Genomic DNA, 51066 nt, shown 5'->3' with positions numbered 1-51066 from the left:
TTGCGAATAGCGATCTTTTTCATAAGGTACTCCTAATAAACCCATACCACTATGGGCTATGGCTTAATCATTCATCAGCTATCTGTAGAACTATTTGCAGCGGGAGATAAGAGCGGGAAGGAATGCAAATAGCAAAGGGAAGAATTATGGAATTAGGGTGCCACCACGGATTGGGCCAATCGGGCCACAACCACCAGCATAGAAGGCGGCGGTGGTTTTGAGGGTTTCGGCTTTGCGAATAGTAATTTTCTTCATTGCTTGCTCCTTAAGTTAATCGTAAAGGGGGAACCGATTATGGGATCAAACCGCCGCGACCTGGGCCAATCGGGCCGCCACAGCCACCAGCATAGAAGGCAGCGGTGGTTTTGAGGGTTTCAGCTTTGCGAATGGTAATTTTCTTCATGTGAACACTCCTAATAACCCTAGTTGGATAGGGGATTATTCGGCACTATGTTACCCAGTGGAACTATTTGCAGGCTGAGGAGGAAATCAAGGTATGTGCAAATAGCGTAGTTGTGAGGTATCAGAATTATGGGATTTGCACACCGCCGCGACCTGGGCCGATTGGGCTGCCACAGCCGCCAGCGTAGAAAGCAGCAGTCGTTTTGAGGGTTTCTGCTTTGCGAATGGTGATCTTCTTCATAGTGTTGCTCCTTTAAGATGATAGTTAAGTGTGCGACAATCATCCGCGATTACTCTGAAGCCTTGGAGCAAAATGTAGGTGGTGGTTTGCTTCAGAACGTATTGCTGTACTGGCTTAGCGAATCATAATAATTCTGCCAACGCCTGAATTACACCCGCCAGCATTCAATGCCGCAGGGGTTTTCAAGGTTTCAGCTTTACGCAAGGTGATCTTTTTCACGGAAATCCTTCATTGGAATGAAAATGATCGTATTTAGTTTCATTAAGTGTTGGGTATTTGAAGCAATGCGATGATGGAAAGAGGATGTGCTTCGATGAGGTGGGTTTTACAGCAGGGTGTTTATGGAATCCATTCACAACCACCTGAATAGAATGCTGCTGTGGTTTTGAGGGTTTCGACTTTGCGTACAGCCAATTTCTTCATGCGATCTCCTTTCTTTAGTACTAATTGAATTACATCCAGTATACCTATAGTTCTTAACCTTTGTCTACTAGCTTAATATGAGTAAACGATTAATAACCATTTTCACAAATGTCACAATCATTTACCTTTTTTTAAGATAAGAATGTATGGTAGTTGCAGTGTGTACCTTATCAATTAAACAACAAAAAACCTGCTGTTGACCCTTCTGGCAACAGCAGGCTAGCGAATTTTAATCTGGTTTGAGCTTCTATTCTTGAAAGGTCGTTAAAAAGGTAGTTGGCGGCGATAAACGCACCGCTTGCTGCTCTTGCGAGTGGGGCAAGTGGGTAAATGCACCGTTATCGTACCAAAAAACCTGATTGGAGATCGAGCCAGGCCCATTGCGATACATGCCTTCCACGACTGGTAACATGCTCGTCCAAGCTTCCAAGGCAATTGGCTCATTAATGGGATAGCATAGCACCACATGGCGATTGGGCACTGCTACCAACGAGCCGAAACGCCCGACACATTGCGGGTATTGCTCAAGCAACAGGCTTTGCGAACCAATCAAGAAATCGTCGCCAGTGATAGCTAGCACGTTAATGCCATCGTCCAGTTCATGTTCGGTGAGGCGCAACTCACGCCCACGCAAGTTTTCCAAGGCGACCGCAAACAATTCCTCGTTGGTTTTGCCCCAAGCCATCGCTTCGTCGCTGCTTACGCTACGAATCGTGGTGGGCAAATCAAACACCAGCACCGAGCAGACATCCTGTAAATCTTCGCGATAAATCAGCTTCTCGCGTAACTCAGGCTCCAAGGCCCACAAGCGAATTGCCAACAAATCGCGAATACTTTCAAAATCGTTTATTTCATCTTGCAAGAGCACTTCGTTTTCAAAACCCTTGTGCATTGCCTCAAAATGATCGGTAATAACTGCCAGCCATTGCGATTGGGGATGGGCATAGCATTTTTGAGCCAGTGAGCTTAACCCAATGCGGGTATCTTTACTCCACCCTGCATGGTCAGCAAGCACCACAAAGCCTTGGTTTTCAGGCCGCACGGGCAAACCAAGATTTTTCAAATAACGCTCCACGATTTGGCGAAAATCTTGCCATTGCTGTGGATTGAAAAAATTGACCCATGCTGGTGGTGTTGGTAAATCGCGCTTACCAAACGTCTTTTCCCAGTTGCTCATGGTTCCCCCCTATAAACGCTGACGCTGCTACCAACGCCCAAACACACCAAGCATTTGGTATGGCAGCAGGATGACCAAAGTATAGCCGAGCGTTGCCATCCGCATCAGGGCATATAAACCGATTGTTGGTCGGTCTGAAGCCTGATTATGCAAGAATAACCACCATGCAGAACGCTTCGTTCCCTCAAACCGAGATATTGGGGCTGTGGTTGGCATCAAGCCAATTGGGGCAGGCATTGCACCCAAGCAAGGGCTTAGAACGAAGCAAGTACGCGGTTGCATTGGTGTGTTCCTGCTAGCAAAATCGTGAGCCAAGCCTTGATCCGACAATCCCTTCCACCTAAATACTATCGCATGCCTCTGTGTCATACAATGTCATCAGTGTGAAGAAATGATGAGGCTTTATTAATTGTTGATCGCTTACTATGGGTATGCAAGAGTTACCGCTTAAAAACTCAATCAGCTAGCTACGTGGTTAGCTGTACTGGTTATTTTATTGGGTGGAATTTGCCAGCGCTGTTGATGCCCTCACCTCCTAGCCTGCCACCGTGGGAGATGAGTCAGGATTCAGTTAAGCTCGCAGGATCTTAGCCAAATCGTTGGGTAAGGCACGAACAAGGGATTGAGAACCCCTTCGTGCTCTTGGTGTCCTTCGTAGTTAAAAAACGTTATGTATGGTCTTTGCTTGATGTTCTGTTCTACCCAAATCAGTGTATGATAGATGCGCGGTTATCTAGGTGGAAGCAACCTATGTGGGATTCAATCGTTCAGGCCTTCAATAGTGCGGTTATTCAGCTTGAGGCCAATGTCTACTGGCTCACGTTGAGTTATTTGTTGTTCAGCGAATTTGGCGCACCACTGCCAATTCCAGGCAATTTTGTGTTGGTTGCTGGTGGCTTTTTGCTTGGCCGCCAAGGCGATCTGCCAATTTGGTTGATGGGCTTGGCTATCTTGGCTTTAGTGCCAGGTGCTGTAACCATGTTTTGGATTGGGCGGCGCGGTGGCTTGCCGTTACTCAATCGAATTGGCCCCAAGATCGGTCTATCCCAACGGCGACGCGACCGAATTGTCGGTTGGCTGGAACGGCGTGCGGTGCTTGGGCTGATTGTGATTCGAATATTACCAACGTTTCGCTTAGGCACAACCTTAATTCCTGGTGCCTTAGGAATGCCATGGCCGCGCTTTGCGCTTGGTATGGGTTGCGGCTTAGTGGCATGGGTCATCACCTATATGGGTTTGGGCTATGCGATGGGCTTGTTTAGTTGATTCGAGTGGGCGTTCTAGCGCTCTTGTGGAGTAATAAGCTTCTATGATGCGAATATTGACCCTAGGATTATTGGCTGTTTTGCTCACAGCATGTAGCCTCGGCTCCACACCAGCACCCACCAACGAGCCAACCACACCGCCAATTCAGGTTCCGCAAGGTGGTACGTTAACCATTCGCACGGCCCAAGATATTGCAGCTTTGCACCCGTGGAAACCAACCTGCCACGAAGAAGCTCAACTTTTAGGCCTGCTCTATCGTGGTTTAACTAAGCTTGATCAAAGCCTCGCTCCGCAACCTGATGTTGCTACAAGCTGGCAAAGCGATAGTATCGGCCAAACCCTGACCATGACCTTGCGCAGCGATATTCGTTGGCATGATGATACGACCTTGACTGCTGCTGATGCGGCTTGGACGATCAGCGCCATGCAAAGCATCAGCCCAACCACGCCATTATTGACCGATCTTCAGGGCTTGGTGCGCAAGGTTACTGCACCCGATGACACAACTTTGGTCATTTCGTTGCGCGAACCCTATGCGCCATTGCTCTCGGCCTTGAGCATGCCAATTTTGCCCAAACATGTGTTTGAGCAATTAAGCCCAGTTGAGCTTGATCAGCTTAATCTTTTGACGCAGCCAATTGGTAGCGGCCCGTTTATGTTCGAGCAACGGACTGCTGGCTCAGCAATTAGCTTAATTCGCAATAGCAACTATATCGATGGCGTGCCCTATCTCGATCGGGTGGCCTTTGTGGTTGCCCCCGATCCGCAAGTGGCTCGCCAAGCAGTGCGCGATGGAGATTTATTGGCAGCAGAATTGCCATGGGCACAAAGCCAAGGCTTAGGGCCAACAGTTGGCATAGGTAGTTATCCTGAAAATGGTTTTTATTATTTGGCCTTTAATATGCGTGATGGTCGCATCTTCAGCGATCAGCGAGTGCGCCAAGCGCTGGCATTAAGCCTCGATCTCAATACAATTGTCGAAACCGCTGGCCCAGCCGCTCAAGCAATTTTGAGCGATCATTTGCCTGGCACATGGGTTGCGCCAACTGGTGAGTTGCCCAAACGCAACTTAGATCAAGCTCGCGAATTACTGGATCAAGCAGGCTGGGTCTTGCCCGAAGGTGCGACAATTCGCGCCTCGAACGGGATTACGCTGTCGATGGCGCTGTTTGTGCGGGGCGATGACCAACGCCGCATCGAGGTTGCCGAACGGATCGCCGCTGCTACACGTCCGGTTGGCTTCAATATTGTGGTTACGCCAGCCGATTTCGAGAGCGTGATTCGCTCTAAATTGGTAACACCCTTTGATTTTGATTTGGCTTTGATGAGTTGGGGCAATAGTCGAGTTGGTGGTTCGCCCTCGTATACCGCCTACGATCCTGATAATTTCTCGTTGTTTCATTCGAGCCAAATTTACCAAGGGGTTGCCGATGGACGGCCTGGCCTGCGCAATTATGGTGCGTTTCAAAACACCAGTTTCGATAATTTATCGACGGCAGCGCGGGCACTTTACGCAACTGAACGCCGCCGCGAACTCTATCAACAAACCAACACAATCATTCAAACCGAATATCCGTATGTGTTTCTGTGGGCCGATCGGATTCCGGTCGCCTTAGCCAAACAGGTGCGTTCAACTCAAGGCGAAATTCGGTTGGATACGGCCAATTGGCTGTATGATGTTCAACATTGGTATCTTGAGCAATAATCATGGATGCTGCGGCGATTGCCAAATTCAGCGAACAACTGATTGCCACCGCGATTGCCAGTGTTGATCCTCAGCGGGCAGTTTTGCAGGCCTTGGATTGGGATTGCACTCGCCTGAGTTGTGGCGATTGGCAGTGGGCTGGCACAGGCCGAATCATTGTGCTTGGCGCGGGCAAAGCGGGCGCACCAATGGCCGCCGCCTTGGAAAGCATTTTAGGCGAGCGAATTGACAGGGGTTTGGTGGTGGTCAAAGATGCTCATTGTGGCGATTTTGCCCTCAAGCGCATCCAATTGCTTGAAGCCAGCCACCCCAGCCCTGATCAGCGTGGGCTGAATGCAGCTCAACAATGCGAAATATGGCTTCAGCAAGCCCAAGCCGATGATTTAGTGATTGCGCTCATCTCTGGTGGAGCTTCGGCTTTGTTGCCAGCGCCATCTGGAGCAATGAGCCTAGCCGATCTGCAAACCCTAACCCAGTTGTTGCTGGCGTGCGGCGCACCGATTGAGCAGATCAACACCATTCGCAAGCATTGTGATCGCTTGAAGGGCGGACAATTTGCGGCCTTGGCCCAGCCAGCCAGCCTGTTAAGTTTGGTGATTTCCGATGTGGTTGGCTCGCCGTTGACCATTATTGCCTCAGGCCTGAGCGTGCCCGATCCGGCGAGTTTTGCCGAGGCTTGGGCGATTCTCGAACAGTATGGTTTGATTGATCGGCTGCCGTTGAGCATTCGCGACTATTTACAACTAGGAATGCGTGGCGCAGTACCAGCCCATCCCGATGGCAGTGAGCCATGGTGGGCCAATGTGCATACGACGATTATCGCGCGTAACGAAATCGCCCAAACCGCCATCAAGCAATTGGCCGAAGCTCAAGGCTGGCAGGTCATTCACGATCAGCAGCCGATTACGGGTGAAGCCCAAGTGGTTGGGCAGCAGGTTGGGCAACGCTTGTGTCAACTCGCCCAGTCTGTCCAGCAACCAACGCTCTACCTCGCTGGCGGCGAAACCACGGTTAATTTAGCTGGAATCCTGCCGCATTCACAGGGTGGTCGCAATGCTGAGCTAGCGCTAGCAGCGGCGTTGGCGCTTGATGGTTGCCCCAATTGCCAGATAATTGCCTTGGCAACCGATGGTGGCGACGGCTCAAGCCCTGCTGCTGGGGCAATTGCCAATGGTCAAAGCATCGCCCAAGCTCGCAAGCTCGGGCTTGACCCACACCAAGCCTTGGCAATCCACGATAGTTATAATGTTTGGCGAGCGCTTGGCAGCGCCATCGAAATCGGCCCAACCCTGACCAATGTCAATGATTTGCTGATCGGCTTGGTGTGGTAGCTACAATACTGCCAAGGCTTGGGCCAAATCGGCAATCAAATCATCGGGGTGTTCGAGGCCGACCGAAAGCCGCAACAAGGCTGGCGGGGTTGGCGAATCTGGGCCTTCGAGTGTGGCCCGATGCTCGATCAAACTTTCAGGGCCACCAAGGCTGGTTGCCCGCGTCCATAACTTAACGTGGGCCGCTACTGCAATCGCTTCAGCCGCACCACCAACTACCTCGAACGAAACCATACCGCCCATCAGCAGCATTTGGCGTTGAGCCAATTCAAATTGAGGATGGCTTGTCAAGCCAGGATAATGCACAGCCTGCACCTTGGGATGTTGTGCCAACCACTCAGCCACCGCCAAAGCATTGGCACAATGGCCGCGCAGCCGATAGGCCAAACTTTGCATGCCGCGCAAAATCAGCCAACATTCAAACGGCGAGGGCACGGCTCCGGCCAGCACATGAATTTGCTGCAACCGTTGCCACCAAGGTGTTACAGTTTTGGTAATTAATGCACCACCCAGCACATCGCTATGGCCGCCAAGATATTTGGTGGTCGAATGCATCACCAAATCCACGCCCAAATCAAATGGGCGCTGGCCAAGCGGCGTGGCCCAGGTATTATCGCAAACCACCAATGCCCCAACCGCATGCGCCAAATTGCTCACCGCCGCCAAATCTGTTAATCGCAAGGTTGGGTTGGATGGCGTTTCGAGCCAAACCAAGGCTGGGGCTGGCTCCAACGCTGCTTGCACTGCCGCCAAGTCGGTCATATCGACAAATTGAGCATCAAGTTGAGCAAATACCTGACGCACCAAATTGGCCGTGCCGTTGTAGCAATCGCGTGGCAACAACACGCGCTGGCCTGGCGCTAAACTTTGCAGCACTGCGGTTGTAGCCGCCGAACCAGAGCCAAATGCCGCCGCCTCAACTCCACCTTCAAGTGCCGCTAAGGCTTGTTCCAAGGCTTGGCGGGTGGGGTTACCAAAACGTGTATAGACAAACCCATGGGGCAAACTACCATCAGCCGCTCGTTCAAAGGTACTGGCAAGATGAATCGGCGGCGTAACTGCACTGGTCGCAGCATCGACGCTACGACCAGCATGAATTAACAGGGTTTCAGGTTTCATAGGTTTCTCAGGGCTAAGGAATGACCGGAACTGCGGTGGGGGCAACTGGCTCAATGTAGTTTGGCTGACTATCTTGGAAGTAGAGGGCGCGGCCTAATAAGCCAATTTTGACCATTTGATTGGGATCGTTGGGGTGTAGCTCAAGCCGACCACGCTCGAAATATTGCACGGTATGCACTGTGCGATCTTCAGGCAGCACCTCTTGCAACTCCTCGCTAATTGGCCAGCCCAGCAGATCGATGCCGCCGTTGGCTTCCCAAAATTCAAGGAATGCCCCGCGCAACCCTTGTTGGGTCGCTTCGCTATAACGCAGCCCTGGGCGATTGGCAAAAAATTGCTGGTTAGGAAAATCGCGGTTTTGGGTGAATTCAACCCCAACTCGGCCTGGCTGCACTTCGTATTTCGTTGCTTGATGCTCAGGCCACCATTCAAGCCGTGCCCGCTCAAACCATTGAAATTGGCGGCCATTTTCTTCAAGCAAGCCACTGATCGGTCGTCCAAAGATCCGTTCGCCGCCATTCTTGACCCAATAGGGCAAAAACAGCGGGTCGATCTCAGCAGCATAACTTGGCAGGGCGTTTAATCCATCAACACCATAAAAGCGTTGGCCTTCCAGCACCGCCGCTTCAACATCGAGCGAGCGATTGGATTGGGTTTGAACGCTATTGAGTAAAGGTTGCAAGGTTGGCTGGGCATTGCTATCGCTCCCAAAAAGATTAAAGAGATTGATATTATTGCCACTCGCCAACAGCAGTACCAAAAAGATAATCAGAATAATGGCTACGCCAAATACTAACGCTTGAAAAGTCATGCCTTGTGGCGCGATCGCTTCATCCTCTTGAATAATTGCTGAAGGCACCTCTTCCGGTTCAGGATCTGGCTCAAGATCGTTTTCAAATTCGAGAACTTCGGTTGGGGGAGTACGGTCGCTCATGGGCAGTTCCTCATGCTTGATTGTTAGCCCGCAAACGCTCGGCTAAAGCGGCAAATGCTGCGTGATCGGTTGGGTTTGGTCGCCAAAATGAGAATACTCCATCGCCTTCCCAACGTGGAATGACGTGTACATGGTAGTAAAACACGACTTGTCCAGAAGCTGGGCGCGAGTTCTGCAACACATTAATTCCATCTGGTTTAAGCGTTTGCAATAATAATTGCGCTACCGTTTGCACCATCCGCGCCACCGCTACCAGATCCTCAGGGTTGGTATCGAAAATATCGGTACCAAAGCGCTTGGGAATCACCAAGGTATGGCCTTGGGCCGCCGGATTAATATCTAAAAAGGCTAGGGTTTGGTCATTTTCGGCCACTTTATGGCAAGGCAATTCGCCACGCACAATCTTGCTGAATATATCATTCATGCGATCAGCCTCCAAACTACGATTCGCTACTAAGCCCAAGTTTTTGTAATTTTTGCTGACGCAGCGCCAATACTGCCTCAGCATCCCATGTGTTGATTACTTGCTGGTTGCTAGCGCCACCACGGCGAGCCGTTACAACTCCATAAAACAGATTATCGAAACCTGCCGTGGCATGGGCATCGGTGTTGATGCTGATATTACACCCAGCCGCCAGCGCTGCCCGCACATTTGGCGCATCCAAATCAAGCCGTTCAGGCCCAGCATTAACTTCCAAAACTGTGCCCGTTGCCGCTGCTGCCGCAATAATCTGCGCCATATCATAATCGGCTCCAGCACGGCCATTCAAAATCCGCCCAGTTGGGTGTCCGATGATCGTCACCAAGGGATGGTTAATCGCTCGCAGCATGCGGGCGGTCGATTCAGCGCGGGGCTGGCGTAAGGCCACATGCGGCGAAGCCACCACTAAATCTAATGTGGCTAGCACCTCATCGGGCAAGGCCAAGCTGCCATCGGGCAAAATATCGACTTCGCAGCTTTGCAATAAGCGAAATTCATGGCCTTCGGCGGCTAATTGCTGATTGAGTGCGTTGATTTCGGCGCGTTGAGCCAGCAAACGTTCGCCATCTAGCCCACCCGTTACGCCTAAATAGGCACTATGATCAGCCACCGCCATATAGCGATAACCCTTGGCAATGCCGGCTAGCGCCATCTCGCGTAGGCTGGCACTGCCATCACTCCACGTCGTGTGCCAATGTACATCGCTGATAATCGCCGATTGTTCGAGCAATTTGGGCAATTGCTGGGCTTGAGCTAGCGCAATTTCGCCCCAGCCTTCGCGCAATTCAGGCGCGATCCATTCCAAGCCTAAAGCTGCATACACCGCTGCTTCATCGGCAAAATCAGGAAAATTAAGCGGATCAAGCTGCCAATTCTGGGCCTGAGCCAATTGATTTAAGCCAGCTACATGGCTAGTCGAGCCAGTCCAATAGACCAAAGCGCTGCCCCAATGTTCGGGCGCAACCGCTACAATCCAAGCATTCATGCCGTTGTGCAACAACAAGCGCAAGCCGTTGTCGCTGGGGGTAGCTTGGGCAACTTGAGGTAATTCAGCGATCGCGGCATAGGCGGCAGCTTGATCTAAGCTAGCTACCACAAAATTCAAATCGCCAACACTGGCTTGATAACGACGGGTTGAACCAACCACTTGCACCGCGCTAATGCTGGCAATTTCAGCTAACGTGGCGCTTAATGCTTGGGCCACGGGCAAGGCATCGACCAACCGCAAGCGCAGCACCTGATTTTGCATGGCTTCGAGAGCGCTCAACACTTTGGCTGCACTTTTCGCGCCAAAGCCTTTAATTTTGGCCAAACGCCCATCCTGAGCCGCCGCAAACAAGGCCTCAAGATCCTGAATGCCTTCATCGCGAAAAAGCCGAGCTGCGGTTTTGGGGCCGATTTCGGGCACACGCAAAATCTGCAACAACCCAGGCGGAACTTTTTCCAAAAGCTGGTCGGCCAAGGCCGAATGGCCATGATCAAGCAATTCGCCAATAATTGCCGCGCTGGCCTCGCCAATATTGGGCAAACTGGTTAATAGCCCTTGCTCACGCAGGCTGGCAAGGCTGGTCGTTTGGGCGGCGAGGGTATCGCTGGCACGACGATAGGCCGCCAATCGAAAACGATTTTCGCCGATCACTTCCAAGGCATCGGCAATATCGGCAAACACTTGGGCAATTGCTTGGTTGCTAAGCATACTTCGACTGTGCTCACGCTGAAAAAAGAGCAGGAGTAGTAGAGTAGATCGTGGTTTGATTATAGCATGCTCACCTTGGCCTGAGGATATTCTCGCCGAAATCGAGACTTCAGGTTTAGCTTCAATAACGTTGCTAGTCAATCTCGTGCCCTCACCCTCGCCCCTCGCCCTTTCAAGGGTTGGTTTTTAACCATAATATAGGTGGAATTCACAGCCGATTTGCATGCCCTCACCCCCTCGCCTCGCGTGCGGGAGAGGGGGAACCACCGTAGCATGAAGGGTAGAACTCCCCTCGCCCGCCGCAGTGGGAGAGGGGTTGGGGGTGAGGGAACAGGGAACGTTAAAACCTTCCCTTGTAAGCTAGTCCCGCTCCCACCCGCGAGTCGAGGGTGAATCGCGCTCAATCATCAAGGGTAAGGGCCATTAATTACCAACCCAATGAATCATTCCACTGCTGTTCAAATCCTTCATCCCTCATCCTTTATCCTTTGGTCACCTGTGCTATACTGCTTAGAAATGCAACGCTGCAACGAGTGTAGAATCGTGGATGTTCTGGAGGGTGCGATGAGGCTCCTGTCGGTTAGTGACGAAGTAGTTAGCATGTTGCAAACATCGGCGCTGCGCCAACGTGTAGGGTCGATCGATGCGATCGTCGGCTGTGGTGATTTACCACCGAGTTACCTTGAGTATCTGGTTTCGATGCTCAATGTGCCTTGCTTTTACGTTAACGGCAATCATGATGCGCCTGAGCAACATGAAGACGGCAGAGTTTCAGTCAAACCCCAGGGCTGCGATAACCTCGATTTGCGAGTTGAAGCGGTGGGCGGGCTATTAATTGCCGGGGCTGGCGGTGTGTTACGCTATCGCCCAGGCGAACATCAATATAGCGAAGCTGAGTGGGCATGGCGCATGACCATGCTGAGCGCACGGGTCTTTTTTGCCCAAATGCGCTACCGTCAGCGGCTTGATGTGTTAATTACCCATACGCCACCAGCAGGCTTGCACGATGGCATTGGCGCACATCGCGGGCCACAAGCGCTACGGCGCTTTATTGATCGGATTGCACCACGCTATGTCATCCATGGCCATGTGCATTTAAATTATGGTTATGGCGACCAGCGGCCCTTGCAATATGGTGATACACTGATTGTAAATACCCATGGCTATCGCTTGCTCGATCTTGAGCCAATGCCGGCCTTGAGCAAGGCCCAAGCCAGTTAACCATGATCTCAAAGTTGAACAGTATGCAGCGACGCTCCCCACGGGGGCGTTTTTTGCTTTGGGAGTCAGCAATGCTAACGTATTTGGTCACGCTAACCATTATCGTCGATCGGGCAATCTATGAACCCCATTTGCCTGATCATTTAGCATACTTGGCCCAGCTTAAAGCCGCTGGCCACTTGTTGCTCTCTGGCCCCGCCACTGATCGTCGGGGTGGCTTTGTCTTGTTGCAGGCCGATTCGTTGGCCACTGCAAGAGATCTTGTCGAAGGTGACCCATTAGTAGCGCGTGGCTTGGATTCCTACGAGATTCGCGAATGGCGAATTACCGAGGGCCAGCCCCAGCAGATTGTTCCATCGTAGTAACAAATCAATCAGGCCAACACACATTGGTGTTCAATTCGGCCAAGCTCGCCGACACCAAGGAGGAACTTAAGATGGGCTACAATCAATGGATCGATCAGCAAGTTGATAGTGATTTTCAAAAAGCGCGATTTAGCGCGTTTTTGAATGCAATAAAAGCACGTTTGCGCGACGAACCGCAAACGCTCTTACCATTTGAAGAGGTTCGTGCTCGCCTCAATATTCGCAGCCAAACCGATCGGGGCATGCAAATTGTGCCGTTGCAATCGATTATTGGCAGCGAAGGCCGATATAGCGATTTCGACCGCCAATTTTTGCCACGCCACGAGGTAACTAAAGCCCGTTGGAAAAACGTTGATCGGGCACATTATAACGATGTGATGCTCCCGCCAATCGAACTCTATCAAATTGGCGAGGTCTATTTTGTGCGCGATGGCAATCATCGAGTGTCAGTCGCTCGCCAACAAGGCCAAGATTTTATCGATGCCCATGTGATCGAATTGCTCAGTGATGTGCCAATCAAGCCAACCATGACCCAAGATGAATTGAATCAATTGGAAGAACGCTCAGACTTTTTGGAATGGACGAATTTGGCGCAGTTGCGGCCTGAAGCCCAGTTTATCGAGCTAACCACACCTGGTGGCTATTTGGATCTGATTCGGCATATCAACGGCCATCGCTATTTCAAATCGTTGGAACTTGGCGAGGAGCCAACCAGCGAAGAGGCGATTTTAAGTTGGTACGACAATATTTATAAACCTTTGATCGACGAAATTTATGATACTGGGATTTTGGCGGCCTTCCCCGAGCGCACCGCCACCGACTTGTATCTGTGGATTATGGATCATCGTCATTATCTGACCCAGACTGAGGGGATCGATCCAGGCCCGAAAACTGCGGCGATCGACTATACCCGCCATTTTGGCGAGCGCAAAAATCGGGTTAAGTTACCTGATCCGCCCAGCCATGCCGAACTAGAGTTTATTCAGTGGAGCAAACTCAATCTGCTGCGCCAAGATGTGCGTGTGCCGCTCAGCAACGATAACGATTATGCGCGGATCAAATTGCATGTGATCGATCATCAATATTTTATGGGCAAGGATCTTGATCGCGAAGTCACGTTCGAGGAAGCTGTACAAAGCTGGTACGATACGGTGTATCGCCCAGTAACCCAAGCCATCGCTCAACAACATATTGGTGAGATGTTTCCACGCCATACAATCGGCGATTTATATTTGTTGATCACCGATTATTTGCATATGCTACGCGGTCAGGGCGTGGAGATTCAGCCATTACAAGCGGCCCGCGAATATGCCGAACGCTTTGGTAGCGAACGTGGAGCCTTTCTGACAGGCGTGTTGCATCGAGCACGGCGATTGATGAAACGAGCCTTTGCAACAACATAGTTACATAATTGTGACCTAATTTTCAGCATTGCAGCCCTGGTTGTGCGCTATAATGACCCCACAGGATAGCCCAACCATGGGCTTTTTGTTTGAGTAGGTTTCATGCAAATAGCTTTAGTTCATGATTATTTGAATCAATATGGTGGCGCGGAACGGGTGCTCGAAGTGTTGCACGCCATGTTTCCGCAAGCCCCAATTTATACATCAATTTACGATGCCGAGGCCATGCCCAGCCACTATCGCAGTTGGGATATTCGCACCTCGTTTATGCAAAAGCTGCCAGGTTGGCGCAAGCATTTTCGTAAATATTTTTTGCTCTATCCCAGTGCCTTCGAGCATTTCGACCTGAGCGCCTATGATTTGGTGATCAGCTCATCGAGCGCTTATGCCAAGGGCGTAATAACCAAACCTGGCGCTCGCCATGTGTGCTATTGCCACACCCCAATGCGCTTTGCTTGGCGCACCGACGATTACGTTAAACGCGAGCAGATCAGTGGGATCTTCGGGGCGATTCTGCCCTTCTTTTTGACCTACCTGCGCATGTGGGATGTCCAATCGTCAGGCCGCGTAGATCGCTTTATTGCCAACTCGCGCACGGTTGCTGATCGGATTGACCATTTCTACAAACGCCCTTCAACAATCATCACGCCGCCAGTTGAATTGCAGCCATTCGAGCCACAACCAGCCGAAGATTTTTATTTGGCGGGCGGGCGGCTTGTGCCCTACAAACGGCTTGATTTGGCGATCAAAGCGTGTACCAAACTTGGTTTGCCCTTGGTGATTTTTGGCGATGGCCGCGATCGCGCCGAGCTTGAAAAAGTGGCAGGGCCAAGCGTGCGCTTCGTTGGCAAAGTTGATGACGCGACCTTGCGCAGTTTATATGCCCGTTGTCGCGCCTACCTCATGCCAGGCGAAGAAGATGCAGGCATTCAGCCGCTCGAAGCCATGGGTGCAGGCCGCCCTGTGATCGCCTACCAAGCAGGTGGGGCACTCGATAGCGTGATCGAAGGCCAAACTGGGCGCTTTTTCAGCCAACAAACCGTCGAAGATCTGGCGGCGGCCATCCTTGCCAGCCAAAACGATCACTACGAGCCAACGGCGATTCGCGCTCATGCCGAGCAATTTGCCCGCCCCGCCTTCGAGGCGCGGATTCGGGCCGAAGTCGAAGCGGTGTTAAACGAAGGATGAAGGATGAGGGATGAGGGATGAAAGTTTAGAGCAGAGAACATAGTCATTAGGGGTCAGGGGCTAGGGTCGGGGATTGGAAGAATAATTAGTGAAATTCGTGCAATTCGTGGCTAAAGACAGCCTTCGTGCTCTTCGTGTTCTTAGCGGTTTTAACCCTTCGTGCCCTTCGTGTCCTTCGTGGATCAAAAAAGGATAGATATATGGAATTACGGCGATATGTTGCGATTATTCAACGCTCGTGGTGGCTGGTGCTCGGTGTGCCGCTGCTGGTGCTGTTGGTGTCACTGATCAGCTTTCAGCCTGATCCACAGCGCTATCGGGTCAACGCCAAATTTGCCATCACCCACGCTCCAGTCGGCGGCAACGAGGTCTTGCCCGATATGAATATTTACAATTCATGGCAAAGCACTCAATTTATCGTTGATGATTTGCCGAGTGTCGTGCGCACCGAAGCCTTTGCCCAAGCCATTAGCACCTGGATCGCCAGCAATCGCAATATTCAGCTTGATGCTGGCGCAGTCAAAGGTATGATCACCGCAGTTGAGCAGGAGCATCGCATCGCAACCATTATTGTCGATGCGGATACTGCTGATCAGGCTACGGCGATTGCCGCTGGCAGCATTGCGGTGCTCGATGAACAAGGCTTGCAATGGTGGGATCGCGCTCAATGGGGCACGCTGGCGGTCGAAACGCTCGAACTACCAACCACTGCTAGTGCATTAAGTCGTTGGCCGCAGCCAATTACTCGTTTGGCTTTGCGCTTGGTGTTGGCGTTGGTGGCGGGGCTTGGCTTGGCCTTCTTGCGCCACTACCTCGATCGCACCGTGCGCGAACAGAGCGATTTGGCTCAGCTGAATGTACCAGTGCTCGTAGCTATTCCAAAGGAGTCGTAATGCTTCGACCTCAAGATTATCTGGCGATGTTGCTACGGCGTTGGTGGGTGATTGTGCTGATTGGTTTTGCCAGCGCAGCTGCTGCGTATGGATTTAGCAAATTGCAAACGCCCTTGTATCGTGCCCAAACCACCTACAACGTGATTACCAGTCGTTACGATCAAGGCTTGACAATGCAATTGCCCAGTGTCATGGGTAACTGGCCTGGCCAATTGACCGATGCCCGTTTGCAAGAAATTAGCAACCAATTGCAACTTGATCGCACGCCCGATTATTTGCGTAAATATATTGCGATCCAGCCGCAGCCCGATCAATTGCTGCTGACGATCAACGTCGATTATCCCGATGCCAAAAAAGCGGTTGTATTGGCCGATGCCTTGGGCGAAACGCTCAAAAGCGAAGTTGCTGGCTTGAATGCGCTGCGTTTGAGTACCGATGCAATTAATATTCGGGTACAGCAGCCAGCCAAATATATTGAGTTAGCCTCGCCCAAAACCAAAATCAATGTGTTGGCGGGCGGTATTTTAGGCGGGATTATCGGTATTTTGGTGGCCTTTGCCCTAGAATATTTCGACGATCGGATTAAATCCAACAACGATATTGAACGCTGGACTGGCCTACCAACCTTGGGCAGCATTCCCGAATACTAAGCGTCGGCTGAGCCAACCAATTAGATAGAGGTAGTTATTGTGGCATTAGATTTAATTACGTTGCGCGATCCACGGGCCGCCGCCGCCGAAGCCTACCGCACCTTGCACACTAATATTCAATTTTCGTCGATTGAGCGCAAACTGCACACGATTTTGGTCACCAGCAGCGTACCCGATGAAGATAAAAGCAGCGCTCTCGCCAATTTGGCGGTAACCTTTGCCCAAGCCGAACAACGGGTGATTGTGCTCGATTGCGATTTGCGCCGCCCAAGTTTACATAGCCTGTTTGGGGTGAGCAATGAGCGTGGCCTGAGCCAAGCCATGAATCAAAACAGTGCTTTGCCAATCGTCAAAACCGAGATCGATGGCCTACAAATTTTGCCTGCTGGCGAAACGCCGCCCAGCCCAGCCGATTTGCTCAGCTCCAAGCGCTTGGATAGCGTGTTGCGCGACCTGAAACAGCAAGCCGATATTGTGTTGATCGATGCGCCGCCTGTTTTAGCGGCCAGCGATGCAGCCTTGTTGGCCACCAAAGTTGATGGGGTGGTGCTGGTGACCAAAGCTGGCAAAACTCGCCGCGACAGTGCCCGCGAGGCCGTAGCCTTGTTGCAACGGGTCAATGCCCATATCGTAGGGGTGATTTTGACCAACGCTAAACTTGAACGCGAACGCTACGCCCGCTATTAAGGATAAGTTTAGATTCCCTCACCCCCTGCCCCCCTCTCCCGCCCAGCAGGCGAGGGGGAACCGCCAAACCAAACGCCCCTAGCCCGCCGCAGTGGGAGAGGGGTCGGGGTGAGGGAACGATCAAACTTTTACCCTTCTCATCAAGCAGAGAAGGGTTTCGTTAATTTTTGCTCCAGCATTGTTCAATCACTATTACTCTCATTTGGAGCGTTGTATGTGTGGCATTACGGGCCATCTCGAATGGCATGGCACGGCGCAAACCGCCATTCTTGAGCAGCAAACCGAGGCGATTCGCCATCGTGGGCCGGATAGTGCGGGCTTTTTTTGCGTTGCTCAGGTGGCGTTGGGCATGCGGCGCTTGGCAATTATCGACCTAACCAGTGGCGATCAGCCGATGTTTAGTCGTGATGGCGATTTAGCCTTGGTGTTCAACGGCGAAATTTATAATTTTCAGGCTTTGCGCCAGCAATTGCAGCAACTCGGCCAACATTTCGCCACCAACAGCGATACCGAAGTGATTGTGCGGGGGATTGAGCAATGGGGTATTTTGGGCTGTGTGCAACGCTTGAATGGCATGTTTGCCTTGGCGATTTGGCAGCAACAAGCCCAACGCCTGACTTTGGTGCGCGATCGACTTGGGATCAAGCCTCTCTATTGGTATTCCGATGCTCAGCGCTTGGTGTTTGGCTCGGAAATCAAGGCAATTTTGGCGCATCCAGCAGTGCCACGCCAAATCAATCTGCAAGGTTTGGCTAATTATCTAAGTTTTGGCCATAGCCTCGCACCCCAAACCATGCTCCAAGCTATTTATAAAGTCGAGCCAGCCCACATTCTGACATGGGATGTTGCTAGCCGTGCCATGCAAACCCAACGCTATTGGCAATTGCAGCCCAATCCAATCGCGATTGCGCCCGCCGAAGCTGCCGCCGAATGCTATAGCCGTTTGCGCGAAGCTGTGCGGTTGCAACTGATTAGCGATGTGCCGCTGGGTGCGTTTCTTAGTGGCGGGCTTGATTCAAGTATTATCGTGGGCTTGATGCAGCGCTTGGGAGCAGCACCAATCAACACATTTAGCGTGGGCTTTGAGCATGCAGGCTTCAACGAATTGCCCGATGCAGCACTCGTGGCCCAGCATTTTGGCACTAAACATCATGAACTGCGCCTGAATGCCAACGATTTGGTTGGCGCTTTGCAAACCTTGGTTTATCACTACGACGAACCATTTGGCGATGCCGCAGGCTTGCCGGTATATCTCGTTTCACGCTTTGCCCGCGAACATGTCAAAGTGGTGCTGACGGGCGAGGGCAGCGATGAGCAATGGGCTGGTTATCGGCGCTATCAAGCCGAATTGATCGCTCGGATGGCGCAGTATTTGCCTGGGCGTAGCGCAATTGCCGCGCTGATTCGCCAGTTGCCCCGTAATCGCCGCCTCAAACAGGCAATTCGCACCTTAGATCAGCGTGATCCCGGGCGGCGTTACGCTGCATGGCTGACGATTGCCGATGTGCAACAGCGCCAACGCTTGCTGCAACCACATATCAGCGCAGTGCTAGGGGATTATGCGCCTGAGCAAATCTATGATCAGGTGTATCCGCGCAGCGGCGCAGCCATGACCAACATGGGCTTGGCCGATTTACAAACATGGTTGCCAGATACCTATTTGGAAAAAGTTGATAAGGCCTCGATGGCTGCTAGTATCGAGGCGCGGGTGCCATTTCTTGACCATACCTTGGTGGAATGGACGATGAATTTGCCGCCAACACTTAAACTGCGTGGCACAAAAACCAAGTGGTTGCTCCGCCAAGCTTTTGGCGAAATGCTGCCGCAACGCACTTTGCGCAAGCCTAAACATGGCTTTGCAGTGCCAACCGACCCATGGTTTCGCGGAGCATTGAGCAACTGGACTGCCGAAATTTTGTTTGATCAACGCACGCTCAGCCGTGGTTTGTTCAATCCGCACGAAGTCCAACGGATCTACCAAGCCCATCGCGATGGCAAAGAAACCGCAGATACCGTATTATGGTTACTACTGAACATCGAACTTTGGCAACGGATCTATCTTGATCGCGAGGAACGGCTATGAATCAACCTTTAGTGCTGCATATTGCAACTGCCGATATGGGCTTGCGCTTTTTACTGCTCGAACAGATGCAGGCAATTCATCATGCAGGCTATCAGGTACGCGGAGTTGCCAGCGATGGCCCCTATCGCGCCGAGGTTGAGGCCGCTGGAATTCCGGTCGATGTGATCAAGATGCCTCGCGCAATTACTCCAAACCGCGATTTGTTAGCGCTAACCCAGCTTGTGCGTTTGTTTCGTGAACTCAAACCAACGATTGTCCATACCCATAATCCTAAACCTGGTTTGCTTGGCCAGCTAGCAGCACGCATTGCTGGCGTGCCAATTATTATCAACACCATTCATGGCTTTTATTTTCATGAGCATTCGAGCGCCAATCAGCGGCGCTTCTACATTGCCATGGAGAAAATAGCCGCCCGTTGTTCGCATGCAATTCTTTCGCAAAACCGCGAAGATCTCAACGCAGCGCTTGCGCTCAAGATTGCGCGGCCAGAGCAAATTAGCTTTTTGGGCAATGGCATCAATTTACAAGTGTTTGATCGGCGGGCCGTGAGCCAAGCCGACATTCAAGCTGCCCGCCAAGAACTGGGTATTCCTGCTGATGCCCAAGTGATCGGAGCAGTTGGGCGTTTGGTTGCCGAAAAGGGCTATCACGAGTTGTTTCAGGCGTGCCAACAACTGATGGCAACTCGCCCCAATTTACATTTGCTGGTGGTTGGCCCCGAAGAACCAAATAAAGCCGATGGCCTGACCGCCGCAACCGCCGCCAAATATGGCATTGCTGAGCGCACCCATTTTGCAGGCCTGCGCCGTGATATGCCGGTGCTGTATCGGTTGATGGATGTTTTGGCCCATCCTTCCTATCGCGAGGGCTTTCCGCGTGCGCCAATGGAAGCGACCGCAATGGGTGTGCCAGTGGTTGCCAGCGATATTCGCGGTTGCCGCGAAACCGTGGTGCATAGCCTTAACGGCATGTTGGTGCCAGTGCGCGATGTAGCGGCCTTAGCACATAGCCTTGGCCGCATGATCGACGATCGGGTGTTACGTGAGGCCTTTGCGCGGCTAACTCGGCGGGTTGCTCAGCGCGAGTTTGATCAACAACGGGTTTTTGATCGAGTGCTGTTGACCTATGCCAAGCAATTACAAGCCCATGGAATGGCCGTGCCCGAACCAATTCAGAGCCAAGCCTCAACCTAATCGTGGCCTTGAATATATTTGGGCAGCATTTGCTCCCAATATGGCCAATCGTGAGCCCAACCATCCCAAACCCGCAGCGCATTGCCTACGCCATGATTCCATAAATTGCTGGAGAGCACTTCGTTGCTCTGGTAGCTGGGGTCGTCGCGGCCAATCGCCAAAATAATATCGAGTTGGCGCAAATGGGCGAGCTGCCCCGAATCGTGTAAATTGGCAGTGTACTCGGTCGGTGTATTGAAATAAACCTGCTCATCACTGTAGCCATCCATAAATGAGCGCATATTGTAGCGACCACTCAAGCCCAAGCAACGCCGAAACAGTTGGGGGTGGCGCAAGGCAATATTCACCGCATGAAACGCCCCAAACGAACAGCCAACACTCATCAAAAATTGATTTTGGTTGAAATTGCGTAGCCAAGGCACAACTTCGCCGATCAAATATTGCTCATATTGCAGATGGCGGCCAATTCGTCCGCTAGGATGCGCCCATTTGCAATACCAACTTTCAGCATCAACGCTATCGACGCAAATTAGTTGTAGCCAACCACGCTCAAGGTGCTCGGCCAAAATGCCAGTCATATTGCGATCTTCAAACTCGAAAAAACGCCCCATTGAGGTGGGGAAGACCAAAACAGGTGCGCCATGGTGGCCAAACAACAACAACTCCATGTCGCGGCCAAGCGCTGAACTATGCCAACGATGATATGAACGATGCATCGGCGTTCCTCACACTGAGAACCATCACTGCGAGTATAGCATGAACCATTGCTGGCGGCTTAACAAAATCGCCAACGCAGGCTACAATAGCACAAATATGCTATAGGCTAAGGATGGCTTGACCATGGATTTTACTGCTGCACTGCCCGCCAACCCGCTCGAAAAACCTGGCTATCGCCTAGATTTTCAGGATGAATTTGCTACCGAGCAGCTTGATCAAGCCAAGTGGCTGCCCTATTATCTGCCGCAATGGAGTTCGCGTGAGCGTTCAACTCCTCGTTATCACCTTGCCAACCAGCGCCTAATCCTCGAAATTCAGGCTGATCAAGCGCCATGGTGTCCCGAATTCGATGCTCAAACTCGCTGCTCATCGTTACAAACTGGGGTTTTTAGTGGAGCATTGGGCAGCCCAGATGGGCAACATCGCTTTAACCAAGCTTGTGTAGTGCGCGAATTGCAAGATTCGATTCGCACCTATACCCCGCAGTATGGCTATTTTGAAATGCGAGCCAAAGCCACAATTGGCCCAAATAATGTCGTCGCTTTGTGGATGATTGGCTTTGAAGATCAGCCCGAATATTCCGGCGAGCTGGCAATTATGGAGATTAAAGGCTGGAATATTGGCGCTACTGGCTTGAAATTAGGTTATGGTGTGCACCCTTGGGGCGATTCGCAGCTAACTGATGAGTTTTTTGAGGATGAAGTGGCGATCAAGGTAAGCGATTATCATATTTACGCTGCCGAATGGACACCCAGCCAAATCGATATTTATCTTGATAATCGTAAATTGCGCACAATTCAGCAATCGCCCAACTATCCGATGCAATTTATGCTGGGAATGTATGATTTGCCGCTGCGCCAACCAACCACCGCCCAGTATCCGCAGCAATTCGAAATTGATTATGTGCGTGGCTATCAGCCTTTACATGGCTATTAGCTGAGCAAGACTGCGCCGAAAGCGCAGTCTTGAACCATAAGCTAGGCCTGTGGTTTGTCGGCCTCATCCTTGCGTAGCCGATGTTTATCAATGATACCTGTGGCAATAAAGCTGGTGCGTTCGCCAATGTTGATCGTGCGGTCGGCGATGCGCTCAAGGTTGTGGGCAATCCATAAGTAATACATCGCTCGCTCAACATAGTCGGGCTGACTACGCATCGTGGCGAATGTCCAGGCCAAAACTTCGCGATACAAGCCATCAATCTCGTCGTCGGAGTGTTCGAGGCGTTCGGCAGCTTGGGGATCACGCTCGTGCAAGGCATCAAGCGCATCACGCAACATGGCTTGGGCTTTCAAGGCCATGGTTTTAATTTGAGGTGGTTGCTCCAAGGCTGGCAATTCGATACAGCGAATCACCAACTCGGCGATACCCTCGGCATAATCGCCAATCCGCTCAAGCTCCGAGGCTAGCTCCAAAAACATACTGACCACCCGCAGATCACGGGCCATTGGCTGTTGGCGGGTAATCACGCTCAGGGCATTGGTTTCAATTTGGTAGCGCAACTCATCGATCACATTATCGTTGGCGATAATTTGGCGGGCAAAAATTGGCTCGTTGCGTTCAAGCGACCACAAAGCATCGCGAACGGCCAAAGAAACCCGATTGCCCATATCACGAATTTGGCCTTCTAGCTCGGCTAAGGCATGCAGAAAATGTTCGCGCATTCGATACCTCGTGGCCACATGGTGGCAGATATACAAGAGCAACGAACATTGTCCGTTGCTCATTGCTCGCTATTGCAGCTAATTGGCGAATTAACCGAAGCGTCCGGTAATGTAATCTTCGGTGCGTTTGTCTTTGGGGTTGGTGAATAAATCGCCAGTTGGGCCATATTCCACCAACTCGCCAGCGCGTTGATCGTTCATCAAGAAGAAGGCAGTGTAATCTGAGGCGCGAGCAGCTTGTTGCATATTGTGGGTCACAATCGCAATCGTATAGCGTTGGCGCAACTCCATCATCAGTTCCTCGATTTTCAAGGTACTGATCGGGTCGAGTGCCGAACATGGCTCGTCCATCAAAATCACTTCTGGCTCGACCGCCAAGGCGCGAGCAATACACAAGCGCTGTTGTTGACCACCAGAAAGCGCCAAACCGCTTTCCTTCAATTTATCTTTGACATCATCCCACAAGGCCGATTGACGTAAACAGCGCTCAACCAAATCGTCCATTTCGCTCTTCGTGCCCTTCCAACCATTGATCCGTGGGCCAAAGGCGATGTTATCGTAAATGCTTTTGGGGAAGGGATTGGGCTTTTGAAACACCATGCCGATGCGGCGACGAACTTCGACAGCATCAACATCGTTGGCATACAGATTTTGCTCGTGGAACAGCACTTCGCCTTCGACCCGAGCGCCATTGACCAGATCGTTCATGCGGTTAAGCGAGCGCAGCACCGTGCTTTTGCCACAGCCCGAAGGGCCGATCAGCGCGGTAATTTTGTTGCGTTCGATATTCAGCGAAACATTGTTGATGGCGCGGAATGTCCCATAGTAGACATTCATATTGCGCACAGTCAAGCTATAGTTGGCAGTGTCAGTTTGTTTCTCGGTCATGGCTTAACCTCGTTTGCTGAAGCGATTGCGTAACAAGACGGCAATGGCATTGAGCGATAGCAACATCACCAACAACACCACAATTGCTGAGGCCGCAATATGGGCAAATTCTGGTTGTGGTCGCGATGTCCAGTTGTAGATTTGAATTGGTAATGCGGTAAATTTGGCAAATGGGCCGTCAGGATCGGTCACGATAAAGGTCGAAGCGCCAACCACAATCAAGGGTGCGGTTTCGCCAATTGCCCGTGAAACGGCCAAAATTGTGCCAGTGAAGATGCCAGGCAAGGCATTTGGCAACACATGATGCCAAATTGTTTGCCATTTGGTCGCCCCAAGCCCATAGCTGGCTTGACGTAATGATAATGGGACGGCGCGAATCGCCTCTTGGCCGTTGATAATCATAATTGGCAAAATCAGCAACATCATGGTGAGCGAAGCAGCGACGATTGTGCGGCCATTGCCACTATCAGCGCCGAAGATGCGCCCGCTGGTCAGTGGCTCAAGCGTGCGCACAAAAATCACCAAACCGAGCATCCCATAAATAATTGATGGCACACCAGCCAAATTATTGATATTGGTTTGAATGATGCGGTTAAAGCGATTGTCGGTGGCATACTCTTCAAGGTAAATTGCTGCGCCGACCCCGATTGGGAAGGCAAACAAAATCGTGATTGCGATCATCCACAATGAGCCAAGCAAGGCCGTGCGCACCCCAGCACGAAGCGGATCGCTCGACATGGGAGTGGTCAAGAAGCCAGCGGTAAGCCATGAACGGAATTCAAGCTTGGCTTCGGGAAACTCGCTGGCAACTTGGGCATCGATTGCAGCCTTGTTGAACCACGAATCACGCAGCGTCCAGGTTTCGAGGGTTTGAGGCTTTAAGACCCGCTCAATCACCAAATCGTAGACTTCGCTCTCGCTACGGTCGGCCATGGGCTTGTCGCGCTCTAGGGTACGAAAGGCATTGGCGCGCATATTATCTTGCAACACCGCGACCAACTCATCTTTGTTAAGTTCATCGATTGGTTTATCGCTGAGGGTTGCTGGATCAACTGCATATTCGGTGGCAACATAGCCAAAGACTTCATTGACCACGTTATAAATCAGCAAACTTAGGGCAATTAAGCCAATAATCGTGGCCGAAAGAAAAATTGTGCGCCAGATTGCGCCAGTGCGGCGGCGGCTAGCAACATTGCGGCGAGCCGCTTCACCTTGAGGCAACCCTGATTTAATCTCATCATTCAGTGTTGTCATTATTCGTATACCTCACGGAAGCGGCGTACCAAGCGACGGCTGACCATATTGAGACCGAGGGTCATCAAGAACAGGGTCAAGCCGATGGCAAAGATACTGTTGTAGTCGATGCTGGCATAACTTAAGTCGCCACCGCTAATCCGTGCGATGTGGCCAGTCATGGTTTCGGCGGCTTCGAATGGATTGAAGGTAAAGGTTGGTTTAGCACCAGCCGCCACCGCCACAATCATTGTTTCACCAACTGCCCGCGAAATTGCCACCACAAAGGCCGCAATAATCCCCGAAATCCCCGCTGGCAAAACTACTTTGATTGCCGTTTCGAGGCGGGTTGCACCCAAGCCATAAGCCCCTTCACGCAGGGCGCGTGGCACAGCACTGAGCGCATCTTCACTCATCGACGACACCATGGGAATGATCATAATCCCCATCACCAAGCCTGCCGAAGCCATGTTGTAGATATTGACATTGGCCTCACCAAAGACTGCCTTGAGAACTGGTGTCATAAATTTGAGCGCAAAGTAGCCATACACCACGGTTGGCACGCCCGCCAAAACTTCCAAGATTGGCTTGAGAATGCTGCGAGCGCGGCTTGAGGCATATTCGCTCAGATAAATTGCCGCTGCGAGGCCGGTTGGCAATGCAATAAACATTGCGATGGTTGAAGTGAGCAACGTTGAGAGCAGCAAAGGCAAAATCCCAAACTCATCAATTTGGGGCGACCAAACCGTGTTGGTCACAAATTCGACAATGCTGACTTGGCGAAAGAATGCAATTGATTCTGAGCCAAGCACAACCACGATCCCGATCGTTGTGAACATCGAAAGCACACCGCAAAAGAGCAAAAATCCTTGGATGATGCTTTCACCAAGGCGCGGCTGTCTTTTTAGGCTAAACGGGCGAGTTGTCTCACGTTGCGTGGTCGTAATACGACGGCTATCCATACCAATACTCACCTTATCGTCCATTGAAACCTCCCGGTTTTGAATCGGGGTTTGTGTAGGTCAACAGGCTGCGGAGCTAAACTCCGCAGCCTGTGCCATGGTACCATAAACCCTTGGTGCTTACTTGGTTGCGTCGAGCAGGTTTTGCTTGGCTTCGTTCAATGCTTCTTCACTCGCTGGGAAGTAGCCCACTTCGAGGATAACTTCATTGACGTTGGTCAAGTAGTAGTTGATAAAGGCCGCGACTTGGGCTTTTTCAGCCAAGATGTTCTTAGCCGAGTAGATGTACAACGGACGAGCCAACGGATAGCTGCCATCTTCGGTGGTGGCTTCGGTTGGTTCCACACCATCAATCGTCAACGCTTTGAGTTTGCTCTTGTTTTCGTTGTAGTAGGCATAGCCAAAGTAGCCGATCGCATTGGCATCGCCTTCGATCCCGGTCACCAACACGTTATCGTCTTCGCTCAACTGTGGGTTTGCACCCAACATGAATTTTTCTTCTTTCGCGTAGAAATGTTCAACGAAGTAGTCGAAAGTACCGCTATCGGTGCCTGGGCTGTAGAGTTTGATCGCTTCGGCTGGGTAGCTGGCATCAACTTGGTCCCAGGTTTTGTAGGTGCCTGAGAAGATGTCAGCGACTTGAGCTTCGGTCAAATTGGTGACGAAGGTATTTTTGCTGCTGACCACGACGGCCAAAGCATCGGTACCGACGCGGAACTCGACGACTTCGCGGCCTTTATCGGCACAGGCTTTGGCTTCTTCGTCTTTGATTGCGCGGCTGGCGTTGGCGATGTCGGTTTCGGCAGCGGTACAGAAGCGCTCGAACCCAGCGCCCGTGCCAATGCTATCGATCGTGATATTGCCACTGTAGCCATCTTCGCCGAAGATTTCGGCCACGGCTTCGCTCAACGGATAGACCGTTGATGAACCAGCGCTCACGATATCACCTTGAACTGCTGCTGGATCAACTTCTTCGAGGGCAACGGCGCTACCAGTGTTGGTATTGCTGCTGCTGCCACCCGTCAAGGCATTAACCAAAGCGTCTTTAGCTTCGCCCAACGCTTCGTCGCTGGCTGGGAAGTAGCCTACTTCAAGAATAACATCGTTGACGTTGGTCAAGTAGTAGTTGATGAAAGCCGCGACTTGAGGCTTTTCAGTCAAAATATTCTTGGCTGAGTAGATGTACAACGGACGAGCCAACGGATAGCTGCCATCTTCGGTGGTGGCTTCGGTTGGTTCCACACCGTCAATCGTCAAGGCTTTGAGCTTAGCTTTGTTTTCGTTGTAGTAGGCATAGCCAAAGTAGCCGATCGCATTGGCATCGCCTTCGATCCCGGTCACCAACACGTTATCGTCTTCGCTCAACTGTGGGTTTGCACCCAAGATGAACTTACCTTCTTTCGCGTAGAAATGTTCGACGAAGTAGTCGAAGGTACCGCTATCGGTGCCTGGGCTGTAGAGTTTGATCGCTTCGGCTGGGTAGCTGGCATCAACTTGATCCCAGGTTTTGTAGGTGCCTGAGAAGATGTCGGCGACTTGGGCTTCGGTCAAGTTGCTGACGAAGGTATTTTTGCTGCTGACCACGACGGCCAAGGCATCGGTACCGACGCGGAACTCGACGACTTCGCGGCCTTTATCGGCACAGGCTTTGGCTTCTTCGTCTTTGATTGCGCGGCTGGCGTTGGCGATGTCGGTTTCGGCAGCGGTACAGAAGCGCTCGAACCCAGCGCCCGTGCCGATGCTATCGATCGTGATATTGCCAGTGTAGCCATCTTCGGTAAAGATTTCGGCCACGGCTTCGCTCAACGGATAGACCGTTGATGAACCAGCGCTCACGATATCGCCTTTTACCATTGCTGGGTCAACTTCTCCACCAGCAGGAACTTCAGCGGTTGCTTCAACTGTAGGAGTTTCAGCAGCAGGAGCGGTTGGTTCAGTTGTTGCAGCAGCTTGGCCAGTAGTGGCGGTAGCTGGTGCCGTAGTTGGTGCAGTGGTTGGAGTGCTGTCGCCGCCACATGCTGCGAGCATTGTCAGCAACATAATTGAGGCAAGCATTAAACTCAGCAGTTTCCGCATGATCTGGATTCCTCCGAAAAAGAAATTTCTGTAAGTTGCAAATTGAATTACGTGCATCACGTAAGAGCAGTCTAAATCGCTATACTTAAACTGCTTTGATCGCTGTGTTAAGTTCCGATTAAATGTTAGCGTAATGCTGAGTGCGGTGGATTGGCGAGTTAAACGTCAATCACATTTAATCCATACTGATGCAGAAATTCGCGCACCGATGCCGTGTCGGGCAAGGCCACAACTTGGCGCATTTCTGAGCGCGAAAGCACCACCTCAACCGCCCGAATACTGCCCCGTTGATCGAGGTAGGCATGACGGCCAAGTACTGGTGCATCAATTTGCCAGCCCTGTTGCATGTGGTAGCGCACGAGTTCCAAGCGTTTGGTCGCATCGTCTAGGTGAACCATAAGCGATCAATCCTCCGTGATGCGCAAGTTGCGCAATTCAACGCCGTTAAGCTTGATCAGACCACGCTTGGGTTATGTTGAGGTTAATCGTTGGTCAAATTATGGCGATTAAGCTTCGTTGGCCTTCGATTGAGGCAGTTGGTAGCTGGTTGAACGGCCATCACCAGAACGCACTAAAACATTGCGCTCCACCAAATCATTCAGATCGCGGGCGGCTTGCTTGGGCGAAATTTGGGTTAGCTCACGATAATCGCGGTTGGTGATCGAAGGATGTTGTTTGAGATAATCGAAAATTCGCTGCTGACGCTCGTTTAATTCGATCGTTGGTGGGTACAGGCCCGGGTAGTTTTCGGCCAAGCCATGCAGATCGTTTAACAAGCGATCAAGGCCACTCGCTTGGGCCAATTGAATCGCCTCGGCATAGTAATGGCGCATCAGTTGGCTTTGGCCAAGCTCAGCATAGGCTTCGGCTAAATCGTAGCAAGTGTTGGCTTGCCAATTGTGGTTGTGCATGGCCGCAAAAATCTGATAGGCCGCCAGATAATGCTCGACCGCTAGGGTAAATTCTTGCATCCAGAAGCAACATGCCCCAATGCTTTTTTGACATAGGCCTTGCATGCGCCGATTGCCCGTGCGATTAGCCAAGTTCAGGCTTTGCTCAAAATAATCAAGCGCTTGCGAGTAGTGGCCCAAATCAAGATAATCGTAGCCTAAATTATGGGCGATATGGGTCATAAGTAAACTATGATTCACCTCATTGGCCGCCAACCATGCCGCTTGATGCTGGTTGATCGCCTCAGCATGCTCGCCGCGATGAGCGTAGAACATCCCGCGGGCGTTAGCCAGCTCGGCCCAAGCCCCACGATCAAGCGGATCGATCAAGCTAGCGGCTTGCGCAAGGCTGGTTTGGGCCTGCTCAAAATCACGCTGATCCTGAAACCACATCCATGCTTGCTCCAAACAAACCCGATAGCGCAAGGGGTCGTTGGGTGCGGCCCGTTCCAAAATCGCAATGCTATAGTTGAAGTGGGCTTGCGCTTCCATGGTGCTTTGCGAGCGAAAAGCCTTGCCCCGCTTGTAATAGGCCTCGGCTTTGAGCAACGGCTCGTTGGCAGCCAAAGCCGCTTGATATTCGCCCAAGGCGGTTTGGACATCGTTCATGGTCATGGCCACATCGCCACTGACCAACTTGAGCCGAAACCACAGCTGTGGTTGTTGAATATCGTGGGCTTGAATCTGGGCCAACAATTCGCGCAGTGCGCGACCCTGCAAATTATCAACAATCGTTTGATGCTCAGCGATGATTAGGCTGGCTGCTTGATCATAGGCCTGGGCTTGCAACCAATGCTGAATTGATTGGAGTGGCTCGCTTGGTTGTAATAATTCAGCTAATTGTTGATGCCAGCGCCGACGTTCGGGAGCGCTAATTTGGCTTTGCAAAAAGGGCCGCAGCTTTTCAACCAAGGCCAAACTTTCACTTTTAATCAGGCCATGATCGGCTAATTGTTGAATTATGGGTTCGGCAATCGCATTTAATTCAAGCCAATGCTCCAGCCAACGTTGGGCTAGTGGTTGCTGATTGAAGGCCAACATTCGGGCAAGGGTTTGTTCTGCAACCGTTAATTGCGGGTACAACCCAATAATCGCATGGTTGGGAAGTGTGGTGCTTGGTTGCTGTAACTCTTCGAGCAGCAATTTGGCCAAGCTTTGCACTGCTTGGTTGCGAATTGGATAGATCGTTTGTTCGACCACGCCCATGGCCTCGGCGAGATCGGCAATCCGCAAGCCTTCGATATAAAAGCCCGCCAACACGTTATATGCTCGCCAAGGCAAGGCCAGCCAATGGCGCTCACCATGGGGGCGAATCCGCTCAATCAGCCACCACAACAGCGCCTGAACTGCCCGCCCAAGCTCAGCCGAACCTTGGGGCGTATCAGCAACATACCAACGTTCGATAATCTGGCAGGTTGCTAAGGGCGAACTCGCCAAAAACAACACATCACCCTCACGGGCATGGCGCAAAGCTTCCGCCAGCATTTTTTCGAGCGTTGCTAGGTTGTAGGCCAACAAGTCTGGCTGATTCATGGTACATCCTTGTCCAAATTGCGGCTACTCCGCACTCTCACCGCAGATCTCGAAGCATTTGGCTAATCAGGTCATGAGACGAATCGAACCACCCCAAAATAGCTCAAAACACTAGAGCTTTTTTGATTGAGTTAGCGATGACTGACTGCGATACTAAAACCAGCTTCCACTACGTCCCCGCCATTGTCACGTTCCACCCCGTGTAAGGAGGATTGTATGTCGTTGGTTCTACGTCGGTTTGGCATGATCGCATTTATGGTCATGTTTATTTTAGCATTAGCGATTGGCAGTTCTGCCAAGGCTGCTCCGTTGGCCGATGATGTGAGCATCGATCTCGGCGATGCACCATCATCAAACAACAATTTTGGTTTAATGATGGATGCCTATAGCGGCGTGCCTGCTAAGTATCCAACCGTCTTCTCGACCGTCCCGAATGGCCCTTCACACATCTTGGCTAAGTTGATTCACCTTGGCCCTGGTGTGAGCCAAGAGGATGAGGCTGATAGTGGTTTTGATGCTGATGGCCCAAATAACATCGACCCCAGCGCCAACACCCCCGACCAAGATCGCTATGATAATGCCTTCCTCAGCCCCTTGGATATCAATAGCTTGCCCAACTGCCAGCCAACCCAACTGCGCTACCAAGTGACGGTTGACCCAAGCTGGACTGGTGGCACAATCAAGCTGTATACCAACCTGTGGTTCGATTGGGATCGCAGCGGCTATTGGGGTGGAGCAACTTTTGCGTGTCCTAATGCCTCCACCACCGAATGGTCAGTTCAAAATGATGTGAATGTGATCACTGGCCCTGGCACCTATATTTTCAGCACCTCGGCTTTCTTGCCAGTCAACACCAATAGCAACAAACCATTATGGATGCGGATTTCGTTGAGCGAAACGCCTGCAACCAATGATGATGGCCGTGGCCCAGCCAACCGCTGGAAATATGGCGAAACCGAGGACTACCTATTAACTGGTAGCGATGAGCCAACCCCAGAACCAACCAAAACCTTTACCCCAACCCCAGTCCCAACGCGGACGTTTACCCCAACCCCACCACCAACCCGCACCTTTACCCCAACGCCAACCAATACGGCAACTGCGACCTCAACCAATACCCCGCCACCAACGCGGACGTTTACCCCAACGCCAACCCCAAGTGGTAATGATATTATCTCCGATCTTGGCGATGCGCCGGATTCGACCAACCACTTCTCGACTGGCATGTTAGCCTATGCTCCAGCCACGGGTGCTCGCTACCCGACCGTGTTCGATCCTAGCACAGGCTTGCCCGAAGGCCCATTGCACTATGATGCCAAACAAGTTGTGCTTGGCAACCTCTCAACCTTTGAACGCGAGGCAGATATTGGCCCCGATGCTGATGTTGTGAACAATATTCAGCCAAGCACCAATCTGCCCAACCTTGATAAAGCTGATGATGCCTTCTATTTGGGCGTGCCCACTGTCAATAGCTTTATTCCAGCCTGCCAAACCGAGGCTCTTGACTATCAAGTAACGGTCAATAGCGTTCCAGCGGGTGTCACTCGTTTGTATGTCAACGTCTGGATTGACTGGAACCGCAGTGGTTTCTGGGGTGGTTCAACCCAATGTAATGGTGGCTTGGCCAATGAATGGGCCGTGCAAAACCAAATGATCCCAGTTGTCAGCGGTAACTATGTCACGCCTAATTTCTTGAGTGGGATTCAAACCAGCAATTTGGGCGATATCTGGATTCGGATCACGATTAGCGACAGTCCAGCAACCAACGATGATGGCCGTGGCCCAAGCAGTGGCTGGAAATATGGCGAAACTGAAGATTATCTGTTGCGCTATACCAGTAACCCAACGCCAACCAATACGCCAACTCACACCCCAACCAATACGCCAACCAATACCCCGACTCCAACTATTGCGACACCACCACCACCAACTCCGGTTAGCGATTTGGGCGATGCCCCCGATTCAAGCAACAACTTCGCGGTCAATATGACCACCTATGTTACTGGCGTGATTGCCCGTTTCCCAACCGTCTTTGGTGGCCCCGCCCCAATTGGCCCCTTCCACCGCGATGCTCGGCGCTATCACCTTGGCCGAGGTGTAACCTTCGAAAAAGAAGCTGACATTTCGTTCGACATGGATTATACTCATAACATCTCGCCGACCCTCAACATGAACGACCAAGATCGCGCTGACGATGGCTTGGTTAGCCCACGCACACTCCAAGGCTATAAACACTGTGTTTCAACCCGGTTTACTTACACCGTCACAAACAATACGGCTGGCCCTTTGACGGTCTATTTCAACTCATGGTGGGATTGGAATCGCAGCGGCAATTGGGGCGGAACCTTGCAATGTCCCAATGGGCTTTCCAATGAATGGGCCGTGCAAAATCAGGCGATTGTGCTGAACCCTGGAGTCAATACCTTTACTACGCCTGCGTTCTTCCCCTACCATCCACCACAACGGGCTGGAATTTGGTTCCGCATGACGGTTAGCCCAACGCCTGCCAGCGCCGCTGATGGTCGTGGGCCAACTGCTGGTTGGGAGTTTGGCGAAACCGAGGATTATATCTTCATGCCCGATTTGGGCGATGCTCCGGATAGCAATAACAGCGCAGGAGCAAGCATCCTCGCCTATTCGCCAGCGACCCAAGGTTTCTTCCCAACGATTTTCAACCGTGTGCCAGCCGCCTTGCCCAAAGGCCCATTACACCAAAACTTGGGCATGCCGTATATGCTAGGTAAATCGTTGACCGCTGAAACTGATGCCGATATTGGGCTTGATGACGATGCCACAACCAATATTCAAACCGCGCTCAACCGTGGCAATTATGATCGCGCTGACGATACCTTTGCTGGTGGTCCACCAACGGCCAACAGTTTTGGCCACTGCCGCGCCAACACCTTGCCCTATACCGTGCGTTTGCCCAATAATCCAGCCCCAACTGGCTCGATGGTCGCCTATGTTAATGTCTGGATCGATTGGGGCGCGAATGGACAATGGGGCACAAACTATGGTTGTGTCGATTCACTCGGGATTACCCGTACTGCTCGCGAATGGGCTGTCCAAAATCAGGTTGTCAATCTTAGCGGCCCGAATGTCTACAGTTTGGTAACGCCAGTATTCTATTCCTATCAACCAACTTTGCCATTCAAGCCAGTTTGGCTGCGGATCACCATCAGCAACACCCCGGCAACCGCCGCCGATGGTCGTGGCCCAACCGCTGGTTGGGAATACGGCGAAACCGAGGATTATCAATTGAAGGTCTTGTTGACCCACGTGGTTAGCGGCCATGTCTTTGATAGCGCCGGCTTGCCACTTGTAGATGCCAATGTCTACTTGTATCGCCGTGGCACTACTGGCAATCCAGCTCCCGAGTTAGTTGCCAGTGCCCAAACCGATGAACAAGGGTTCTATGAAGTGAGCGGCGAAGCCAATGGTGATTATTTGATCTTTGTCGAGCAGGCTGGTTACCAATCAATTTGGTATAAAGATGCCGCCACCGCCGACCAAGCTCAGCCGATCTCAGTCGATGAGCTTGGGGTCAATCGAATCGATGTTACGCTTGTGCCAAACGGCGAACCAGAGCCAACCTACGAAAAATAAACGGCACTGCTAGCCAATTCAAACAATGAGGTTACCGACGCTTGCTCAGCCAGTTTTGGCTTGGGCAGGCGTTGGCGTTTGCGGAGGATTATCCCATGGGAACACGTCTGCTGCGGTGCTGCTTGCTGATCGGTCTATTGTTAAGTGCCATGCTTCCGCCAATCGTGGAGGCAACACCGAAAGCAGCGCCATTGGTGGCCATTTATATTTTGGCCTACGATAATCGGCTTGATAGCACGATGAATTTAACCCCGTATTATGATGCAACCCTCACTAGCATCACTAATGCCACTGTTGGTCAGCCCGATCTAACGGCGATTGTGTTGGCTGATTTGGCGGGAATGAATGATACCCATGTGCGGGTTGTGCAGAATGGCAATGTCAATACCTTGATTGGCTTGCCCGATATTGATGGAATTATTGATAGCAACCTTAAAGAATATGATGTAACTGATGGCCGAACCTTGGGCGGGTTTTTATTGTGGGCCAAAAGCAGTTACACTGGCCAAAACTACACCTTGAGCTACATTGGCCATGGTGTGCCAATTATGCCCGATATCGAGATTTCAAACCTCAGCCAGCCCGAACGCCCAGTCAGCAGCGTCAATCTGCCACCGTTGCCCACCCGCATTGGGGCCAATGCCGATGTGACCGATCACACGCTGACCACGAGTATCAGCGGCTATAATGCGCTTTCGCCCAATGATTTGGCCTTGGCTTTGGCAATTGCGGCTCCGATTGGCCCTCGCTTGGCCGTGCTCGATGTGTTGATGTGCTTTAGTGGCTCGATTGAGGCCTTATACCCACTTGCACCGTATGCCGAATATCTGACTGCCTCGCCCAACTATGCCTTTTTCGACCCAACCATGCCCGGTAATGCCTTGCTTGGCTTGAACAGCAACCCCAACCCGCTACAAATGGCCCGACATATTCTCGATAGCTACCATAATCAACTGCCAAGCAGCGATCATCCACGGATTTTAAGCGTGATCGATGCCGATCAATTAAATAATCTCAAAACCACGTGGGATAGTGCTTCGAACGCCATCTATACCAATTTGCTCAATCCCAGCCAGCGCGAAGTTACCCGCACAGCCTTGTTTAATGCCTACCTTGAGAGCCGAAAATACGATCTGACCTATTGTGAGCCAAGCGATTGGGAGCTGAATGCGCCCGATGGCTTGGTCGATTTGCGCAGTTTTGCTCATGGTTTGAGTCAAAGTTTCGCCAATCTCAATCCGCAAGTTGCTAGCTTTGCCGCCCAAACCCGCGATCGGATTCGCAATAATAGCGGTAATCCGATGGTCGTGGTTTATCGCTTGGCGGATAACGATTTTCCGTGGTTCGACCCAACTCCAACCCAATGGATTTTTGATGGACTGAATCCACTTGGGCTTGATGATGATGCCGCTGGCTTGAGTTTATATGCCGATTTGCAAGGCCTCTCGGTGGCGGGAGCAACCGAATTAAGCTGGCAGGCCCATTGGTATCACGATGACGACACCCAGCCAGATAATCCGCATCCGTTAGCATTTTTAGCCGATGTGACCCATCGCAACGGCTGGGATGAAGTGTTTCAGGAATATTGGCGTGATATTGAGGTACAAACAGCGTTGTGTACGCCGAGCTTACCTGCTGCCCGCGATCAATCGACTCCTCGCGCCGACATCAGCCTAAGCCAATTTAACCCTGCCGATAGCAACTTGGCGGTCAATGAATCGATTCGTTTGAGTGTTATGCTGAATGTCACTCGCGCAGTGCAACGTAGCGATCTCTGCTTTGAGGTTGTCTTGAATGGTACAGTCGTATTTACTGATAGTTTGATGTTGACCAAACTTGAGGCTGGTAGCCAACGAATCTATGCGCAAAAAATTTGGCAACCAACGACTGCTGGAGTTTATAGCTTGCGGGTCGTTGGCGATGGCGGCCAGCATGTGCAAGAAAGCAACGAAAATAATAATGTGCTTACCCGCTCGCTGAATATTGCGCCAACCGTGCCGCGTCGCCCAATGCTTATTGTCAAGACCTCGAACAATCTGCAATTATCCAATAGCCCAACCGTTACGCTGAATGTTCAGCAGCAAGCGGGCAGCGGTACACCAGTTTCAAGGGTGATTATCCAAGCCTATCAATATCAGGGCAATGCTGCCAACCCGCGCTTGCAAACGCCAGTGTTGCGGGCTACTACCACGATCAATCAACCAACTTTACCAACAGTGCAATTAAGCGTAGCAGGCTTAGATCCTGGTGCGGTGGTCTTGTATGTTTGGGGCTATTCGAGCAATGGCTATAGCTTGATTCCGGCCATTGTGCGGCTAAATTATGCGCCGTTGCCCGCAACGATCAGCCAAAACCAAAAACATATCTATCGATTTAGCCTCAAGCGCGACCAAGCCCAAGCCTTTCGTTTACAAAGCCAGTTTGGCAATAGCAATTTGCACGCATGGGAACCATATATCTGGACTGCACCAACTCAACAATCAACCAGCCTTGGATTGGATCAAATTAGCTATAATCCTACACCGCTAGCTGGCGAATACATCGTGCAAGTAAGTAGTAGTGAGGCTGGTCGCTATCTGTTTACGGCGATACCTAATCCGCCAGCAGGTCGCAACTTTGAAACGATCACCAGTAAACAACCACGGCCAATCTTTGAGGAGCCAATCCCATTCTTGCCAATCGACCAACTGTTTATCCCAATAGTCCAACGTTAATTCGTGGCCTTCGCCTCTGGTTCAGCGCAAAAAGCCCCTCGCTCACTCGTATGGGCGAGGGGCCACAATCCTGATGATGGATCGGATCTACACCTGTTCGCTACCAGTGGCAAGGTAGTAGAACAAGGCCATGCGCATGGCTACGCCATTGGTAATTTGGGTTTCAATTACTGAGTGTGGGCCAGTTGCTACATCGGGCATAATCTCCACGCCTTCGTTCATCGGGCCGGGGTGCATCACAATCACGTTGGAGTTGGCGCTGGCGACGCGGGTAGCATTCAGGCCAAAGCGGCGGCTATATTCGCGCAATGATGGCAACAAACCACCTTCCATGCGTTCGTGTTGCAAACGCAAGGCCATCAGCACATCAGCACCCTCAGCAGCTTGATCAAGGCTATGCGAAATTTCAACATTGGGCCATGTGCTTTGCCAATATTTGGCTGGGCCGATCAAGGTTGGTGGGCCACAAACCACGACTTTTGCGCCCATCGTCGTCAACGCCCACAAATTGGAGCGAGCCACGCGGCTATGCAAAATATCACCAACAATCACGACTTTTTTGTCGGCCAACTCACCTAGCCGTTCGTGCATCGTGAATAGGTCGAGCAGGGCTTGCGATGGATGGGCATGCCGACCATCGCCACCATTAATCACCGAGCCACGGAAATGCTGCGCCACCAGATAGGGCGAGCCACTTTGGCCATGGCGCATCACAATATAATCGGCTCCCAAGGCTTGCACCGTGCGCACCGTATCGACCAATGATTCGCCTTTTTTGACGCTGGTATCTTTGGCTCCGAGGCTGAGCACGTTGGCCGAGAGCGCTTTGGCCGCTAGCTCAAATGACGAACGAGTGCGGGTGCTATCTTCCCAAAACATATTGACCACAATTTTGCCGCGCAACGTTGGCACTTGCTTAACCGGACGCTCCAGCACATCCTTCATCTGGGTGGCGATGGTCAAAAGTGTGCGTAACTCATCAGCACTCCAATCATCAAGATCAAGCACATGCCGACGGCGCGGTGTAGTGGTTGGCGAACTCATAAAAATTCTCCATCTATAGCAAGTAGCAACTAATAAACAAAAGCGCTTAGGTTGTGGCCTAAGCGCCTTGACGGTTTAGCGACGGGCTGGCAAGGCTGCTCGCCAACGTAACGCCGCTTCAATAAAGAGATCAAGCTCGCCAGCAAGGGCTGCTTTGGGATTGGTATGGACGATTTCGGTGCGCGGGTCTTTGATCGTTGAGCGCTTGCCCAAGTGATAGCTGCGCACCACCGAACCCCAAGCATCGTCGCTGGGCTGAATAAAATCATCAAGCTGTTTCATTGCCAAGCGCCCCAACAAGATGCTCAGCAACATTTCGCGCACGGCTCGTTCGCTGCCAGCACATGCAAAGGCGGCTGCGCCAGAATAGCGATGGATTGCCCGTCCAGTTACCCGCAATTTGCGCAAGAAATAGCCATCGGCGCGGGTATTCATCACCGCCATTTCAATGTCGCTGCTGGCCGGGGCTGGCGTATCCTCGGTTGGCACAGGCAATACCGTTATCTGCACTTGGGTCACGGTTTTGAGCCGTGGCTCGCCGCCAGTTTCTGAGATGCGATGGGTGCCTGCTTCGCTGCGCAATAAACCAAACGCGCCAGAACCACTAATCTGCAAGGTCACGCGAATCAGATTATCTTCGGCGGGTGTTTCGTCGATCACTTTGGCTTCAAAGCGCTTGCCTAGCGACCATTCTAAGTAGGCGTTGGCCAAGTTGCGAACCCAGCGCAAGCCTGCTTGGTCGCTCTCCAAAATGATATAAGCATCGTGCCAATCTTCGGGGTTACTGAACAGCATTTCCAGTTCGGCAAAGCGTAAATCGCGCTCAAGCCGCTTGGCCATGCGCATCAGTTCGGGGAACAAACGCCGCTCGTTGCGCTCGCGAATCCGTTGCAATAGTTGGTCGGCATCGTCATATAAACGCCGCAGATCGTCGCAGCGGCCAACGCGTCGCGCCACATTGCTCAATTCTGTCAGCAAAAACTGCGCTTGTTCATGATCATCCCAAAAGCTGGGACTGGACATTTCGTCCATTAGTTCAGTTTGGCGTTCGCGGGCCTCAACCACATTCAATTGCTTGATCAGATGCTTGAGCCGATTATGCAGTTGCTCGATAAACTGCGCTGCTTCTTCGATCGTTTGGGGCAATTGCAGCGCTTGCTCCTCAGGCGATGGTAGCAGCGGCTCATCATCATCATTTGCCACCCACGAAGCCTTGATTTGCTCGCGTGCCACGTATAAGCGCAACAAGCCATTGGTTTGCTCAGGCCGCGTCAGCAAGGCCGAAGCCAAAGGATAGGTGACCATCTTTTCGATTTGGCGCTTGAGATAGCGTGCGCCATAACGGATGCTATAACCATGTTTGAGCAAAATATCGAGCACAGCATCATCAAGCTCAACCTGCACGTTGCGCCGCACCAAGCCTTCACGCTCAAATAATTTGCGCATTTCGCGAGCGGCAATTTTGCGCATATCGCTCTGCGAAAGCGGCTTGAAGAAAATCACTCCATCAAGCCGATTGATAAATTCGGGCGAGAAAAATTCTTCAGTTTCGCGTAACACGCGCCGTTCAACCGCTTCGATACCTTCGCGGGCGGCAAAGCCCCAAGTCTCACCTTGCACAATCGTCGCGCCAAAATTACTGGTCATAATGATGATCGTGTTACGAAGATTGATTTCCTCGCCCATCGCATTGACCAAAATACCTTCATCGAACAATTGCAGAAAGCGATTGAAAATTGAGCGATGGGCTTTTTCAAATTCATCAAGCAATAGCACCGCAAAGGGCAAATTGATCAGCGCCATGGTCAGCTTGCCACGGCGTTCAGCATCGCTATCGCCCCAAGTACGGCCAAATAATTGGGCAAAATCGTATTCGCCGCTGTAATCGGCCATGTTGAAGCGTACAAAGCGTTCTTCGCTGCCAAACAAGGTTGAGGCTAAAGTTTTGGCTAGCTCAGTTTTGCCTACGCCCGTTGGCCCAAGGAAAAAGTAGACACCCATTGGCCGCGCCGGATCGTGTAGGCGAGCTTTGAGCAAGGCCAATTTTTGGACCATGGCAATTACTGAGGGATCTTGGCCGAGCACTCGTTCGCTGAATGAACGGCGCAAGGCAATTTCATCAAAGCGCTCATTTTCATCAAGCAATAATTTAGTTAGGCCAGTGCGATTGCCAAAACATTCAACCACATGGCGCGGCAAAACTTCTGGCTCGTGCTGGCGTTCAGCTAAGAGCAGCGAATCTTCCAGCAATTCAATCGCCTTGCCAGGAAAGGCTTGGTTCAGAATAAAGCGGCCTGCAATATCAATCGCAGTCGCTTGACTGGTAGCCTCAATATTGGCGCGTTGGCGATGACGTTCAGCCACATGCTGGACAATTTCGGCAACCTGCTCAGGCTTGGGAATCGCCAATTGAATCGAGGTAAACAAATCGGCAAATGATTCGCGATCAGCAGCGATGGCCTGCCAACGATCTGGCCGCGCTTCGGCGATAATTTTCAATTTGCCATTGTGTAAATTTGACTCAAGCGCGGCGGCCAAATCATCATCATCATCATCACCACGCTTAACCCCCGCCCCAACTGCGGCGTGAATATCGCGAATAAATAACAATACCGCGCCATGTTCAGCCAATTTGCCAAACAAGGTTGAGAGATTGGCTCGCCAGCCCTCGCCAAATTGCAAGCCAGCCAATAATGAGGCTGGAGTCATCTCATACATCGGCAAATCGCGCAGTTTTTCGGGCATATTTTCGGGAGTTTTAACCAAACGCCGCACCAATTCATGCACCAAGGCGGTTTTGCCCGAACGCGCCTTGCCCAAAATAATTGGATTCACATGATCCATCGAGGTGAGCAATTGCTGGACTGCCAGCAAATCCTCGTCGCGCAAAAAGGCTGGACGCAACTCATCGCGTTCAGCGCGAGCGCGAAGGTCAATCGTACAGCGGCTCAATAAATTGGCTAGTTCTTCATCTTCAACCATAATTCTCTGCTCACCTAACAATGGTGCAAGTTCATCAAGGGTCGCCAACAACGCAGCAGTTTCTTCGCGGCCATCAAGTTGCAATGGTGCCACCGCTGCTCGTTTGCGCCGTGACCCAACTTGCTCCAAAAAGCGTGATGTCCGTCGCCGTCGTCGTGCTTGCCCGCTTCGCCCCATCAGTCCTCCTGCACAATTACAACACTATCTTGGGCTGCATCAATTTCACTGAGTTGGACATCAACCCGCTCATTTTTGGCGGTTGGAATATTTTTGCCGACAAAATCGGCGCGAATTGGCAACTCGCGATGACCGCGATCGACCAGTACGGCCAATTGGATGGCACTTGGGCGACCCCAATCGCTCAACTCATTTAATGCTGCGCGAATGGTGCGGCCAGTGTAGAGCACATCATCGACCAACACTACCACCCGTTTGCCTAATTCGGGCAAAATTGTGCGGCCCAAGATTGGGGCTGGCCCACGCGAATGTAAATCGTCGCGATAGAGGCCGATATCAAGCTCGCCAACTGGCACCTGCACATGCTCGGTTTCGGCGATCATCGCGGCTAAGCGGCGAGCCAAGGGCACACCCCGCCGATGAATCCCCACCAGCGAAACCAAATTAGCTCCAGCGTTGCGCTCAACGATCTCATGGGCGATACGTTTGAGGGCGCGGCGAATTTCCTCGTCATTCATCAACTGTTTGGGTGTCATAGGATCTTTGCTCCTGCCAGCAATAGCGTATTGTCTATTGTAGCCCCGATTGGCTGGCGGCGCTACCACACAGCGACCTAGGGCTAATGAATGATTTAGCCGCCCAAGCGAACCCGTACCAAGCCTTTAATATCTTGCCAAGCGGTTTTAACAATTTTGACCGTTGTGCCCAAGTCTTCGATCCATTCAACGGGCACTTCAAAAATACGATAACCGCGCCGTTCAGCTTTGAGCAATAATTCAGTATCAAAAAACCATTCGTTATCGCGCACCATTGGGATGAGTTCTTGGGCCGCTTGACGGGTAATTGCTTTGAAGCCACATTGAGCATCGCGAAAACGATGCCAAAATAGCACGCGAATCAACAAATTGTAGGCGCGGGAAATCATTTCGCGCTTCCATTGGCGCGTAACAATTGCCCCGTGCATCAAGCGTGAGCCAGTGCCCAGGCTATAATCGCTGTGAATTAATGCGGCGAGCAATGGTGGCAACGCACGGAGATTGGTCGAAAGATCGACATCCATATAACACAAAATATCGGCTGAACTTTTGAGCCAAGCAGTGCGCAACGCCCGCCCTCGCCCACGTTGCTCCAAGCGCTCAAAATCGACCTCGCCTGGAAAACGACTGCGCAGATCGTGGCAAATTTGGGGCGTGCGGTCGGTTGAGCCATTATCGGCGACAACGATGCGCCAACGATAAGGACACGAGGCCTGCAAAAAATCGCGAAGGGCTACGACGCTTTGCTCTAGCTGCTGCTCTTCATTCAATACCGGAATTACGATATCAACAGAGTAGTCGGTGTGTGCCATACAACCTCGGAGAAACAACAAACCCTAAGCCGACGATCCGACCTAGGGCATGAGCGAAAATGGGCAAAAAATTGCTATTGAGCTACACGCCTTCGCAGCCTCGCCGGACCGCATTTAAAGGACTGCTCGATTATAGTTGGCAGCTTGGGTAGTGTCAATCCTAGATAAGGATGAAGGATGAATTATGAGGGATGAAGAACATAGGGATTGGAGATGGGTTATTGGGAGTTTCCCCCTCGCCTGCTGTGCGGGAGAGGGGGTGAGGGCATGTTAATCCATTGCCAACCGCCAAAGCTTGATCCTGCTACTCCTAGCTTTGCCCGGATGGAGTTGCCGATTGCGGGAATTCCAAAACGCTTTCAATCGCTTGATTGGCGGCGGCATATGGGTCGAGTTGGCGCTCGCTCATCTGTTTGAGTAGCTGTTCATGGACGTGCGGCTCAAGTCGTTGCAGCAATTGGCGCAACAACGTTTCACGCATAATCACTTTCCACTCGCGCTCAATCCGCTCGCGTTCGCGCAATTCGAGCAAATTGTTGCTTTTGAGGTGGGCGAGATGCCGTTCGACCGCCGCAGCCGCCTCGGCGATATTCTTGCCAGTGTTGGAAACAGTCTGGACAATCGGTGGCTCCCAGCCATCACGGTGCTCGCCACTGCCAAGATGCAGCATCATCTGCAATTGCCGAACTGTGCGCTCAACGCCCTCGCGATCAGCTTTATTGACCACAAACACATCGGCAATTTCCAAAATGCCAGCCTTGATCGCCTGAATATCATCGCCCATACCTGGCACTTCAACCACCACCACAGTATGGGCTTCGCGGGCAATTTCGACCTCGGCCTGACCAGCCCCCACAGTTTCAACAATCACAATGTCAAAACCTGCTGCATCGAGCGCTTTGACCGCATCGCCAGTGGCCCGCGACAAACCGCCAAGGCTGCCACGGCTCGCCATCGAACGAATATAACAGCCGCTGTCGCCGCCCAACGCTTGCATGCGAATCCGATCGCCTAAAATTGCGCCACCACTAAATGGCGAGGTTGGGTCAACTGCCAACACGGCGACCGTGCGCCCAAGGCTACGCCAATGCAAGGCCATTTGGGTTACCAAGGTCGATTTGCCAGTGCCAGGTGCGCCAGTTACCCCAACAATATGAGCATGGCCAGTGTAGGGGTAGAGCGCCGCCAAAGCCGTTTGGGCTTGGGCATCGCCAGCTTCAACCAAGGTTATCAAGCGGGCCAGTGCACGGCGATTGCCAGCACGAGCCTTTGCTACAAGTTCCACGCCCAACCTACCCTTCTACCGAGCTACGCTCAACATGCTCACGAATAAAATCGATAATTGCATGGGTCGAAGAGCCAGGCCCGAAAATCCCCGCAATCCCATGATCGTTGCGCAAGATTGCTGCATCTTCATCGGAGATAATGCCGCCAGCTACAACCAAAATATCCGCGCCATCGTTTTCGCGCAGCATGGTGGTGATTTTGGGCAGCAAGGTCATATGCGCCCCTGAGAGAATCGACAAGCCGATGCAATCAACGTCTTCTTGCAAGGCGGCTTCAACGATCATTTGGGGGGTTTGTTGCAACCCAGTATAAATAACTTCCATGCCTGCATCACGCAAGGCACGGGCGATCACTTTTGCGCCACGGTCGTGGCCATCAAGCCCTGGTTTGGCCACTAACACCCGAATTGGTCGTTCCATGAGGGTCTTTCCTCCACATTGAGAAATGACGATATGCCCCATTGTAGCGCAGTTTAGCCCACCTGCGAATCAGCAATCGGTTGCAGATCGTCACTTCATTTGAGCGCAGCAATATTAGATTAATGCTGCGACTTCTTTCAAACGCACCCGCTTGACCCATTGATAGCCACGTTTGCCTTGTAAACATTGTTGGCGGGTGGTGGCGATGTTGCCCAAGCCCCAACGCTGGCCATTGGCAAGGTCAAAGTTCATGCTGGCCTCAACCACATCGAAATTGGCGCTCAACGAATAGTTTGTGCCTGAACGATCGGTGCCTTGGAAAGGGCCAACATACAACGTCACATGGCCAGCTCGCGCCGCGCCATTATTGCCAAATACCAACACATCGCCTGGTTGCCAATCGTTGGCATCGGTAATTTCTTGCAGGGTGGCGGGGCCGGGTGCATAATGCTGGGCCATATGGGGATTGGCTCCGCTGTTCCAATTGACATTAAAGCCTGCTGCGGCCAAACAAATGCTCACCAAATCGGCACAAACAATATCTTTGTAGTATTGATGATTGGGATTGCTGGCGAATTGCGCTCCATAACACATTTGTTGCAAATTCGTGGGCAGCGCATCGTAGACGGTTTTTTCATCGCCCAGCATAAACAAGGCTTGATCAATAATCGCCCGCACTTTGGGATGTAAAGCATTATAGCTAGGGTGAGCCGAACGCACACCGCTGCCACCACCGCGCACATTGATCGGTTGATTAATTGTATTGTTGACAATTACTGGCACGCGAACAGGCGTATAACCAGCCACATTGACTTCGAGCAAGCCAACCGCGCCTGCTCCAATATTGTCAAAGCGATAATTGCCTTGAGCATCGGTTTTGACTTCGCAGGCAGCACGGGCCACTGGCGCGACATCGGGAATCAGATAGGTTTTGGCGGTTTGGAATAAACGTCCATCAGCCGCCAGTTGGGGATTATGAATCAAAGCATTATCTCGAAACGATTCCCAGCTAATTGGCACACGCTTATCGATATATTGTACCCAGCAATCCCAACGCGAGCCAGCAAACCCAGTGATTTGGCGCGTCCAGCTCACTTCTTGGGCTGGCGAAACTTCGGGCATCAAATAGGTTTTATCGCTATGAAACACCCGTCCATCATCGCTCAAATGTGGGTTGTAGATCAGCGCACCATCGCGAAAATCGCCCCAAGCAATTGCTACTTTGCTGTTGATCTGCTGCTCCCAACATTCCCAGCGCGTGCCACTAAACCCTGTCAGCGAGCGCGTCCAATCGACCTGGCCTGCTGGCAAAAGGCTGCGATTGGCCACATTGCTCAGATAGCCTGCTTGTGAGATAAACCGCACGCTAATGTTGGCAAGCGGCGCAAGATCAATCGTCCGAACCACCCGCCCAGTGATGCTATAACTGGTCATGCCGTTGGCTCCCTACTAGATGCTTTCGTAGTTCAATGGTAGCGGCGGCGCTCGGAGATTGCAATAGCCCAAGGAAAGTATGAGGGATGAAGGATGAGGGATGAAATTTAACCACGAAGAGCGTGAAGGATCGTTACTTAGTGATCTTCGCGTTCTTCGTGGTTACGAAACGTTTGGCTACAAATTAGGATGTTGTTTGTGCCAGCTGTTATTTTGCTCGTAGGCATGGCCGACGCGCAGCAAGGTCGCTTCATCGAATGGCTTGCCAATTAATTGCAGGCCTGTTGGCAAATTGTCGCTGAAGCCACAGGGTACAACCAAACCAGGCACACCCGCTAAGTTAATCGGCAATGTACACACATCCGAGAGATACATCGCTACTGGATCATCAGCTTTTTCGCCAATTTTGAAGGCCACGCTGGGCGAGGTTGGTGCTGCCAATAGATCGACTTTGCTCCAAACTTCTTGGAAGTCGCGGCGAATCAAGGTTCGTACTTGTTGGGCGCGGCGATAGTAGGCATCGTAATAGCCCGATGAGAGTGCATACGTTCCAAGCATAATCCGGCGGCGCACTTCCGCGCCAAACAATTGGCCACGCGTCGATTCAATTTCATCGAACAGCCCATTGCCTTCTAATCGCACGCCATAGCGCACACCATCGAAGCGAGCCAAGTTGGTGCTACATTCGGCTGGCGCAATGATGTAATAGACGGGCAAGGCATATTTGGTGTGGGGCAGCGAAACCTCAACAATTTCAGCACCTAAATCTTTAATCTGCTCGATCGCCGTGCGCACGGCTTTTTCAACCCCAGGCTCCATACCATCGACGAAATATTCGCTGGGCACGCCAACTTTGAGGCCGCGAATATCGCCAGTGAGGCTAGCACGATAGTCGGGTACTGGCAAATTGGCGCTGGTTGAATCTTTGGGATCATGACCAGCAATCGTTTCGAGCAACAAGGCCACATCTTCAACCGTGCGGGCGAACGGCCCACATTGATCGAGTGATGAGGCAAAGGCTACCAAACCATAGCGTGAAACCCGCCCGTAGGTTGGCTTCAAACCAACGATGCCACACAACGCGGCAGGTTGGCGAATTGAACCACCAGTATCGGTGCCCAATGTGCCAAAAGCTTGGCCAGCAGCAACCGCCGCCGCCGAACCACCCGACGAGCCACCAGGCACACGTTCGGTATCCCATGGGTTGCGTGTACCGCCAAACGCACTATTTTCATTGGATGAACCCATGGCAAACTCATCCATATTAAGCTTGCCGAGGGTTACCGTGCCAGCCTCGTTGAGTTTGCTCACGACGGTGGCATCGTAGGGCGGAACCCAATTTTCCAGCACTTTCGAGCCGCAGGTAGTGCGCACATCTTTGGTGACAATCACATCTTTAATGCCCAAGGGAATACCAGTTAAGCTCGTGGCGTTGCCAGCCTTGATGCGCTCGTCGGCGGCTTGCGCTTGTTGCAGGGCCAAATCGGGCGTTTGAGTTAAAAACGAATGCAGGGTTGGCTCTAACGCGGCGATGCGTTCCAGCAGAGCCTCGGTCAGTTGCACCGAGGTAATCTCACCGCGATCTAATTGGGCGCGGGCCTCGGCAATTGTCAATTCATGGAGGGCCATAATCACATCCTCACGCATGGGCTTGCTTGTTTACCAACGCGCATTGTAGCATAGCGCATCGTTTCAGGATCAAAAGCTATAAATAAGTTTCCTCACCCCTAACTTTCAAGGGTAGGTTTAATAATGGTTGGGGATGCGCCGTCGATTGGCGTGCCCTCACCCCCTCTCCCGCCGAGCGAGCGAGGGGGAAACCTGGAATGCGCCCCTCGCCCGCCGCAGTGGGAGAGGGGGTGGGGTGAGGGAGTCAAGTTTAATCATCATGACAAGCAACGATTGGCTGTGGTATACTGCTGATGAATTTTCCCCTTCGAGGCACTGCAAGGAGGTTGACGTGGCCAATCGCAACCGCAAATCCACCGATTCGACCAAAACAACTGCTGTTGAACGAGTTGATATCGATCGCTCGTACAAGTTTATGATCATGACCTCCTTTATCCTCAATGTTGTGTTAATTATTGGTTTAGTCGTTTTGGCAATTGCGCTATTTGGCTATAAAACAGGCCTCGCGCCGCTCAAACCAACGATCGCTAAATTAACTGATACCATTGATGGGCTAAGCAATGCCACGATTAAAGCTAGTGTGCCACTCAACGAGCAGTTGCCGATCACCTTACAAGTGCCTGTCAGCCAAAATACCAATGTGCGGATAACTCAAGCTGTGCCGTTGCAAGTGCCTGCCGATATCACCCTGCCTGGCGTTGGCTACCTCAAAGCCAGCGTGGCCTTGAATTTGCCCGAAGGCTTGGAATTGCCAGTCTATTTGAGCCTGACAATTCCGCTGCAAGCCTCAGTGCCCGTCAGTTTAACTGTACCAGTCAATATTCCACTCAAAGATACTGAGTTAGGGCCACAATTCCGCAGCCTTGGCGAATTGGTACAGCCGCTGGCCGACCTTGTCAATGGGGAACCAACCGAACAATGAAATTGCTGCTTTGGGATATTGATGGAACCCTGATTCGGTCACATGGGCGCAGTCTTGAAGCTTTCAAGGCTGCGTTTCAGCGTGTATACGAAGTTGATCTGCCGCTTAGCTCAACCGCTGGCAAAACTGATGGCCTGATCGTTCGTGAGACACTCCATTCATGGGAAGAGGCAGCAATTCTCGAGCGGCTTGAGCAATTTTACGCCGTGTATGAAGGCGAATTACAAGCTCGTTTTGAATATCTGCAACGCGAAACCACAATTTTACATGGTGTTCATTCGGCCTTGAGCCACTTACAACCCCATACGATTCAATCCTTGCTAACAGGCAATTTGCAACGTACCGCTAAAATCAAACTCGATGCTGTTGATCTAAGCCGCCATTTTCGTTGGGAATGGGGCGCATTCGGCTCGGATAGCCATATTCGCAACGATTTAGTGCCCGTCGCATTGCAACGAGCGCAAGCTGCTGGTTGGCATGGCACGTTTGATGATGTAGTGGTAATTGGCGATACGCCGTTTGATATTGCTTGCGCCAAAATTGCTGGAGCATGCTCGGTTGCCGTGGCAAGTGGTAAGTTCAGCCGCGAACAACTTTCTGAGCACCAGCCCGATTTGCTGCTCGAAAATTTGGGCGAATTGGCCCAGCTTCAGGCATTTTTAGGAGTAGCCGATGAAATTGCTCGATAAAGTAATTGTCATTACTGGTGGCAGCCGTGGCTTGGGCTTGGCGATGGCCGAAGCAATGCTCAGCCAAGGAGCCAAAGTTGTGATCGCTGGCCGCGATCAAGCTAGCCTTGAACAAGCCCTTGCTCAACTCAAACGCCAATCGAGCCATGTGCTGGCAACAACTTGCGATGTTGGCGATTTGGCAGCAATCGAAGCCTTGCGCGATCAAACTATCGCCCAGTTTGGCAAACTCGATGTCTGGGTCAACAATGCTGGCGTGGCTGGGCCTTATGGCGCGACTGTGGCAATTCATCCCCGCGATTATCGGCGTGTGATCGACACCAATATTTTTGGCACGTACCATGGCTCAATTACTGCACTCAAATATTTCCAACAACAAGGCCATGGCAAATTGATCAATCTGTTTGGGCGTGGTGATACTGGGCCTGTGCCGTTTCAAACCGCCTATGGCGCTAGCAAAAGCTGGGTGCGCAACTTTACCTTGGCCCTCGCCAAAGAACATCGTAACCAAGGCATCGAAATTTTGGGCTTTAACCCAGGCTTGATGACCACCGATATGCTGACCGATGTGCAAGTGATGGCGGGCTACGAGTCCAAACTTGAAGCCCTCAGTACCATTTTGCGCATGTGGGGCAATCCGCCTAGTGTGCCGGCGCAAAAAGCGGTTTGGCTTGCATCGAAGGCCACCGATGGCCGCAATGGCTTGAGCATCAGCCTACTTTCGCCACCACGCTTGTTGCTGGGCGCACTCAAAGAAGCAATTCGGCGTGTACGCGGCAAGCCTGCTCCAGCATTACCAATCAAACTGACCACCATCGATTAAGGATTGATTGAGCAACGAAACCATGCAGCGAGGTTGGGTCGGGAATTGAAAATACTAAAACTCAACCAACCAAAAGAGCACTAAATCTGTCTTATATTGATCAGTACAAAATTACTCAAACCTGCTAAAATAGCGCGATTGACGCTTATTTGTGGTTTGAGGATGTTCCCCATGGCCAAATCAACGGTTGAAACCATTCGTGCCCGCTTCGATGCTGATGTTGAGCGTTTTTCCAATTTGGAAACTGGCCAATCGGCGACCGTCGATGCCCCTTTAGCAATGACGTTGGTTGCTCAAGCGGCTGCCGCCACTACTCCTAATGCTCGCCATGTCTTGGATATTGGCTGCGGCGCTGGCAATTACAGCCTACGAGTTTTGCAAGAATTACCCAACCTTGATGTGACGCTGATCGATTTGAGCTCGTCAATGCTTGAGCGAGCGCAACAACGGGTCGGTGCAGCCACAACTGGCAAGGTCACTGCTTTACAAGGCGATGTCCGCCAGCTTGAGTTGGGCAGTGAGCAGGTTGATATTATTGTGGCAGCGGCGGTATTTCACCACCTACGCGACGATGCTGAATGGCAGGCGGTTTTTGCTCAATGTTATGCCGCCTTGCGTCCAGGTGGTTCGCTGTGGATTTTCGATCTGGTGGAGCATTCCAGTGAGGCCGTCCATAGTTTGATGTGGCAACGCTATGGTCAATATCTCAGCGATTTCCGCGATGAGGCTTACCGCAACCAAGTATTTGAATATATCGAGATCGAAGATTCGCCGCGCCCATTACTCTGGCAAATTGACGTTTTGCGGAGCGTTGGCTTCCAAAAGCTGGATATTCTGCATAAAAATAGTTGTTTCGCCGCCTTTGGCGGGGTGAAATAAGCTAATGTGCACGGGGAATAAAGTTGGAAACTGGAAACATTCGATTTTACGCTCAAAGCGGCTAAGTTTCACGGTTCTTGTATGCGCTAAAGTTGGAAACTGGCGATGGGCGACTACTACAAAATAGCTCGCACACCAAAAATAAAGTTGGAAACCAACAGCCTCATATGCCCACTCTGTGGGAACGAAATACATGTTTCTCAACCATACTCTTATTCTTTACTGCAAAGTCAGTCACTCCAGTAATGAGACAATATGTAGCACTATTCGTAAGGTATGAGAGTTTTCCTTCCAAGTGGCTAAATATCTTATAGTGCCTGCAGATTCGTTTCAACAAAAAGTAGGCTCTATCTGATAATTCAGGATAGCGATGTGGATGGTGCCAGGATGCGAACCACGCGTTGAATCATGGCCAGATGGACGAATCCGCGATCGTTCAGCGCCAGTTTCTCAAACCACGTGGCGACCGAACGGCACTCTTTCAGGCACACAATGGTGCCTTCGACCACATTGAGGGCACGATAGGCCGCTGCGTCATAGCCGACCGGACCAGCCTTGCGCATCCCGCATCGGCGGCGTGGCGGAATCACCGATCGAATCCCATACTGCTGAAGCCAGTGGACGATACGGCGGGC

Annotated in this window: 41 protein-coding genes; 19 read left to right on the top strand and 22 right to left on the bottom strand. The window is 51.7% G+C overall.

Translation table 11 applies throughout. The features are described from left to right. Positions 1–1313: 1313 nt before the first annotated feature. A complete protein-coding gene (locus tag DEF47_RS05445) occupies positions 1314–2243 on the bottom strand; it encodes a DUF1444 domain-containing protein (RefSeq protein WP_012191544.1) in 930 nt (309 codons plus the stop codon). Positions 2244–2993: 750 nt separating this feature from the next. On the opposite strand from DEF47_RS05445, the gene DEF47_RS05440 reads away from it, so the two are divergent. Genes DEF47_RS05440 through DEF47_RS05430 form a run of 3 tightly spaced genes read left to right on the top strand, consistent with a single transcriptional unit; the run spans position 2994 to position 6545 of the window. After that, on the top strand, positions 2994–3509 hold the full coding sequence (locus DEF47_RS05440) for a DedA family protein (protein ID WP_012191543.1): 516 nt from the start codon (positions 2994–2996) through the stop codon (positions 3507–3509). A gap of 43 nt (positions 3510–3552) precedes the next feature. After that, positions 3553–5214, top strand: coding sequence for a peptide ABC transporter substrate-binding protein (locus DEF47_RS05435; RefSeq protein ID WP_012191542.1), 1662 nt, complete (start codon positions 3553–3555; stop codon positions 5212–5214). Between the two features lie 2 nt (positions 5215–5216). Beyond that, positions 5217–6545 (top strand): glycerate kinase type-2 family protein, encoded by a 1329-nt coding sequence (locus tag DEF47_RS05430; protein ID WP_012191541.1) that lies wholly within the window; start codon positions 5217–5219, stop codon positions 6543–6545. On the opposite strand, the gene DEF47_RS05425 is transcribed toward DEF47_RS05430, so the two are convergent. From DEF47_RS05425 to polX, 4 genes are read right to left on the bottom strand one after another with little or no spacing between them, the layout of a single operon-like run. After that, the gene (locus DEF47_RS05425) at positions 6546–7664 is read right to left on the bottom strand and encodes a trans-sulfuration enzyme family protein (protein WP_012191540.1); all 1119 of its coding nucleotides are present in this window, start codon (positions 7662–7664) and stop codon (positions 6546–6548) included. A 13-nt stretch (positions 7665–7677) separates the two neighbouring features. Further along, a complete protein-coding gene (locus DEF47_RS05420; protein WP_012191539.1) occupies positions 7678–8598 on the bottom strand; it encodes a hypothetical protein in 921 nt (306 codons plus the stop codon). Positions 8599–8608: 10 nt separating this feature from the next. Further along, positions 8609–9022: an HIT family protein gene (locus tag DEF47_RS05415; RefSeq protein ID WP_012191538.1), complete on the bottom strand. Its 414-nt coding sequence runs from the start codon at positions 9020–9022 to the stop codon at positions 8609–8611. Between the two features lie 16 nt (positions 9023–9038). Then, the gene (polX, locus tag DEF47_RS05410) at positions 9039–10775 is read right to left on the bottom strand and encodes a DNA polymerase/3'-5' exonuclease PolX (protein ID WP_012191537.1); all 1737 of its coding nucleotides are present in this window, start codon (positions 10773–10775) and stop codon (positions 9039–9041) included. A gap of 600 nt (positions 10776–11375) precedes the next feature. On the opposite strand from polX, the gene DEF47_RS05405 reads away from it, so the two are divergent. The 9 genes from DEF47_RS05405 to DEF47_RS05365 all read left to right on the top strand — a co-directional run bounded on the left by DEF47_RS05405 (position 11376) and on the right by DEF47_RS05365 (position 20458). Further along, a complete protein-coding gene (locus DEF47_RS05405; RefSeq protein ID WP_353845045.1) occupies positions 11376–11996 on the top strand; it encodes a metallophosphoesterase family protein in 621 nt (206 codons plus the stop codon). A gap of 71 nt (positions 11997–12067) precedes the next feature. Then, on the top strand, positions 12068–12358 hold the full coding sequence (locus tag DEF47_RS05400) for a YciI family protein (protein WP_012191535.1): 291 nt from the start codon (positions 12068–12070) through the stop codon (positions 12356–12358). Positions 12359–12432: 74 nt separating this feature from the next. Beyond that, positions 12433–13764 carry a hypothetical protein gene (locus tag DEF47_RS05395; RefSeq protein WP_012191534.1) on the top strand — a complete coding sequence of 444 codons (1332 nt, stop codon included), beginning with the start codon at positions 12433–12435 and terminating at the stop codon, positions 13762–13764. Positions 13765–13866: 102 nt separating this feature from the next. Further along, entirely contained in the window at positions 13867–14952 is a 1086-nt protein-coding gene (locus tag DEF47_RS05390) for a glycosyltransferase (RefSeq protein WP_012191533.1), read from the top strand. A gap of 200 nt (positions 14953–15152) precedes the next feature. Further along, the gene (locus tag DEF47_RS05385) at positions 15153–15845 is read left to right on the top strand and encodes a YveK family protein (RefSeq protein ID WP_012191532.1); all 693 of its coding nucleotides are present in this window, start codon (positions 15153–15155) and stop codon (positions 15843–15845) included. Beyond that, complete coding sequence (locus DEF47_RS05380; protein WP_012191531.1) at positions 15845–16495, top strand: YveK family protein; 651 nt, start codon at positions 15845–15847, stop codon at positions 16493–16495. Before DEF47_RS05385 ends, DEF47_RS05380 begins: the two co-directional genes overlap by 1 nt. A gap of 39 nt (positions 16496–16534) precedes the next feature. Then, positions 16535–17182, top strand: coding sequence for a CpsD/CapB family tyrosine-protein kinase (locus tag DEF47_RS05375; protein WP_287045008.1), 648 nt, complete (start codon positions 16535–16537; stop codon positions 17180–17182). A gap of 214 nt (positions 17183–17396) precedes the next feature. After that, positions 17397–19265: an asparagine synthase (glutamine-hydrolyzing) gene (asnB, locus tag DEF47_RS05370; protein ID WP_012191529.1), complete on the top strand. Its 1869-nt coding sequence runs from the start codon at positions 17397–17399 to the stop codon at positions 19263–19265. Continuing rightward, on the top strand, positions 19262–20458 hold the full coding sequence (locus tag DEF47_RS05365; protein WP_012191528.1) for a glycosyltransferase family 4 protein: 1197 nt from the start codon (positions 19262–19264) through the stop codon (positions 20456–20458). Before asnB ends, DEF47_RS05365 begins: the two co-directional genes overlap by 4 nt. Here DEF47_RS05365 and DEF47_RS05360 read toward each other — a convergent pair. Then, on the bottom strand, positions 20455–21174 hold the full coding sequence (locus DEF47_RS05360; RefSeq protein WP_012191527.1) for an esterase family protein: 720 nt from the start codon (positions 21172–21174) through the stop codon (positions 20455–20457). The genes DEF47_RS05365 and DEF47_RS05360 overlap by 4 nt on opposite strands. A gap of 124 nt (positions 21175–21298) precedes the next feature. Between DEF47_RS05360 and DEF47_RS05355 the strand changes: the two genes are divergently transcribed. After that, positions 21299–22111, top strand: coding sequence for a glycoside hydrolase family 16 protein (locus DEF47_RS05355; RefSeq protein ID WP_012191526.1), 813 nt, complete (start codon positions 21299–21301; stop codon positions 22109–22111). Positions 22112–22152: 41 nt separating this feature from the next. Here the strand turns inward: DEF47_RS05355 and phoU are convergent, their stop codons facing one another. The 7 genes from phoU to DEF47_RS05320 form a co-directional block, all read right to left on the bottom strand. Continuing rightward, the gene (gene phoU / locus DEF47_RS05350; protein WP_012191525.1) at positions 22153–22836 is read right to left on the bottom strand and encodes a phosphate signaling complex protein PhoU; all 684 of its coding nucleotides are present in this window, start codon (positions 22834–22836) and stop codon (positions 22153–22155) included. Positions 22837–22926: 90 nt separating this feature from the next. Next, complete coding sequence (gene pstB, locus DEF47_RS05345; protein ID WP_012191524.1) at positions 22927–23724, bottom strand: phosphate ABC transporter ATP-binding protein PstB; 798 nt, start codon at positions 23722–23724, stop codon at positions 22927–22929. Between the two features lie 3 nt (positions 23725–23727). Beyond that, positions 23728–24978, bottom strand: coding sequence for a phosphate ABC transporter permease PstA (gene pstA, locus DEF47_RS05340; protein WP_012191523.1), 1251 nt, complete (start codon positions 24976–24978; stop codon positions 23728–23730). Next, positions 24978–25919, bottom strand: a complete 942-nt coding sequence (gene pstC / locus DEF47_RS05335) for a phosphate ABC transporter permease subunit PstC (RefSeq protein WP_041304778.1) — start codon at positions 25917–25919, stop codon at positions 24978–24980. Before pstC ends, pstA begins: the two co-directional genes overlap by 1 nt. A gap of 120 nt (positions 25920–26039) precedes the next feature. After that, positions 26040–27995: a PstS family phosphate ABC transporter substrate-binding protein gene (locus DEF47_RS05330; RefSeq protein WP_012191521.1), complete on the bottom strand. Its 1956-nt coding sequence runs from the start codon at positions 27993–27995 to the stop codon at positions 26040–26042. 158 nt (positions 27996–28153) lie between these two features. Beyond that, entirely contained in the window at positions 28154–28393 is a 240-nt protein-coding gene (locus DEF47_RS05325; RefSeq protein WP_012191520.1) for a hypothetical protein, read from the bottom strand. A 108-nt stretch (positions 28394–28501) separates the two neighbouring features. Next, complete coding sequence (locus tag DEF47_RS05320; RefSeq protein WP_012191519.1) at positions 28502–30478, bottom strand: tetratricopeptide repeat protein; 1977 nt, start codon at positions 30476–30478, stop codon at positions 28502–28504. A 216-nt stretch (positions 30479–30694) separates the two neighbouring features. Between DEF47_RS05320 and DEF47_RS05315 the strand changes: the two genes are divergently transcribed. Together DEF47_RS05315 and DEF47_RS05310 are read left to right on the top strand one after the other, a co-directional pair. Next, positions 30695–34084 carry a carboxypeptidase-like regulatory domain-containing protein gene (locus tag DEF47_RS05315; RefSeq protein WP_012191518.1) on the top strand — a complete coding sequence of 1130 codons (3390 nt, stop codon included), beginning with the start codon at positions 30695–30697 and terminating at the stop codon, positions 34082–34084. 95 nt (positions 34085–34179) lie between these two features. Next, the gene (locus DEF47_RS05310) at positions 34180–36798 is read left to right on the top strand and encodes a clostripain-related cysteine peptidase (protein ID WP_012191517.1); all 2619 of its coding nucleotides are present in this window, start codon (positions 34180–34182) and stop codon (positions 36796–36798) included. Between the two features lie 87 nt (positions 36799–36885). Here the strand turns inward: DEF47_RS05310 and DEF47_RS05305 are convergent, their stop codons facing one another. The 8 genes from DEF47_RS05305 to gatA form a co-directional block, all read right to left on the bottom strand. Further along, the gene (locus DEF47_RS05305; RefSeq protein ID WP_012191516.1) at positions 36886–37842 is read right to left on the bottom strand and encodes an aspartate carbamoyltransferase catalytic subunit; all 957 of its coding nucleotides are present in this window, start codon (positions 37840–37842) and stop codon (positions 36886–36888) included. Positions 37843–37917: 75 nt separating this feature from the next. Continuing rightward, a complete protein-coding gene (locus DEF47_RS05300) occupies positions 37918–41001 on the bottom strand; it encodes an AAA family ATPase (RefSeq protein WP_012191515.1) in 3084 nt (1027 codons plus the stop codon). Continuing rightward, entirely contained in the window at positions 41001–41537 is a 537-nt protein-coding gene (gene pyrR, locus DEF47_RS05295) for a bifunctional pyr operon transcriptional regulator/uracil phosphoribosyltransferase PyrR (RefSeq protein WP_012191514.1), read from the bottom strand. Before pyrR ends, DEF47_RS05300 begins: the two co-directional genes overlap by 1 nt. Before the next feature lie 95 nt (positions 41538–41632). Then, on the bottom strand, positions 41633–42349 hold the full coding sequence (locus DEF47_RS05290; protein WP_012191513.1) for a dolichyl-phosphate beta-glucosyltransferase: 717 nt from the start codon (positions 42347–42349) through the stop codon (positions 41633–41635). 310 nt (positions 42350–42659) lie between these two features. Beyond that, entirely contained in the window at positions 42660–43634 is a 975-nt protein-coding gene (gene meaB, locus DEF47_RS05285; protein ID WP_012191512.1) for a methylmalonyl Co-A mutase-associated GTPase MeaB, read from the bottom strand. A 7-nt stretch (positions 43635–43641) separates the two neighbouring features. Beyond that, a complete protein-coding gene (locus tag DEF47_RS05280; protein ID WP_012191511.1) occupies positions 43642–44055 on the bottom strand; it encodes a cobalamin B12-binding domain-containing protein in 414 nt (137 codons plus the stop codon). Positions 44056–44169: 114 nt separating this feature from the next. Continuing rightward, entirely contained in the window at positions 44170–45489 is a 1320-nt protein-coding gene (locus DEF47_RS05275) for a hypothetical protein (protein ID WP_012191510.1), read from the bottom strand. A gap of 177 nt (positions 45490–45666) precedes the next feature. Further along, a complete protein-coding gene (gene gatA / locus DEF47_RS05270; protein WP_353845046.1) occupies positions 45667–47121 on the bottom strand; it encodes an Asp-tRNA(Asn)/Glu-tRNA(Gln) amidotransferase subunit GatA in 1455 nt (484 codons plus the stop codon). Positions 47122–47449: 328 nt separating this feature from the next. Between gatA and DEF47_RS05265 the strand changes: the two genes are divergently transcribed. From DEF47_RS05265 to DEF47_RS05250, 4 genes are all read left to right on the top strand, one after another. Continuing rightward, positions 47450–48040 (top strand): hypothetical protein, encoded by a 591-nt coding sequence (locus tag DEF47_RS05265; protein ID WP_012191508.1) that lies wholly within the window; start codon positions 47450–47452, stop codon positions 48038–48040. Further along, positions 48037–48729: an HAD family hydrolase gene (locus tag DEF47_RS05260; RefSeq protein WP_012191507.1), complete on the top strand. Its 693-nt coding sequence runs from the start codon at positions 48037–48039 to the stop codon at positions 48727–48729. Before DEF47_RS05265 ends, DEF47_RS05260 begins: the two co-directional genes overlap by 4 nt. Continuing rightward, positions 48713–49552: an SDR family NAD(P)-dependent oxidoreductase gene (locus DEF47_RS05255; protein ID WP_012191506.1), complete on the top strand. Its 840-nt coding sequence runs from the start codon at positions 48713–48715 to the stop codon at positions 49550–49552. Before DEF47_RS05260 ends, DEF47_RS05255 begins: the two co-directional genes overlap by 17 nt. 171 nt (positions 49553–49723) lie before the next feature. Then, on the top strand, positions 49724–50431 hold the full coding sequence (locus DEF47_RS05250; protein WP_012191505.1) for a class I SAM-dependent methyltransferase: 708 nt from the start codon (positions 49724–49726) through the stop codon (positions 50429–50431). Between the two features lie 359 nt (positions 50432–50790). On the opposite strand, the gene DEF47_RS05245 is transcribed toward DEF47_RS05250, so the two are convergent. Next, positions 50791–51066: transposase (locus DEF47_RS05245; protein ID WP_287045006.1), on the bottom strand; the 276-nt coding region annotated here is incomplete at its 5' end.

The organism is Herpetosiphon sp., from assembly GCF_003512625.1.
Classification (GTDB): Bacteria; Chloroflexota; Chloroflexia; order Chloroflexales; family Herpetosiphonaceae; genus Herpetosiphon; species Herpetosiphon aurantiacus.
Note: the sequence above shows the minus strand (reverse complement) of the source record. Positions and strands in the feature narration are given on the sequence as shown.

Coding starts and splice junctions, on each gene's coding strand:
- DEF47_RS05390 (WP_012191533.1), top strand. CDS start 13,867: ATGCAAATAGCTTTAGTTCATGATTATTTGAATCAATATGGTGGCGCG.
- DEF47_RS05255 (WP_012191506.1), top strand. CDS start 48,713: ATGAAATTGCTCGATAAAGTAATTGTCATTACTGGTGGCAGCCGTGGC.
- DEF47_RS05400 (WP_012191535.1), top strand. CDS start 12,068: ATGCTAACGTATTTGGTCACGCTAACCATTATCGTCGATCGGGCAATC.
- DEF47_RS05310 (WP_012191517.1), top strand. CDS start 34,180: ATGGGAACACGTCTGCTGCGGTGCTGCTTGCTGATCGGTCTATTGTTA.
- DEF47_RS05445 (WP_012191544.1), bottom strand. CDS start 2,243: ATGAGCAACTGGGAAAAGACGTTTGGTAAGCGCGATTTACCAACACCA.
- phoU (WP_012191525.1), bottom strand. CDS start 22,836: ATGCGCGAACATTTTCTGCATGCCTTAGCCGAGCTAGAAGGCCAAATT.
- DEF47_RS05440 (WP_012191543.1), top strand. CDS start 2,994: ATGTGGGATTCAATCGTTCAGGCCTTCAATAGTGCGGTTATTCAGCTT.
- pstC (WP_041304778.1), bottom strand. CDS start 25,919: ATGGATAGCCGTCGTATTACGACCACGCAACGTGAGACAACTCGCCCG.
- asnB (WP_012191529.1), top strand. CDS start 17,397: ATGTGTGGCATTACGGGCCATCTCGAATGGCATGGCACGGCGCAAACC.
- DEF47_RS05365 (WP_012191528.1), top strand. CDS start 19,262: ATGAATCAACCTTTAGTGCTGCATATTGCAACTGCCGATATGGGCTTG.
- DEF47_RS05330 (WP_012191521.1), bottom strand. CDS start 27,995: ATGCGGAAACTGCTGAGTTTAATGCTTGCCTCAATTATGTTGCTGACA.
- DEF47_RS05405 (WP_353845045.1), top strand. CDS start 11,376: ATGTTGCAAACATCGGCGCTGCGCCAACGTGTAGGGTCGATCGATGCG.
- DEF47_RS05325 (WP_012191520.1), bottom strand. CDS start 28,393: ATGGTTCACCTAGACGATGCGACCAAACGCTTGGAACTCGTGCGCTAC.
- DEF47_RS05355 (WP_012191526.1), top strand. CDS start 21,299: ATGGATTTTACTGCTGCACTGCCCGCCAACCCGCTCGAAAAACCTGGC.
- DEF47_RS05300 (WP_012191515.1), bottom strand. CDS start 41,001: ATGGGGCGAAGCGGGCAAGCACGACGACGGCGACGGACATCACGCTTT.
- DEF47_RS05360 (WP_012191527.1), bottom strand. CDS start 21,174: ATGCATCGTTCATATCATCGTTGGCATAGTTCAGCGCTTGGCCGCGAC.
- DEF47_RS05420 (WP_012191539.1), bottom strand. CDS start 8,598: ATGAGCGACCGTACTCCCCCAACCGAAGTTCTCGAATTTGAAAACGAT.
- DEF47_RS05305 (WP_012191516.1), bottom strand. CDS start 37,842: ATGAGTTCGCCAACCACTACACCGCGCCGTCGGCATGTGCTTGATCTT.
- DEF47_RS05430 (WP_012191541.1), top strand. CDS start 5,217: ATGGATGCTGCGGCGATTGCCAAATTCAGCGAACAACTGATTGCCACC.
- DEF47_RS05280 (WP_012191511.1), bottom strand. CDS start 44,055: ATGGAACGACCAATTCGGGTGTTAGTGGCCAAACCAGGGCTTGATGGC.
- DEF47_RS05250 (WP_012191505.1), top strand. CDS start 49,724: ATGGCCAAATCAACGGTTGAAACCATTCGTGCCCGCTTCGATGCTGAT.
- DEF47_RS05425 (WP_012191540.1), bottom strand. CDS start 7,664: ATGAAACCTGAAACCCTGTTAATTCATGCTGGTCGTAGCGTCGATGCT.
- DEF47_RS05385 (WP_012191532.1), top strand. CDS start 15,153: ATGGAATTACGGCGATATGTTGCGATTATTCAACGCTCGTGGTGGCTG.
- DEF47_RS05320 (WP_012191519.1), bottom strand. CDS start 30,478: ATGAATCAGCCAGACTTGTTGGCCTACAACCTAGCAACGCTCGAAAAA.
- DEF47_RS05395 (WP_012191534.1), top strand. CDS start 12,433: ATGGGCTACAATCAATGGATCGATCAGCAAGTTGATAGTGATTTTCAA.
- pstA (WP_012191523.1), bottom strand. CDS start 24,978: ATGACAACACTGAATGATGAGATTAAATCAGGGTTGCCTCAAGGTGAA.
- pstB (WP_012191524.1), bottom strand. CDS start 23,724: ATGACCGAGAAACAAACTGACACTGCCAACTATAGCTTGACTGTGCGC.
- DEF47_RS05275 (WP_012191510.1), bottom strand. CDS start 45,489: ATGACCAGTTATAGCATCACTGGGCGGGTGGTTCGGACGATTGATCTT.
- DEF47_RS05315 (WP_012191518.1), top strand. CDS start 30,695: ATGTCGTTGGTTCTACGTCGGTTTGGCATGATCGCATTTATGGTCATG.
- pyrR (WP_012191514.1), bottom strand. CDS start 41,537: ATGACACCCAAACAGTTGATGAATGACGAGGAAATTCGCCGCGCCCTC.
- DEF47_RS05290 (WP_012191513.1), bottom strand. CDS start 42,349: ATGGCACACACCGACTACTCTGTTGATATCGTAATTCCGGTATTGAAT.
- polX (WP_012191537.1), bottom strand. CDS start 10,775: ATGCTTAGCAACCAAGCAATTGCCCAAGTGTTTGCCGATATTGCCGAT.
- DEF47_RS05435 (WP_012191542.1), top strand. CDS start 3,553: ATGATGCGAATATTGACCCTAGGATTATTGGCTGTTTTGCTCACAGCA.
- DEF47_RS05380 (WP_012191531.1), top strand. CDS start 15,845: ATGCTTCGACCTCAAGATTATCTGGCGATGTTGCTACGGCGTTGGTGG.
- DEF47_RS05415 (WP_012191538.1), bottom strand. CDS start 9,022: ATGAATGATATATTCAGCAAGATTGTGCGTGGCGAATTGCCTTGCCAT.
- DEF47_RS05260 (WP_012191507.1), top strand. CDS start 48,037: ATGAAATTGCTGCTTTGGGATATTGATGGAACCCTGATTCGGTCACAT.